Source organism: Halobaculum saliterrae, from assembly GCF_009831625.1.
In the GTDB taxonomy this organism is placed as follows: domain Archaea; phylum Halobacteriota; class Halobacteria; order Halobacteriales; family Haloferacaceae; genus Halobaculum; species Halobaculum saliterrae.
The window spans coordinates 1-53,254 of record NZ_WUUS01000007.1 but is presented as its reverse complement, the minus strand read 5'-3'; the positions used below and the strand labels follow the sequence as shown (position 1 = coordinate 53,254).

63 protein-coding genes, 1 tRNA gene and 1 pseudogene (1 of these 65 cut by a window edge) are annotated in these 53,254 nt (G+C 71.2%); 29 read left to right on the top strand and 36 right to left on the bottom strand.

From position 1 onward, the window contains the following. From GRX01_RS11705 to GRX01_RS11685, 5 genes are all read right to left on the bottom strand, one after another. On the bottom strand, positions 1-381 hold the 5' portion of the coding sequence (locus tag GRX01_RS11705; RefSeq protein ID WP_159667488.1) for an NADH-quinone oxidoreductase subunit B. 321 nt of this gene lie to the left of the window's left edge; the window shows 381 of its 702 coding nt (coding positions 1-381); it begins with the start codon at positions 379-381; the stop codon falls past the left edge of the window. A gap of 1 nt (position 382) precedes the next feature. After that, positions 383-796, bottom strand: a complete 414-nt coding sequence (locus GRX01_RS11700) for an NADH-quinone oxidoreductase subunit A (RefSeq protein WP_159667485.1) — start codon at positions 794-796, stop codon at positions 383-385. Positions 797-957: 161 nt separating this feature from the next. Then, positions 958-1,581 (bottom strand): 5-(carboxyamino)imidazole ribonucleotide mutase, encoded by a 624-nt coding sequence (gene purE, locus GRX01_RS11695; RefSeq protein ID WP_159667482.1) that lies wholly within the window; start codon positions 1,579-1,581, stop codon positions 958-960. Positions 1,582-1,603: 22 nt separating this feature from the next. Continuing rightward, positions 1,604-2,785, bottom strand: coding sequence for a 5-(carboxyamino)imidazole ribonucleotide synthase (locus GRX01_RS11690; RefSeq protein WP_321168060.1), 1,182 nt, complete (start codon positions 2,783-2,785; stop codon positions 1,604-1,606). 117 nt (positions 2,786-2,902) lie between these two features. Then, positions 2,903-4,990, bottom strand: coding sequence for a flippase activity-associated protein Agl23 (locus GRX01_RS11685; protein WP_201289587.1), 2,088 nt, complete (start codon positions 4,988-4,990; stop codon positions 2,903-2,905). A 135-nt stretch (positions 4,991-5,125) separates the two neighbouring features. Here GRX01_RS11685 and ribH point away from each other — a divergent pair, with 135 nt between their 5' ends. From ribH to GRX01_RS11660, 5 genes are all read left to right on the top strand, one after another. Then, a complete protein-coding gene (ribH, locus tag GRX01_RS11680; RefSeq protein ID WP_159667479.1) occupies positions 5,126-5,554 on the top strand; it encodes a 6,7-dimethyl-8-ribityllumazine synthase in 429 nt (142 codons plus the stop codon). Then, on the top strand, positions 5,551-6,717 hold the full coding sequence (locus GRX01_RS11675; RefSeq protein ID WP_159667476.1) for a pyridoxal phosphate-dependent aminotransferase: 1,167 nt from the start codon (positions 5,551-5,553) through the stop codon (positions 6,715-6,717). The genes ribH and GRX01_RS11675 overlap by 4 nt, the downstream gene beginning before the upstream one ends. Positions 6,718-7,057: 340 nt before the next feature. Then, positions 7,058-7,738 (top strand): nitrile hydratase subunit beta, encoded by a 681-nt coding sequence (gene nthB, locus GRX01_RS11670; RefSeq protein ID WP_159667473.1) that lies wholly within the window; start codon positions 7,058-7,060, stop codon positions 7,736-7,738. 75 nt (positions 7,739-7,813) lie between these two features. After that, complete coding sequence (nthA, locus tag GRX01_RS11665) at positions 7,814-8,980, top strand: nitrile hydratase subunit alpha (protein ID WP_159667470.1); 1,167 nt, start codon at positions 7,814-7,816, stop codon at positions 8,978-8,980. 73 nt (positions 8,981-9,053) lie between these two features. Then, positions 9,054-11,108, top strand: a complete 2,055-nt coding sequence (locus tag GRX01_RS11660) for a DEAD/DEAH box helicase (RefSeq protein WP_159667467.1) — start codon at positions 9,054-9,056, stop codon at positions 11,106-11,108. A 23-nt stretch (positions 11,109-11,131) separates the two neighbouring features. Here GRX01_RS11660 and GRX01_RS11655 read toward each other — a convergent pair whose 3' ends face one another. After that, on the bottom strand, positions 11,132-12,472 hold the full coding sequence (locus GRX01_RS11655; RefSeq protein ID WP_159667464.1) for an oxidoreductase: 1,341 nt from the start codon (positions 12,470-12,472) through the stop codon (positions 11,132-11,134). Positions 12,473-12,532: 60 nt separating this feature from the next. Beyond that, entirely contained in the window at positions 12,533-13,159 is a 627-nt protein-coding gene (locus GRX01_RS11650) for a beta-class carbonic anhydrase (protein ID WP_159667461.1), read from the bottom strand. A 232-nt stretch (positions 13,160-13,391) separates the two neighbouring features. Between GRX01_RS11650 and GRX01_RS11645 the strand changes: the two genes are divergently transcribed. Continuing rightward, positions 13,392-14,420 (top strand): succinylglutamate desuccinylase/aspartoacylase family protein, encoded by a 1,029-nt coding sequence (locus tag GRX01_RS11645; protein WP_321168086.1) that lies wholly within the window; start codon positions 13,392-13,394, stop codon positions 14,418-14,420. Between the two features lie 74 nt (positions 14,421-14,494). On the opposite strand, the gene GRX01_RS11640 is transcribed toward GRX01_RS11645, so the two are convergent. Further along, complete coding sequence (locus GRX01_RS11640; RefSeq protein WP_321168059.1) at positions 14,495-14,704, bottom strand: hypothetical protein; 210 nt, start codon at positions 14,702-14,704, stop codon at positions 14,495-14,497. A 273-nt stretch (positions 14,705-14,977) separates the two neighbouring features. Between GRX01_RS11640 and GRX01_RS11635 the strand changes: the two genes are divergently transcribed. Continuing rightward, on the top strand, positions 14,978-15,214 hold the full coding sequence (locus tag GRX01_RS11635) for a hypothetical protein (protein ID WP_159667458.1): 237 nt from the start codon (positions 14,978-14,980) through the stop codon (positions 15,212-15,214). Positions 15,215-15,272: 58 nt separating this feature from the next. Here the strand turns inward: GRX01_RS11635 and GRX01_RS11630 are convergent, their stop codons facing one another. Together GRX01_RS11630 and GRX01_RS11625 are read right to left on the bottom strand one after the other, a co-directional pair. Then, positions 15,273-15,773, bottom strand: coding sequence for a macro domain-containing protein (locus GRX01_RS11630; RefSeq protein WP_159667455.1), 501 nt, complete (start codon positions 15,771-15,773; stop codon positions 15,273-15,275). 92 nt (positions 15,774-15,865) lie between these two features. Continuing rightward, entirely contained in the window at positions 15,866-18,004 is a 2,139-nt protein-coding gene (locus GRX01_RS11625; RefSeq protein WP_159667453.1) for a S9 family peptidase, read from the bottom strand. 140 nt (positions 18,005-18,144) lie between these two features. Here GRX01_RS11625 and GRX01_RS11620 point away from each other — a divergent pair, with 140 nt between their 5' ends. After that, entirely contained in the window at positions 18,145-19,044 is a 900-nt protein-coding gene (locus tag GRX01_RS11620; protein WP_159667450.1) for an inositol monophosphatase family protein, read from the top strand. A gap of 55 nt (positions 19,045-19,099) precedes the next feature. Here the strand turns inward: GRX01_RS11620 and GRX01_RS11615 are convergent, their stop codons facing one another. Continuing rightward, a complete protein-coding gene (locus GRX01_RS11615; protein WP_159667447.1) occupies positions 19,100-20,017 on the bottom strand; it encodes a DUF4349 domain-containing protein in 918 nt (305 codons plus the stop codon). 21 nt (positions 20,018-20,038) lie between these two features. On the opposite strand from GRX01_RS11615, the gene GRX01_RS11610 reads away from it, so the two are divergent. The 3 genes from GRX01_RS11610 (at position 20,039) to GRX01_RS11600 (ending at position 21,942) form a co-directional block, all read left to right on the top strand. Further along, positions 20,039-20,860, top strand: coding sequence for a YqjF family protein (locus GRX01_RS11610; RefSeq protein ID WP_394351381.1), 822 nt, complete (start codon positions 20,039-20,041; stop codon positions 20,858-20,860). A gap of 53 nt (positions 20,861-20,913) precedes the next feature. Then, complete coding sequence (locus tag GRX01_RS11605; protein ID WP_159667441.1) at positions 20,914-21,429, top strand: hypothetical protein; 516 nt, start codon at positions 20,914-20,916, stop codon at positions 21,427-21,429. A 66-nt stretch (positions 21,430-21,495) separates the two neighbouring features. Continuing rightward, entirely contained in the window at positions 21,496-21,942 is a 447-nt protein-coding gene (locus GRX01_RS11600) for a universal stress protein (RefSeq protein WP_159667438.1), read from the top strand. 45 nt (positions 21,943-21,987) lie between these two features. On the opposite strand, the gene GRX01_RS11595 is transcribed toward GRX01_RS11600, so the two are convergent. The 5 genes from GRX01_RS11595 to GRX01_RS11575 all read right to left on the bottom strand — a co-directional run bounded on the left by GRX01_RS11595 (position 21,988) and on the right by GRX01_RS11575 (position 25,258). Further along, complete coding sequence (locus GRX01_RS11595) at positions 21,988-22,350, bottom strand: VOC family protein (RefSeq protein WP_159667435.1); 363 nt, start codon at positions 22,348-22,350, stop codon at positions 21,988-21,990. A gap of 41 nt (positions 22,351-22,391) precedes the next feature. Beyond that, complete coding sequence (locus GRX01_RS11590; RefSeq protein WP_159667432.1) at positions 22,392-23,036, bottom strand: bifunctional 4-hydroxy-2-oxoglutarate aldolase/2-dehydro-3-deoxy-phosphogluconate aldolase; 645 nt, start codon at positions 23,034-23,036, stop codon at positions 22,392-22,394. Between the two features lie 69 nt (positions 23,037-23,105). After that, on the bottom strand, positions 23,106-23,885 hold the full coding sequence (locus GRX01_RS11585; RefSeq protein WP_321168058.1) for an ABC transporter permease: 780 nt from the start codon (positions 23,883-23,885) through the stop codon (positions 23,106-23,108). Continuing rightward, positions 23,882-24,877: an ABC transporter ATP-binding protein gene (locus tag GRX01_RS11580; protein WP_159667428.1), complete on the bottom strand. Its 996-nt coding sequence runs from the start codon at positions 24,875-24,877 to the stop codon at positions 23,882-23,884. Before GRX01_RS11580 ends, GRX01_RS11585 begins: the two co-directional genes overlap by 4 nt. A 120-nt stretch (positions 24,878-24,997) precedes the next feature. Then, complete coding sequence (locus GRX01_RS11575; protein WP_159667425.1) at positions 24,998-25,258, bottom strand: hypothetical protein; 261 nt, start codon at positions 25,256-25,258, stop codon at positions 24,998-25,000. 126 nt (positions 25,259-25,384) lie between these two features. On the opposite strand from GRX01_RS11575, the gene GRX01_RS11570 reads away from it, so the two are divergent. Further along, positions 25,385-26,113 carry a class I SAM-dependent methyltransferase gene (locus tag GRX01_RS11570; protein ID WP_159667422.1) on the top strand — a complete coding sequence of 243 codons (729 nt, stop codon included), beginning with the start codon at positions 25,385-25,387 and terminating at the stop codon, positions 26,111-26,113. An 86-nt stretch (positions 26,114-26,199) separates the two neighbouring features. Here GRX01_RS11570 and GRX01_RS11565 read toward each other — a convergent pair whose 3' ends face one another. The 3 genes from GRX01_RS11565 to cyoE all read right to left on the bottom strand — a co-directional run bounded on the left by GRX01_RS11565 (position 26,200) and on the right by cyoE (position 28,642). Next, positions 26,200-26,442, bottom strand: a complete 243-nt coding sequence (locus GRX01_RS11565; protein WP_159667419.1) for a SelT/SelW/SelH family protein — start codon at positions 26,440-26,442, stop codon at positions 26,200-26,202. Positions 26,443-26,544: 102 nt separating this feature from the next. After that, on the bottom strand, positions 26,545-27,222 hold the full coding sequence (locus tag GRX01_RS11560) for a DUF7546 family protein (protein ID WP_159667416.1): 678 nt from the start codon (positions 27,220-27,222) through the stop codon (positions 26,545-26,547). Between the two features lie 25 nt (positions 27,223-27,247). Then, positions 27,248-28,642, bottom strand: coding sequence for a heme o synthase (gene cyoE / locus GRX01_RS11555; protein ID WP_159667980.1), 1,395 nt, complete (start codon positions 28,640-28,642; stop codon positions 27,248-27,250). A 233-nt stretch (positions 28,643-28,875) separates the two neighbouring features. Here cyoE and coxB point away from each other — a divergent pair, with 233 nt between their 5' ends. After that, complete coding sequence (gene coxB / locus GRX01_RS11550; protein ID WP_159667413.1) at positions 28,876-29,679, top strand: cytochrome c oxidase subunit II; 804 nt, start codon at positions 28,876-28,878, stop codon at positions 29,677-29,679. A gap of 191 nt (positions 29,680-29,870) precedes the next feature. Continuing rightward, a complete protein-coding gene (locus tag GRX01_RS18880) occupies positions 29,871-30,017 on the top strand; it encodes a hypothetical protein (RefSeq protein WP_201289586.1) in 147 nt (48 codons plus the stop codon). A 198-nt stretch (positions 30,018-30,215) separates the two neighbouring features. Here the strand turns inward: GRX01_RS18880 and GRX01_RS11545 are convergent, their stop codons facing one another. Further along, the gene (locus GRX01_RS11545; protein ID WP_159667410.1) at positions 30,216-30,497 is read right to left on the bottom strand and encodes an amphi-Trp domain-containing protein; all 282 of its coding nucleotides are present in this window, start codon (positions 30,495-30,497) and stop codon (positions 30,216-30,218) included. A 302-nt stretch (positions 30,498-30,799) separates the two neighbouring features. On the opposite strand from GRX01_RS11545, the gene GRX01_RS11540 reads away from it, so the two are divergent. Then, positions 30,800-31,078 (top strand): PadR family transcriptional regulator, encoded by a 279-nt coding sequence (locus tag GRX01_RS11540; RefSeq protein WP_159667407.1) that lies wholly within the window; start codon positions 30,800-30,802, stop codon positions 31,076-31,078. A gap of 16 nt (positions 31,079-31,094) precedes the next feature. Here GRX01_RS11540 and GRX01_RS11535 read toward each other — a convergent pair whose 3' ends face one another. Then, positions 31,095-32,312, bottom strand: a complete 1,218-nt coding sequence (locus GRX01_RS11535) for an AI-2E family transporter (RefSeq protein ID WP_159667404.1) — start codon at positions 32,310-32,312, stop codon at positions 31,095-31,097. Between the two features lie 105 nt (positions 32,313-32,417). Between GRX01_RS11535 and GRX01_RS11530 the strand changes: the two genes are divergently transcribed. Further along, complete coding sequence (locus tag GRX01_RS11530; RefSeq protein ID WP_159667401.1) at positions 32,418-33,701, top strand: MgtC/SapB family protein; 1,284 nt, start codon at positions 32,418-32,420, stop codon at positions 33,699-33,701. 237 nt (positions 33,702-33,938) lie between these two features. Next, positions 33,939-35,288, top strand: coding sequence for a class-III pyridoxal-phosphate-dependent aminotransferase (locus GRX01_RS11525; protein WP_159667398.1), 1,350 nt, complete (start codon positions 33,939-33,941; stop codon positions 35,286-35,288). Between the two features lie 21 nt (positions 35,289-35,309). On the opposite strand, the gene GRX01_RS11520 is transcribed toward GRX01_RS11525, so the two are convergent. The 3 genes from GRX01_RS11520 to GRX01_RS11510 all read right to left on the bottom strand — a co-directional run bounded on the left by GRX01_RS11520 (position 35,310) and on the right by GRX01_RS11510 (position 36,597). Beyond that, a complete protein-coding gene (locus tag GRX01_RS11520; RefSeq protein WP_159667395.1) occupies positions 35,310-35,813 on the bottom strand; it encodes a hypothetical protein in 504 nt (167 codons plus the stop codon). Positions 35,814-35,883: 70 nt separating this feature from the next. Further along, positions 35,884-36,219, bottom strand: a complete 336-nt coding sequence (locus GRX01_RS11515) for a hypothetical protein (RefSeq protein ID WP_159667392.1) — start codon at positions 36,217-36,219, stop codon at positions 35,884-35,886. Between the two features lie 81 nt (positions 36,220-36,300). Beyond that, on the bottom strand, positions 36,301-36,597 hold the full coding sequence (locus GRX01_RS11510) for a hypothetical protein (RefSeq protein ID WP_159667389.1): 297 nt from the start codon (positions 36,595-36,597) through the stop codon (positions 36,301-36,303). A 121-nt stretch (positions 36,598-36,718) separates the two neighbouring features. On the opposite strand from GRX01_RS11510, the gene GRX01_RS11505 reads away from it, so the two are divergent. From GRX01_RS11505 to GRX01_RS11500, 3 genes are all read left to right on the top strand, one after another. After that, entirely contained in the window at positions 36,719-37,633 is a 915-nt protein-coding gene (locus GRX01_RS11505) for an A/G-specific adenine glycosylase (protein WP_159667386.1), read from the top strand. A gap of 95 nt (positions 37,634-37,728) precedes the next feature. After that, positions 37,729-37,875 carry a DUF7563 family protein gene (locus GRX01_RS18875; RefSeq protein WP_201289585.1) on the top strand — a complete coding sequence of 49 codons (147 nt, stop codon included), beginning with the start codon at positions 37,729-37,731 and terminating at the stop codon, positions 37,873-37,875. An 80-nt stretch (positions 37,876-37,955) separates the two neighbouring features. Continuing rightward, complete coding sequence (locus GRX01_RS11500) at positions 37,956-38,438, top strand: SHOCT domain-containing protein (protein WP_159667383.1); 483 nt, start codon at positions 37,956-37,958, stop codon at positions 38,436-38,438. A 56-nt stretch (positions 38,439-38,494) separates the two neighbouring features. Here GRX01_RS11500 and GRX01_RS11495 read toward each other — a convergent pair whose 3' ends face one another. Then, on the bottom strand, positions 38,495-39,457 hold the full coding sequence (locus GRX01_RS11495) for an NADPH:quinone reductase (protein ID WP_159667380.1): 963 nt from the start codon (positions 39,455-39,457) through the stop codon (positions 38,495-38,497). Between the two features lie 123 nt (positions 39,458-39,580). Here GRX01_RS11495 and GRX01_RS11490 point away from each other — a divergent pair, with 123 nt between their 5' ends. The 3 genes from GRX01_RS11490 to sucD all read left to right on the top strand — a co-directional run bounded on the left by GRX01_RS11490 (position 39,581) and on the right by sucD (position 42,005). Further along, positions 39,581-39,871 carry a hypothetical protein gene (locus GRX01_RS11490; RefSeq protein ID WP_159667377.1) on the top strand — a complete coding sequence of 97 codons (291 nt, stop codon included), beginning with the start codon at positions 39,581-39,583 and terminating at the stop codon, positions 39,869-39,871. 122 nt (positions 39,872-39,993) lie between these two features. Beyond that, positions 39,994-41,139, top strand: coding sequence for an ADP-forming succinate--CoA ligase subunit beta (gene sucC / locus GRX01_RS11485; RefSeq protein WP_159667374.1), 1,146 nt, complete (start codon positions 39,994-39,996; stop codon positions 41,137-41,139). Further along, entirely contained in the window at positions 41,136-42,005 is an 870-nt protein-coding gene (gene sucD / locus GRX01_RS11480) for a succinate--CoA ligase subunit alpha (RefSeq protein ID WP_159667371.1), read from the top strand. Before sucC ends, sucD begins: the two co-directional genes overlap by 4 nt. 19 nt (positions 42,006-42,024) lie before the next feature. On the opposite strand, the gene GRX01_RS11475 is transcribed toward sucD, so the two are convergent. After that, positions 42,025-43,326 (bottom strand): threonine synthase, encoded by a 1,302-nt coding sequence (locus GRX01_RS11475; RefSeq protein ID WP_321168057.1) that lies wholly within the window; start codon positions 43,324-43,326, stop codon positions 42,025-42,027. Positions 43,327-43,568: 242 nt separating this feature from the next. Between GRX01_RS11475 and GRX01_RS19380 the strand changes: the two genes are divergently transcribed. The 3 genes from GRX01_RS19380 to GRX01_RS18870 all read left to right on the top strand — a co-directional run bounded on the left by GRX01_RS19380 (position 43,569) and on the right by GRX01_RS18870 (position 45,139). Beyond that, positions 43,569-44,174 carry a DUF7282 domain-containing protein gene (locus GRX01_RS19380; protein WP_159667365.1) on the top strand — a complete coding sequence of 202 codons (606 nt, stop codon included), beginning with the start codon at positions 43,569-43,571 and terminating at the stop codon, positions 44,172-44,174. 132 nt (positions 44,175-44,306) lie between these two features. Then, positions 44,307-44,930 carry a DUF1684 domain-containing protein gene (locus GRX01_RS11465; protein WP_159667362.1) on the top strand — a complete coding sequence of 208 codons (624 nt, stop codon included), beginning with the start codon at positions 44,307-44,309 and terminating at the stop codon, positions 44,928-44,930. 32 nt (positions 44,931-44,962) lie between these two features. After that, on the top strand, positions 44,963-45,139 hold the full coding sequence (locus tag GRX01_RS18870) for a hypothetical protein (protein ID WP_201289598.1): 177 nt from the start codon (positions 44,963-44,965) through the stop codon (positions 45,137-45,139). Between the two features lie 34 nt (positions 45,140-45,173). On the opposite strand, the gene GRX01_RS11460 is transcribed toward GRX01_RS18870, so the two are convergent. The 5 genes from GRX01_RS11460 to GRX01_RS11440 form a co-directional block, all read right to left on the bottom strand. Then, the gene (locus tag GRX01_RS11460) at positions 45,174-46,028 is read right to left on the bottom strand and encodes an HpcH/HpaI aldolase family protein (RefSeq protein ID WP_159667361.1); all 855 of its coding nucleotides are present in this window, start codon (positions 46,026-46,028) and stop codon (positions 45,174-45,176) included. A gap of 57 nt (positions 46,029-46,085) precedes the next feature. Continuing rightward, positions 46,086-46,322, bottom strand: a complete 237-nt coding sequence (locus tag GRX01_RS11455) for a hypothetical protein (RefSeq protein WP_159667358.1) — start codon at positions 46,320-46,322, stop codon at positions 46,086-46,088. Between the two features lie 95 nt (positions 46,323-46,417). Continuing rightward, entirely contained in the window at positions 46,418-46,705 is a 288-nt protein-coding gene (locus tag GRX01_RS11450) for a DUF6360 family protein (RefSeq protein ID WP_159667355.1), read from the bottom strand. 9 nt (positions 46,706-46,714) lie between these two features. Next, entirely contained in the window at positions 46,715-48,481 is a 1,767-nt protein-coding gene (locus tag GRX01_RS11445; protein ID WP_159667352.1) for a nitrite/sulfite reductase, read from the bottom strand. Positions 48,482-48,528: 47 nt separating this feature from the next. Then, positions 48,529-48,885: a hypothetical protein gene (locus GRX01_RS11440; RefSeq protein ID WP_233741008.1), complete on the bottom strand. Its 357-nt coding sequence runs from the start codon at positions 48,883-48,885 to the stop codon at positions 48,529-48,531. Positions 48,886-49,101: 216 nt separating this feature from the next. Here GRX01_RS11440 and GRX01_RS18865 point away from each other — a divergent pair, with 216 nt between their 5' ends. Beyond that, entirely contained in the window at positions 49,102-49,239 is a 138-nt protein-coding gene (locus tag GRX01_RS18865) for a hypothetical protein (RefSeq protein ID WP_201289584.1), read from the top strand. Here the strand turns inward: GRX01_RS18865 and GRX01_RS11435 are convergent. Beyond that, a complete protein-coding gene (locus tag GRX01_RS11435) occupies positions 49,236-49,742 on the bottom strand; it encodes a hypothetical protein (protein WP_159667349.1) in 507 nt (168 codons plus the stop codon). The two genes, GRX01_RS18865 and GRX01_RS11435, sit on opposite strands and share 4 nt — an antisense overlap. 137 nt (positions 49,743-49,879) lie before the next feature. Then, positions 49,880-50,028, bottom strand: a tRNA-Met gene (locus GRX01_RS11430). Between the two features lie 201 nt (positions 50,029-50,229). On the opposite strand from GRX01_RS11430, the gene GRX01_RS11425 reads away from it, so the two are divergent. After that, complete coding sequence (locus GRX01_RS11425) at positions 50,230-51,321, top strand: DUF7115 domain-containing protein (protein WP_159667346.1); 1,092 nt, start codon at positions 50,230-50,232, stop codon at positions 51,319-51,321. Between the two features lie 44 nt (positions 51,322-51,365). Here the strand turns inward: GRX01_RS11425 and GRX01_RS11420 are convergent, their stop codons facing one another. After that, entirely contained in the window at positions 51,366-51,755 is a 390-nt protein-coding gene (locus GRX01_RS11420) for a DUF5830 family protein (RefSeq protein WP_321168056.1), read from the bottom strand. Between the two features lie 154 nt (positions 51,756-51,909). Here GRX01_RS11420 and GRX01_RS11415 point away from each other — a divergent pair, with 154 nt between their 5' ends. Then, positions 51,910-52,593 (top strand): TVP38/TMEM64 family protein, encoded by a 684-nt coding sequence (locus tag GRX01_RS11415; protein WP_321168055.1) that lies wholly within the window; start codon positions 51,910-51,912, stop codon positions 52,591-52,593. On the opposite strand, the gene GRX01_RS11410 is transcribed toward GRX01_RS11415, so the two are convergent. Together GRX01_RS11410 and GRX01_RS11405 are read right to left on the bottom strand one after the other, a co-directional pair. Continuing rightward, entirely contained in the window at positions 52,572-53,018 is a 447-nt protein-coding gene (locus GRX01_RS11410) for an N-acetyltransferase (protein WP_321168054.1), read from the bottom strand. The genes GRX01_RS11415 and GRX01_RS11410 overlap by 22 nt on opposite strands. Beyond that, positions 53,015-53,254, bottom strand: a pseudogene (locus GRX01_RS11405) (hypothetical protein); the annotation flags it as partial. The gene GRX01_RS11410 and the pseudogene GRX01_RS11405, both read right to left, overlap by 4 nt.

The window sequence follows — 53,254 nt, the reverse complement described above, 5'->3', positions numbered from 1 at the left end:
GGGCTCGGGCATCTGGTCGTAGACGCGCTTCATCCGCGGCGCGAACTTCGAGACGATCGTCCCGGGGACGATGATCACGTCGGCCTGTCGCGGCGACGCGCGCGGCACGCCGGCGCCGAAGCGGTCGAGGTCGTGTTTGACCGCGTAGGTGTGCATCATCTCGATGCTACAGCAGGCGATCCCGAACTGCAGCATGAACATCGAGGAGCCCCGCACCCAGTTCATGAACTTGTCGAACTTGGTGAGGATGAACGGCGAGGAGCCGAACGCCTCCCGAAGCTTCGAGTTGAAGCGGTTGTCCTCGCCCGTCATCCGGGCGTCCCGGGTGTCGGTCAGTACCTGGCTGTCGTCCGTGACGAACGGTCTGTTGTCGCTACTCATATCAGGAACGCTCCGTCTTCTGTCTCGCCGCACGCGGGCTGGAGACCCACTTCACGGCGCCCTGTCGCCACGCCCACACGAGTCCGACGACCAGTACCCCGATGAAGACGAGCATCGGGAGCAGTACCGTCGTCAGCCCGGCGCCCGCCTCCAGCGCGGGCCCGTAGATGACGGCCCACGGGAAGATCAGAACGGTCTCGATGTCGAACACGACGAACAGCAGCGCAACCATGTAGTACTGGATGTTGAACTGGATGCCCGTCGCCGACCCCGTCGGGATCTCACCGGACTCGTAGGTGGCGCTCTTGCCCTGTTCTGGCACGCTCGGGCGGAGGAGTGCGGACACCGCCATCATCCCGAGGGGGATGCCCACGCCCATCACCGCCAACGCGCCGATCGCTATCCATGCATTCATACCGGGTTCTCCGTATCGTACGCCGGTTTGGCGCCCCCACAGATAAGTGCTTCACTTACGCGTGCACGCGTGTACCGCCGGGTTCGAGGCGACACGCGCCCGGTCGCGCCGAGGGGGAGGTCCTGTCCCCGCGCGGAGGTCGCGAGTCGTCCGCTCCGGGATTACCGCTCGCGCCCGCGGGACTCACGGAACCCCTCGACCCCGAGATCGTGGAGATCCGCCGATACGTCAGCGACGTCCGCCACGAGGTCCTCGTGGTACTCGACCAGCCGCTCCTCGACCTCGTCGTGTTCCCGGGCGAGGATCTGCGCGGCCGATAACGCGGCGTTGAACGACTTGCCGGCGTCGACGGCGACGATTGGCGCGCCCGTGGGCATCCCGATCACCGAGTCGACGGACTTCTCCTGCACGGGCACGCCGATCACCGGGATCGGGTACGCGAGGCTCGCGGTCATGTTCGGCAGGTCCGCCGACTTTCCACCCGCCCCCGCGACGATCACGTCGAGGCCGCGGTCGGCGGCGGTCTCGCCGTACGCGTACATGAGTTCCGGGGTCCGGTGTGCGGAGACGACGTACGCCTCGTAGGTGAACCGCGCCGCGGGCGGGTCGTGGAAGTCGGTCTGTTCGTCGAACCCCAACTCCTCGAGCGCGTCGAACGCGCCCTGCATGGTGTCCAGATCCGAGTCCGATCCCATGATCACGCCCACGTCGGGCGTGGAGTCCGGCTCGGCGTCGCTGTTCGCCTCCGATTCGAGTCGGTCGATGAGGTCCTGAACGGTTGTCATGGTGGGTCGGGTCCGTGGGCGGTCACTCGAAGGTCAGCCCGTCGCGGAGGTCGCGGGCGCGGGCGAGCAGGTCGTCGCGATCGGCCGTGTCGTCGTCCGCCGCGGCGGCGCCATCGGCGTCGACGAGCGTCAGATGGCCCAGCTTCCGCAGCGGGCGGGCCTCCCGCTTCCCGTACCAGTGGAGGTGTGCGTTCGGCGCGGCGAGCACGTCGCCGACGCCCGACAGGGACGCCGGGCGCGGTTCGGACACGTCGCCGAGGACGTTCGCCATCACCGTCGGCGCGCGCGCCTCGGCGGTCCCGAGCGGCCAGCCGAGGACGGCGCGGACGTGCTGTTCGAACTGGGAGGTCGTCGCCCCCTCGATGCTCCAGTGGCCGGAGTTGTGCGGTCGGGGGGCGACCTCGTTGACGGAGACAGTGCCGTCGGGCTCCTCGAACAGCTCCATCGCGAACACGCCGCGCCCGTCGAGCGTCTCCAGCGTGTCGAGCGCGACCTCGCGGGCCCGCTCGGCGACCCCCTCGGCGCAGCGGGCCGGGGCGACGGTCTCGCGGAGGATCTCCTCGCGGTGGACGTTCTCGACGACGGGGAACGCCCGTCGTTCGTCGTCGCCGCGGACGGCCACGACCGAGAGCTCCCGCTCGAAGTCGATCAGCTCCTCGGCCATCGCGCCGTCGTCGCCGGCGCCGACCGCGGACAGCTTCGCCTCGTAGTCGTCGCCCGGCTCGACGGGGAGGTTGCCGCGGCCGTCGTAGCCGCCGGTGCGGGCCTTGAGCATGCAGCCGTCGAAGCGCTCGACCGCGTCCGCCAGATCCGCGGCGTCGTCGACGGCGACGAACTCAGGGACGGGGATCCCGGCGTCGGCGAACGCCCGCTTCTGGACGAGCTTGTCCCGGATCGTCCGGAGCGCGTCGGGCGAGGGGTGAACCGGCACGTCGTACTCCTCGCCGATCTCCTCCAGCACGTCGGGGTCGGCGAGTTCGATCTCCAGCGTCAGCGCGTCGGCCCGCTCGGCCAGTTCGCGGACGGCGTCGGGATCGTCGAAGGCGCCCTCGATCTGCTCGGCGACGCGCGAGGCGGGACAGTCCGGCGTCGGATCGAGCACGACCACGTCGACGCCCAGTGGCGAGGCGGCCTCCCCCAGCATGCGGCCGAGTTGACCCCCGCCGACGACGCCCAGCGTCGGACCGGGACAGGTCGGTGTCACGGACGTCGATTCGGCAGGTCCGCGAATAAATCTTGCTTCACGGCACGGAAACTGTGCACAATCGTGGCTACATCGTCGACCGGTCGGGCGGAAGTTCGAGGGCGTTCCCCGTCCGGCTCACTCCCGAGCGTCCGCGAGCGCGGCCTCGTCAATGAACACGACGATCCGTTCGGTCCACAGGCGGAAGGCGTAGTCCCGAGACTCGTAGCCGTCGAGTCGCGACTCCAGCTCCTCGGCGTCGTTGGGCTTGGCGATGACGACCGGCGGCATCTCATCGGCCGGCGGGAGCCCGTCGTATCTGGCCTCCGGGGGCGTCGAGGTGACGTTCGCGTCGTGGAGTTCGAGGTACCACGGCGTCGGGAGCCGGGAGTGCCAGCTCGGCCCGCCGGGCGGCATCCGGTCGACGCTCGACTCGTCGGAGACGTACAGCCGCGTTCCCCGTCCGGTGTCGGTCCCGACGAACAGCACGTCGGCGCCCTCGTCGTTGTCGCGGGCGACCGCGACGGCGTCCTGCAGCGCCTCCTTGTAGGCGTTCTCCGGCTGGGCCCACTGCAGCACCTGCTTGTCCTCGGCCGACGCCGAGTTCCAGTAGTCCGCGTTCGGGGCGGCGACGCCGCCGACGGCCGCGAGCACGACCAGCCCCGCGAGCGCCGCCGTGACGGCGTCGTCGCTCGCGAACGCGCCGCGCATCGAGTCGGCCACCGAGGCGAGGCCCACGGCCGCGGGGATCGCCAGCGGGAGGACGATGTGGATCGCAGCCCACGGCGCCTGGATGTCCGTCGCGACGGGATAGCCGACCAGCGACGCCGCGCCCCAGTACGTCGCGTACGCGACGAGCGAGCGCGTCCCCCGCGCCTCGCCGTAGCCGTCCGCGAGGAAGCCCACGAGCGCGAGCACGACGAGCACGCCGGAGCCGTACGCCAGCGTCTCGAGGATGTCCCAGAGATACGGGACGTACGGGTGCCCGGAGTGGTTGCCGGAGGCCCACGTGCCCCAGAACTTCTCGCCGGCGCCCCACGTCGCGTCGTACAACACCGTCCCGAGCGTCGGCGCCGCGTCGGCTCCGGCGGCCCCGGCGGACGCCGACGCGACGCCGAGCGCCTGCCACAGGTCGGGCCGCGGCGCGTAGAAGAACGCGACGACGCCGAGGAACGTCGCGGCGACGCCGACGGCGCCGAGCGGAACCCAGACCGCGAGGTGGCCGAGGAAGCCGGCCTCCCAGCCCCAGTGTGCGTCCGGGTCGCGCTGGCGGACGCGACGCTCGATCCACCGTCTGGTTCGCGACCCCGCGGTCCACCCTTCGAGGAACTGCCCGAGCGCGACCGCCTCGGCGACGAGGGCGTCCAGCGGCGACCCGGTCCGGCGGGCCGTCCTGACGAGGCGATGGTCGAGCAGGAGGAACCCGGCGCCGAGGAAGCACGCGACGTACACGAGCGCGTTCTCCTTGGCCGAGAAGCCCAGCGCGAGCAGGGCGGCCGACCCGAACAACGGGAGCGTCCGCCGCGTGTCGATCGCGTACACGACGAGCGCGAACGCCGCGACGGCGAACGAGCCGACGAGCACGTCGCCGCGCATGAACCGGCCGTAGTAGACGAGCAGCGGGTCGACCGAGAGCACCAGCGCGAGCGCGACCACCTCGCGGTCGCGGAGCCGGTGGCGAAGCAGCAGCGCGACCAACGGGAGCAGCCCGCCGACGAGGGCGACCGGAAGGCGCGCGGCGAAGTCGGACGCACCGATCAGGTCGAAGAGCGCGTTGTTGACGACTGGGAGGAACGGCCCGTGGATGATCGGCCGGTAGAAGAACTCGCCGGTGGCGTCGAACCGGAGGATCCAGTAGCCGACGCGCCCCTCGTCCCAGTGGAAGATGCGCTGCCCGAGCTGGACCGTCCGGAGCAGCAGCGATCCGACGACTATCAGGAGGACCGCGGCCCTCACGGGGTCGTCGACGCGGTCGCCGAGGCGGTCGACGAGGTTCCCGGACGGCGAGCCGTCGACTCCGCCCGATTCTACGCCGGAACTGGCGGTGTCGGCGTCGTCGCCGGTTGACACTGCCGCGTCCGCATCGACGGACCCCTCGGCGTCGTCGCCCTCGATCGGATCCTCGGCGTCGACGTCGACGTCCGAACCGACCGCGTCGGCGGGAGCGTCGCCGTCGCCGTCGGTCCCGTCGGGGGCTGACTCGTCCCCGCCGGCGGGATCACTCATTGCGCAGCGGTCGCACGCCGGCGGTAACAACTCTTGTGGAATGGACCGTCGGAGCCGGGCGCACGGGACGCGCCCGACCGGACACATCCGCCCGGAGCGGTACGCATTTCCGCGGGCCCGCCGTCGACTCGCACAATGACCGAGACGACACTCGGCCTGGTGGTCGCGCGCTACTACGCGTCCATCGCCGAGGCCATGGAGGAGTCCGCCCGCGAGGCGGTCGCCGAGCGCGGCGCCGCCGTCGCCGAGACCGTCGACGTGCCCGGCGCCTACGATACGCCGCTGGCTGCCGACCGGCTCGCCCGCCGAGACGACATCGACGCCGTCGCCGTCGTCGGCACCATCGTGTCCGGCGACACCGACCACGACCAGGTGATCGGGCAGGCGATCGCGACGAAGCTCGCGGACGTGAGCCTCGACCGCGACACGCCCGTCACCTTCGGCGTGTCCGGCCCGGGGCAGTCGGGGGCGGAAGCGCGCGAGCGCGCCGAGAAGGGCGCCGAGGCCGCCGACGCCGCCGTGGATCTCGCTGAGGGACTCCCCACCGCGGAGGTGGCCGCATGAGCGACTTCTCCTACGAGTTCAGCGAGCGCGTCGGCCGCGTCGAGCCGTCGGCGACGCTGGCCATCTCCAACGCCGCGAACGAACTTGAGGAGGCCGGCCACGACGTGGTCGACCTCTCGGTCGGCGCGCCCGACTTCCCCACACCCGAGAACGTCGTGGAGGCCGGCAAGGACGCGATGGACGCGGGCCACACGGGCTACACCTCCTCGAACGGCGTCCCGGAGCTGAAGGAGGCGATCGCCGAGAAGCTCCGCGCCGACGACATCGACGCCGACGCCGACGACGTGATCGTCACGCCCGGCGCAAAGCAGGCGCTGTACGAGACGGTCCAGACGCTCGTGGACGACGGCGACGAGGTCGTCCTCCTCGACCCCGCGTGGGTGTCCTACGAGGCGATGGTGAAGCTCGCGGGCGGCGACCTCGCCCGCGTCGACCTGGCGCCGCACGACTTCTCGCTGGCGGACGGCATCGACGACCTCGCGGAGACGGTCTCCGACGACACCGAGCTCCTGATCGTCAACTCCCCGTCGAACCCGACCGGCGCCGTCTACTCCGACGAGGGACTGGAGGGCGTGCGTGACCTCGCGGTCGAGCACGACTTCGCGGTCATCGCCGACGAGATATACGACGAGATCGTCTACGGCGTCGAGCAGACCAGCCTCGCGAGCCTCGACGGCATGGCCGACCGCACGGTCACGATCAACGGCTTCTCGAAGGCGTACTCGATGACGGGCTGGCGGCTGGGCTACCTGCACGCGACCGGCGACCTGGTGTCGCAGGCGGGGAAGCTCCACAGCCACTCGGTCTCCTGTGCGACGAACTTCGTCCAGCGCGCGGGCATCGAGGCCCTTCGCAACACCGACGAGTCCGTCGAGGAGATGCGCGCGGCCTTCGAGTCCCGACGCGACATGCTCGTCGACCTGTTCGACGACCACGGCGTCGACGTGACGGTGCCCGACGGCGCGTTCTACATGATGCTCCCCGTCGCCGACGACGACTCGGCGTGGGCCGAGGAGGCGATCCAGGAGGCGCACGTCGCCACGGTCCCCGGCTCCGCCTTCGGCGCGCCCGGCTACGCTCGTATCAGCTACGCCGCCAGCGAGGAACGTCTGAAGGAGGGCATGCAGCGCCTCTTCGACGCGGGACTGCTGGGCGACGACTGAGGGGGCGATCGGCGGCGACGCGACGAGACGACGCAGACTCCCCGCCGCGGCCTCTCGCGGGAGTCCGAGTTCGATGACAGCCATTCGACCGCCCAGCGACGGCGCCCGTCCGAGTCTCGGGCGGGACTGAAAGGGGTCGCCGGTCCCGACGAAGGCGCGGAGCGGCACGCACCGCAGGCGAGTGAGCGACGCGAACGAGCCGAGGAGCACGCCGCCCGCACCGAGTCGTGACCGGCGGGGGCTTTCGCGGTCGTGTTCACGATGTCGGTCACTCCGTCGACCGCGAGCCACATGTCACCACGTGCCGAGATTTTATCAGCCACGCCGGAATCAACCGTGTATGGACGGGATCCACGACGTCGGCGGGATGGACTCCTATCACGACCTCCCGCCGGACCAGCCCGACGACGCCAGCCCGTTCCACCACGAGTGGGAGGGCGTCGTCCAGTCGCTGTACATCACGGGGCTCGGCTCGGACGCGTTCGAACTCGACCGCTTCCGGTACACGCTGGAGGGCGACGACCCCGAGCGGTACCTGACGGTTCCCTACTACGAGCGCTGGCTGGGCGCCCTCGAGACGCTGTTCGTCGAGGCGGGCGTCGTCGACGCCGCCGAACTCCGCGAGCGGGCCGAGGCGTTCGCGGAGGGGGAAGCCGAGGTGCCGGACGAGACGGACTCGGAGCGACTGCCCGAGCTGCTGGAGGGCGTCCGCGAGAAGTACCTGAGCCGCCGCGGGGACGGCGATCCGTCGTTCGCCGTCGGCGACCGCGTGCGGGCCGTGAAGCGCCATCCGGCGGGACACACGCGGTGTCCACGCTACGTCCGCGGCGCCGAGGGCGAGATCGTCGCCGACCGCGGCGCCCACGTGTACCCCGATGAGAACGCCCGCAGGGGCGACGACGAGCGCGCCGAACAGCTGTACAACGTCCGCTTCGACGCCGAGGAGCTGTGGGGAGAGGACTGCACCGACGCCGACGGTCTGCACATCGAACTGTGGGAGCCGTATCTGACCGCGGTCTGACCGGCCCCGCCGGCCTCCCCGACCTCGACGGGATCGGGGCGAACGCCTAAGCCCCCACACGCGTCACCACATCCCATGACCGACGACCACGGCGCTCGCGACGACGATGACCCGCCGTCTCACCCCGATCCGGAGCTTCGCGACGGGATCGATCCGCAGTCTAGGGCACGCGCGCTCCAGTCGCTGCTGACGGAGAAAGGGATCTTGAGCACCGACGCCGTCGACGAGGTGATCGCGACCTACGAGGGCGACGTGGGGCCGATGAACGGCGCCCGGGTCGTGGCGCGGGCGTGGACCGACCCCGAGTACCGCGAGTGGCTGCTGGCGGACGGCATCGAGGCCGTCGCCGACCTCGACATCTCCGTGAACGACGAGGTGATGGAGCTTCGAGTGGTCGAGAACTCCGAGGACACCCACAACGTCGTCGTCTGCACGCTCTGCTCGTGTTACCCGTGGGCCGTGCTCGGCCTGCCGCCGACGTGGTACAAGTCGCCGGCGTACCGCTCGCGCGTCGTGGACGAGCCGCGCGCGCTGCTGCGCGAGGAGTTCGACACCGACCTCGCGGACGACGTGGACGTGGAGGTGTGGGACTCCAACTCCGAGGTGCGCTACATGGTGCTCCCGCAGCGACCCGAGGGCACCGAGGACATGAGCGAGGCGGAGCTGGCCGAGCTCGTCTCGCGCAACGCGATGATCGGCGTCGAGCGCCTCGGCGACGGCGGCGCCATCGCCTCCGACGGCGGCGCGCGGGCGGCACGGGGCGGCGGCGACACGGGAGGTGAAGCGGGCGCGAGGACGGACCCGACAACCGACTTCGACACCGCGGACAAGCCGGTTCCACGTGTGGACGACGACGGCCCGACGTTCGCGGAGCCGTGGATGGCGCGGTCGTTCGCGCTCGCGGTCGCGCTCACAGACGAGGACGAGTCGGGCCGCGCGTGGGACGACTTCCAGGCCGAACTCGTCGCGGAACTGGAGGCGGATCCCGGCGCCGAGGACGGGAGCGACGCCGACTACTACGGCGCGTGGCTGGCGGCGCTGGAGCGCTTCCTGACCGAGCGCGACCTCGTCGACGGGGCGGACTTCTCCGCCCGCGCGACCGCCTTCGCCGACGGCGACCGCAACGCCCACGAGTTCGTCGAGGGCGACCCGCACGCCCACGCCGACCAGTTGCCCGAGGATCACGCGGAGGGCGCACACCACCACGGCCACGACGACCACGACCACGGCCACCACCACTGATCGTCAGAGCCGCGGGGCGAATGGGTCGGCGTACGGAGATTTATACCCGAGAGGGACCCAGGAACGCCATCGAATGCACGTCGCAGACCTCCCGCTGGCTCCCGAGTACGTCGACCACTTCGAGGGAGCGGGGATCGAGGAGCTGTACCCGCCCCAGGTCGCAGCGGTGGAGGCGGGCGTCTGCGACGGCGACAACGTCGTCGCCGCGGTGCCGACGGCCTCGGGCAAGACGTTCGTCGCGGAGCTTGCGCTCCTGACGGCCGGCGGACCGGGGCTGTACGTCTGCCCGCTGCGCGCGCTCGCCCGCGAGAAGTACGAGGAGTTCGACGCGCTCCCGGGCGTCGACGCCGGCATCTCCACGGGCGACTACGACTCGGCCGCAAGCGATCTGGCCGAAAACGACGTGATCGTCGCGACCAGCGAGAAGGTCGACTCCGCCATCCGCAACGGCGCCGAGTGGGTCGACGACCTCGCATGCGTCGTCGTCGACGAGGTCCACCTGCTCGGCTCGCCCGGCCGCGGCCCGACGCTCGAGGTGACGCTCGCGACCCTCCGCCGGCGGACGCCGGACGTGCAGGTCGTCGCGCTGTCGGCCACGATCGACAACCCCGAGGACATCGCGGCGTGGCTGGACGCCGAGCTGGTGGAGTCGACGTGGCGACCGGTCGACCTCCGGACGGGCGTGTGCGCCGACGGCGAGGTACGGTTCGACGACGGCACCGACCTGTCGGTCCCCGTCGACGCCGGCGACCCGGCGACCGACGCCGACACCGAGGCGACGGTCGACCTCGTCCGCGGCGCCATCGAGGACGGCGGACAGGCGCTGGCGTTCGTCAGCTCACGGCGGGAGGCCGAGGCGCTGGCCGACCGGCTGACCGAGGAACGGCTCGCGGCGGTCGCGGCCGGGAGGGACCGGGGTGGCGACGGCGACCCCGACGCCCCGGTCGCCGATCCCGAACGCGCCGCCGCCGAGGTCGCCGAGGAACTCCGGGGAGCGGGCACCACGGGCACCGGCGAGCGCCTCGCCGAGTCGGCCGCGTGGGGCGTCGCGTTCCACCACGCCGGCCTCTCGTCGGACCACCGCGCGCTCGTCGAGCGGGCGTTCCGCGAGCGCCGGCTGGCGGTTATCTGTGCGACTCCGACCCTCGCCGCCGGCGTCAATGTCCCTGCCCGGCGGGTGGTCGTACGTGACCAGCGGCGCTACACCGGCGAGGGAACCGAGTGGCTCCCCGTGCTGGAGGTGCACCAGATGTGCGGGCGGGCCGGCCGGCCGCACCTCGACCCGTACGGCGAGGCGGTGCTCGTCGCCGACGACGCCGACGGCCGGGAGGAGCTGTGGAACCGCTACGTCACCGCCGACCCCGAACGAGTGGAGTCGAAGCTCCGCGATCCCGCCGCGCTCCGCACGCACACCCTCGCGCTCGTCGCCACCGGCCTCGCCGGCTCGCAGGTCGCGGTGCTCGACGCGCTCTCCGGCACCTTCTACGCCTCCCGGACCGCGAACCCCGACCTCGGCGGCGCCGTCGGCGACGCCATCGCGAGCCTCATCGACGACGGGATGCTGGCGGCGGCGGAGGCGGCGGAGGCGGGGAGCGGGACGGCGAAGGGGAGCGCCGGCGGCGACGGAGGCACCGGAGACGCCGGCAGCGGCATCGAGGCGACCGACCTCGGCGCGCAGGTGTCTCGGCAGTACCTCACCCCCGAGACGGGCGTCCGGATCGTGGAGGGGCTGGAGGCGGTCGCGGGGATGACCGACGAGGACGTGACCGAGCTGACGGCGTTCGAGATCGTCTGTGACACCCCGGACATGGTCGACACCTACCTCGGCAACGCCGAGCGCGCGGAGATCTATCAGTTCGCTCGCGACCGTTCGGCGGAGCTCACGACCGGAATGGCCGAGGCCACCGACTTCGAGGCGTGGTTGGAGTCGGTGAAGACCGCGCGGATCCTGACGGAGTGGGTCGACGGCGCGAGCGTCGAGGAACTGGTCGAGGCGTACCGGATCGGCCCCGGCGACCTGGAGTCGCGGATCGAGCGCGCCGAGTGGTTGCTGGGGGCGGCCGACGCGCTCGCGGACGTGGTCGGCGTGAACATGCCGGCGTTCGCGTCCGCGCGGGCGAAGCTGTGAGGGACTGATCCGAGCGAGTCCGGTCAGTCCCGGTCGTCGCGCTCGTAGGCGCCCGCCCGACGGAGTTCGCCGGCGCGACGCAGGACCATCGGCGTCCGGCAGACGCCCGGCTCGCCGGTCGCCTGCGGGACGACGCAGTTGTTGCAGTCCTCGCAGACTGCCGCGACACCGTCCGCCGCCGCACCCTCGCGGAGCAGACGGGCCGGAAGCTCCGGCTCGGCGTAGAACGGACGGGCCATCCCCACGGCGTCGGCGGCGTCGCCGAGCAGACCGTCGATCGTCCCTCCATCTCTGATCCCGCCCTCACAGAGGACGGGCACGTCGACGCGCTCGCGCACCCTGCGACAGAGGTCGGCGTTCCACGCCGGCTCGCGGGAGTAGACGAGCGACTCGACCCAGTTCGCGGCGGCGACGAGCGCCGCCCGCGGGCGCGATCCGAACGCGTCGACGTACCCCTCCCGGAAGCGCTCGTCGCGCCACGACCGGCCGGGGAACGCCCCTCGGATCACGCTCATGTCCCAGAACGCCGAGCCGTTCACGGGGGCGAATGCGTCGTAGCCGGCGTCGGCGAGCCGCTCGCAGAGACGGACGCAGTCCTCCGCCGATAGGGTCGGCCCGATCCCCGGCGGCGCCTCCGTCTCGGCGGGGACCTTCGTCAGCACGGGCACGTCGCCGGCGCGGTCGCGGATCTCCGCCAGGACAGCCTCGAAGAAGCGCGCGGTGTCGCCGAACTCGTCGTCGCGGCGGTTGTAGAACGGGGAGGCGAACTGGTGGAGGATACCCATGTTCGCGCCCGCGAGGTGGATCAGGTCGTAGCCGGCGTCGACGGCGGCGGCCGCCGAGCGACCGAAGTCCGCGGCCAACTCGCGGCACTCGGCGGTCGTGAGGACGTGCGAGTCGTAGTCGAGGAATCCGAGACGGTCGAGGAGACGAAGCGGTCGGGGCGGACGGGAGACGGCCAGTTGGCGAAGGTCCGGGTTGCGCTCGCGGAACCCGTGGTGCCACGTCTCCATCGAGCGAAGGCCGCCGTGTTCGAGCTGGATCGCGATTCGACCGTCGTGTTCGTGGATCGCGTCCGTGAGGCGTTCGAGGTCGGCGACGAACTCGGGATCGTGGACGCGGGTCATTCCCGGCGCGGCACAACCTCCCTCGCCGCGGACGATCGTGGCCCCCTGACAGACGAGGCCAGCGCCGGCGGCGCCCGCCGGCTCCAGTTCGTCGATCAGCGTGTCGACCGCCTCGGGTCCGTTTCCCGCGTGTTCGAGCAGCGGCGCGCGGTAGAGCCGGTTCGGGAGCGTGACGCCTCCGATCTCCAGCGGGTCGGTGAGGACCGGCACGGACGTTGACTGGCGCTCCGGGAGCATGAACGCTCGGCCGGCGGATACCGCCGTCCCGGAACGAACGGCGGCGGCAGTGCCGTCGCCTCAGACGCGCCGCTCGCTGATCTCCTCGGCGACGCGCTCGCCCGGGCGGCGGAGCTCGCCGGACTCGACCTCGTACACGTAGCCCGAGACGGTCACGTCCTCGGGGATCAGCTCGTGGTTCTCCAGGAACTCGACCTGTGCGGCGCAGGCCTCGTCGATGTCGTCGGTCATCCGCACCCACTCCTCGACGCTCGCGTCGCCGATGTCGAGCTCGGGAAGCGCGGGGTCCAGATCGACCTCGTCGAGGTCGACGCCCGCGGCCTCGGCCTGCGCTTCGAGGCCCGCGGCGACGTCGTCGTCGCTCGCGGACATCATCCCGCAGTCGGTGTGGTTCACGACGACGATCTCGTCGGTTTCGAAGAAGTTGGTCGTGAGCGCGGCCGACCGGATCACGTCGTCGGTCACCTTCCCTCCGGCGTTGCGGTAGATCTGCGCGTCGCCCAGTTCGAGGCCGAGCGCGTCCTCGACGGGAATGCGCTCGTCCATGCAGGCGACGACCAGGAGGTTCTCGTCGGTGGGGATCCCCTTGCGCCGCCGTCGCGCCCAGTCGTCCCGGGCGTCGACGGACTCGTCGACGCGCTCGTGAACGTGGCTGTGCTCGTGGTCGTGATCGTCGGTGTCGGACATCGATCAGAGACAGGGACCGGACCGAGGGGTCGGTTTCGGCAACCGAGAGTCCCTCCGCCGATCCGATCACGTCACAATTCTTGCCGGTTCCTCCGGGAGGTTCATCCTGTCGCCGCCCCAGCGACGCGGTGTGAGCGACCCCGACGGCGACCACACGGACGCGAACGGACGGGTGAGCGATAGCGGAAACGGCGGCGGAACCGATAGCGGAAACGGCGACGAGGGGGGCGGAATCGACGGGCCGGAGCCGTTCCGGTACGAGGCGGACATTGACCCCGGCGAGGTGCGCCACTTCCGCCACGAGGTGGGCGAGACGTACCTCGGCGACCCCGTCGAGGTGCCCGTCACCGTGATCAACGGCGAGCACGACGGGCCGACCGTCCTCCTGACGGCGGCGATCCACGGCGACGAGCTCAACGGCGTGAAGGTGCTTCAGGAGGTCGCCGCCGGCTACGATCCCGCCGAGATTCACGGCACGCTCGTCTGTATCCACGTGTGCAACGTCCCCGGCTACCTCGCCCAGCAACGCTATCTGCCGATCTACGACCAAGACCTCAACCGCTCGTTCCCGGGCAAGCCGCGCTCGAACACGGCCGAGCGCATGGCGAACGCCATTTACGAGACGTTCGTCCGGCAGTGCGATCTGGCCCTCGATTTCCACACGTCGACGCGCGGGCGAACGACCATGTACCACGTCCGCGCGGACATGACGAACCCCGCGGTGGCGCGGCTGGCGCGGGCGTTCGGCAGCAACGTCGTCCTCTCGGGGGAGGCCGACGACGGGAGCCTCCGGAGCGTCGCCACGAACGCCGGGACGCCGACGATCACGATCGAGATGGGACGTGCCCATCGCTTCCAGCCCGAACTGATCGAGCGCGGCCTGGACGGCGTCGAGAGCGTCCTCGCGGAGTACGACGTGTTGCCGGGGAAGCCGGTGATCTATCCCGGCTGGCGGCGCGTCGTCGACGCCGCGCGGGACAAGACGTGGCTCCGCGCCGACACCGGCGGGCTCGTCGAGATGGAGTACGACGCGCCGCTGGTGTACGAGGACGACGCGATCTGCACGATCACGGACCACTTCAAGACGCGCGAGCGGACCGTTCGCGCGCCGTTCACCGGCGTGATCGTCGGGGCGCTTCAGAACCCCGTGGCCGCGCCGGGACACCCGCTGTGTCACCTCGTGAGCGTGGACGAGGGGACCGCCGCGGAGATCCAGCGGGAGGTCGACAGCGGGGAGTTCTCCGAACGCCCGTGGGCCTAGCGGCACCCTGTACGCCGCGTCTCTCACGGGAGTTCCGAATGAGCGGCCGTGGGCATAGCGGCGCTCGGTTCGCCTCACTCGCCGGCGTCGACCTGCTCGTGCGTGTGGTGGTAGAACTCCACCAGCGGCGCCCCGTCGTCGCCGGCGACGGGGTCGAAGCACACCCGCCGATAGCGTTCGTTGTCGAGGAGGTTCACCGCGAGGCCGGCGTCGTGGACCGAGATCGAGTCGTACGCGGCGTCGCAGACCGGACACGTCGCCGGCGGGTCGGCGGGAACGTGCACGCCCGACCGTCGGACTCGACGGACAAAGCGGTGGCGCCGGCGGGTGACCGGACTGGGCCGACGGACGAAGCCGTGTGAGTGTGTCACGTTCTCGGACCACGCTTTTCGTGTCCGGGAACGGACGTGTTGTCGTGTTGATTCCAGTGTTCGAACCACGCCACGCGCGATAGACCGTCCGTCCCTCCGGCGTCGTTTCGGCGATCCCGGCGTGATGGCGGGCGGTCCCGCGCCCGTACGCGCACCGTTCACCGACCGCCTTCCACCCACGCCACAATGTACACGCCACACGCACGCACGCAATCGCCCCACGAACGACGACGGCGCGACCCCTCGCTCGCGGTCGCGCTCGCGCTCGCCCTGCTCCCGCTGGTCGCGCTCGCGGCCCTCCACCGCCCGACCCTCGCGCTCGGCGTCCTCGCCGGTGCCCTCGGTCCTCGGCTGCTGCGCGCGGTCGGTCGCCGCCTCCGCACGCACGCCGCCGCCCTGCTCGCGGTCCGACGGCCGGCGTAGCCCGGCAGTCGGACGACCCAGCCCCAACCGCCTCCCGACGGCCGGCGTCGCCGGCGGATCACGCCGACTTCGCCGCCGCTCGAACCGTCTCGAACTCCTCCTCGGAGTAGGCGATGAACCGCACGTCCCGCAGCGACTCGGGCTCGAACGCCCGGATCTCCTCGGCGATGATCCCGGCTCCCTCGCGGAGGGCGAACCCCGCGACGCCGCACCCGAGCGCGGGGATCACGATCGACTCGCAGCCCCGCTCGTCGGCGGCCGAGAGGGCGTTCCGGGCCGCGTCGCGGACGCTCGCCTCGGTGGCCTGTCCGTCGCCGTAGTGAGGCATCGCGGCCGCGTGGATCACGTACTCGGCGTCGAGGTCGTACGCGTCGGTGACGGCGACCGCGCCGAGTTCGACCGGGCCCTTCGACATCGCCTCCTCGTTCAGGCCGACCCCCGCGGCCCGGCGGAGCGCCCCGGCGACGCCGCTCCCCATCTTCAGGCTCGTGCCGGCGGCGTTCACCAACGCGTCGGCCGACTGGCCGGCGATGTCGCCCCGGATCACCTCGAACTCCATGGTCGAGAGATCCGCGTCGACCCTCAAATCGTTTGTCCGGCCGCGGAGAGGGTCCCACCCCGCGACAGCGGTCCGATATCCCGATAACGGCGCTACTCCCCGTCCTCGCGCCCGTGCGGGTCGTCGGAATCGGGGTCGTCGACGGCGGGGTCGTGTCGCGCGTACCACGCGGTCAGCTCCTCCAGCCGGTGGATCGCACGGTCGGGCGTGCCGATGTTGTGGTGCTCGTCCTCGTAGAGCACGAGGCGCGCCTCGACGCCCTGCTTCCTCGCGGCGACGTACAGCTGCTCGCTCTGGCTCGGGGGACATCGCCAGTCCTCCTGCCCGGCGGTGACGAGCAGCGGCGTCTCGATGTTCCCCGCGTCGGTGATCGACGACGAGGCGTCGATCCCCTCGGGGTTCTCCCACGGGAGCCCGTACTCGTTCTCCATCCAGATGTGGGAGTCGTCGGTCCCGTACGCCGACCGGAGGTCGTAGATGCCGTGTTCGGGCGCGGCGGCGGTGAAGAGGTCCGGCTCCTGCGTGACGAGGAACCCCTGTGCGATGCCGCCGTAGGAGAAGCCGTAGCCGAACACGCGGTCGTCGTCGACCCAGCCGCGCTCGACCACGTCGGCGACGCCGTTGGCGATGTCGGTCACCTCGTGGGTTCCCCACTGCCCCTTCAGCGCCTCGGCGAACTCCCGGCCGTAGGAGGAGCCGCCGCGGTAGTTCGGCCGGAGGACGACGTAGCCGCGACTCGTCAGGGCGGCGTGGTCGAAGCTGAACACCGGCTCGTCGTAGCTGATCGGGCCGCCGTGGATCGCGACGACGAGCGGGTGGTCGCCGTCGGAGAGGTCCACGTCGGGGTCGTGATACACGATCCCCGAGATCGTCTCGCCGTCGCTCTCCCACTCGATTCGCCTCGATTCGGGCATCGAGTACTCCTCGGTGAGGTCGGCGTTGACCTCGGAGAGCCGCGTCAGCGACTCGGCTTCGGCCTCCTCGTCGGCGTCGAGGTCCGCCGAATCGACGCCGTACACGTCCTGTCCGTCGCTCGGGTGCGAGAGGACGACGCCCGCGCGCCCGCCGTCGGCCGAGAGGTCGAACCCGGCCATCGCGCGGTCGGTCCCCTGCGCCTCGAAGACGCGCTCGGCGGCGTGACCGTCGGCGTCGTCGCCGACGGTTCCGGTCTCGCCCGCGTCGACCCGCATCAGCCGAGTCCTCGCCTCGTCGGCGAACCGACAGTACAGCGTCCCCCCGTCGTCCCAGACGGGCGCGCCGCCGCGGGCGACCGTGCGGTCCAGGTCGGCCGTCAGCGACGCGTACTCGCCGTCCTCGTACAGGTACACCTGCGTCGGGATGCACCAGTTCACGGGGTCGCCGCCGAGGAAGGCGAGGCGGTCGCCGTCGGGCGACCAGACCGGCGTGTTCGCCGAGAGGTCGCCGTCGGTGAGCCTCCGCAGGCCCGTGCCGTCGGGCGCGATCGTGAACACGTCGCGAACGAGCGTGTCGTCCGGGTTCTCCTCCCGGCAGGAGGTGAACGCGATGCGATCGTTCGCGCCCCAGTCCGGCTGGAGCCCCGAGAGGTCCTGATAGGCGCCGCCGCCGTGGGCGTCGTCGAGGCGCTCGGCCTCGCCGCCGTCGGCGTCGACGACGTGGAGGTACGTCCGGACGGTGTCGGTGTAGCCGACGCCGTCGAGCTTGTGCTGGAGGCGCTCGGTCTCGACCGGTTCGCCCTCCTTCCGGCCGTCGAGGTACGCCCGTTCGGCCTCGGTGGGGTCGCGCGCGGCGACGACGAGGCGCTCCCCGTCGGGACTCCAGTCGAACTCCTTCGCGCCCTCCTCGAAGTCGGTGATCTGGGTCGCGTCGCCCCCGAGCGCGAGATCGAACGCCCACACCTGCTGTGTCGGCTCGTCGTCGCCGTTCCCGCCGTCGGCGGCCGATCCTTCCTCGTCGTCATCGTCTCCGTCGTCGCGGCCGACGCGACGTTCGGCGTCGTCGTCGCGGGCGGCGATGAAGGCGAGTCGATCCCCGTCGGGCGACCACGCCGGCGCGGAGGCGCCCGAGACGCGCGTGAGGCGGTGCGGATCCCGGCTCCCGTCCGCGGGCGCGACGAACAGCGACCCGACGGGCTCGTCAGCGTCGGGGTCGTACCCGGTGGCGGTGAACGCGACCCGGTCGCCCGTCGGCGAGACCGCGACCTCGCCGACCTGCGTCAGGTCGTAGAAGGCGTCCAACGGTAGTTCCGTCATGGGACGTGGTGCCGGTGGCCGTCGGAAATAGGTTCGTCATCCGGTCGTCGCGGCCGCATCCGTCGTTGCGATCGGTCGCGCTCCGTGGCCGTGTCCTCGGGACCGGGGAGTTGAAACCGACGAGCGGTCCACACCCGGCAATGACCGACGAGGACGACGGCCTCGAACGCGGGCGCCACGAGGACGTCGCGGCCGACCACAGCGCCGCGGACGCCGAGGACGTCGCGGACCGCTGGGACGCCGCCGGGGTTCCGACGCCCGAGGCGCTCGCGGAGACGGCCGAGGCGGCGGTTCGCGCGGCCGGCGACTACCTCGCCGAGCGGTTCCGCGACGGCGGCACCGTCGGCGAGTACCACACGGACGACGTGAAGGCCGAGGCCGACGAGGCGGCCGAGGGGCTGATATTCGAGGAGATCCGCGAGGACTTTCCGGGCCACACGCTCCACGGCGAGGAGTCCGGGCGCTCGGGCGACGGGCGCGTCGAGTGGATCGTCGACCCGCTCGACGGGACGAACAACTACGCGATCGACTATCCCTCGATCGCGACGGCCGTCGCGGCGCAGGTCGACGGCGAGACGCTCGTCGCCGCGATCCACGAGCCGCTGGTGGACGACTGCTACGTCGCCGTCCGCGGCGAGGGCGCGACGGTGAACGGAGAACCGCTGTCGGTGACGCCTCGCGACCGGCCGCTCGATCGCTCGACGGTCTCGCTCGTCGTCGGGCTGCCGGCCGTCCGCGACGACGAGCTCCGTGCGGAGGCGGACGCCGTCCGCCGCGCGCTCTCGGGGCGGTGCAAGCGAGTGCTGGAGACGTGGTCGCCGTGCGTCGACTGGGGGCTGCTCGCGCGCGGGAGCCTCGCAGGCGTCGTCTGCGCGTATCCCGACCCGTTCGAACAGGAGGCCGGCGAACTGCTCGCGAGCGAGGCGGGAGCGGTCTCCGTCTCGGGGGAGGGCTACTACGCCGGCGCCGTCGACGAGGCGACGCTCGCGGCGCTCGTGGAGACGCTCCCCGAGCAGGTCCGGGAGTCGGTCAGCGGGTGAGGTCGCGAGAGGGCTGGTTCCGTGTCGCCGCCGGCGTGCTCACTGAATCACCGCGTCACTCCCCGAACCGACGGCGTGCGCGCCGGTACCCCAACGCGACTCCGACCGCCGGAACCGCGAGCACGAACAGGTACGGGAGCGCGTAGGCCGCGAGGACTACCGCGCCGCGCCCGAGCACGATCACGCCCTGAACGGAGTCGAGGAACGCCTCGGTCAGCGGCGTCTCGTACCACGCGCTCCGCTCGGGCGGCTCGTAGTCGGGGCGGGGCTCGCGAAGTTCGACGGTGATCGTCGAGTAGGCGACGCGGCGTTCGAGGCTCTGGAGCCGCGCCTCGGTGCGTTCGATCTCCGTTTGCACGTCCGAGAGCTCTCGCTGGACCGCGAGCACGTCCTCGGTGTCGTTGGCTCGATCGTACAGCTCCCGGAGGCGGTCCCGTTCGGCGCGGAGGCTCTCCAGGCGAGCCTCCAGGTCGACGATCTGCGAGGTCACGTCCCGCGTCGACTGCTCGACCGATCGGACCTCGCCGGTCCCGTTGATCGCCTCCATCGCGTCCGAGTAGTCGTCCGAGGGCACGCGGAGGACGAGTCGACCGGTCGTCCACGTCTCGTTGCCCTCGCCGCGGACCTCCGTCCGCGAGCTGCCGACGTAGCCGCCGCGATCGCGGACCATCTCGGTGAGGTCCGCGCTGGCGGCCTCGTAGTCGTCGACGCGAAGCTCCACGGTCGCCTCGTAGATCAGTTGCCGGTCGGTCGCCTGCGCGTTCATGTCCGCACCGGCGCCCCCGTCTCCGGATCCGCCGCCTCCGGACCCGGAGTCGGCCGACTCGGGTGCGGCCGTCGCCTCGGCGTCGGCCTCCACGCCCGTCGCCGCGCCGTCCCCACCGCCGGCGTCGGAACCGCCGCCGGCGCCCGCACAGCCGGCGAGCACCACGAGGAGGACACAACAGACCGTCGCGAGTGAACCACGTCGCATGCGACACCGTACCGAGGCGGGGTGCCTAACCGTTCGGTACGCTCAAAGGGCCGTTTGACCCTTCCGTATGCGCCTCCTACGGATCGTATGCAGCGACGCCTGCTGTCGATGCGGTGGCGCGACGCCCTGTTCGCCCACTGGCGCGTCGACCCCGCGACGGTGGAGGCCCGCCTCCCGGATCCCCTCTCGGTGGCGACACACGAGGGCGACGCCTACCTCGGGGTCGTCCCGTTCGAGATGACGGACATCCGGCCGCGCGGGGCGCCGTTCGGGCTGTCGTTCCCGGAGCTGAACCTCCGGACGTACGTCACCGACGGCGACACGAAGGGGGTGTACTTCTTCAATCTCGACGCGGCCGACACGATCAGTGTCGGCGTTGCTCGGGCGCTGTTCCGACTTCCGTACTACCGCGCCGCGATGGACGTGACCCGCGACGGCGACCGCGTGACGGTCACCAGCCGCCGGACCCACCGCGGCGCCCCGGAGGCCGACTTCGACGCGACGTACGGGCCCGCCGGCGAGACGCGAACGCCCGAACCGGGGGGTCTCGAGGCGTTCCTCGTGGAGAACTACCGGTTCTACACCGAGGGTCGCGGCCGGGTGTACTACGGCGACATCGCACACGAGCCGTGGCCGCTGGCCGACGCCGACGCGGAGATCCGGACGAACACGCTGTTCGAGGCGAACGGCTTCGAGCCGCCGGCCGGCGAGCCGATCTGCCACTACTCGCCGGGCATGGAGGTGACCGCCGACCGGATCCGGCGGCTCGATACGAACGCGACCGGCACACCCGAGGCCGACGGCCCCGGCGTCGAGATCCCGGTCGAGGCCGCCGAGGACTGACGGGGCGATATCGACACAAGGCACTTGACGGCCGGCCCGGGTGTTCCGGACGCATGTGTCCCCGCAGTCGAGCCCTCATCGCGGCGGTAACCGTCGCCCTCCTCGTGACGAGCGGCTGTCTCGCGGCGCCCGGCACCCCCACGACCGGCGACGGATCGCCGGCGGCGACGTCCGCTGACGGCACGACCGCGACGGCCGCGTCGACGCCGCTCCCCGGGAAGTCGATCGACTGGCCCGACGGGCCGAAGGACCCCCCGGAGCGCCCGTCGGCGCTGAACGAGTCCTCGGTCGGGTCGTTCGCCCGGACGTACGAGTACCGCTTCGTGTACAACAGCCTCTGGTACGACGAGACCAGCGAGGTGTCCGCCGAGTGCGAACTCGACGCCGTCGAGCGTCGCGGCGACGCCTGGCGGGCGGTCGTCACCTGCACCGCCTACTCGAACACCGGCGGCGAGTCGACCGCCGACGGCACCGCCACCTCGACGGTCGTCCACGCCGACTGGTTCACGCAGACGTACGTCTACTGGATCGACGAGGAGTCGGTCCACCGGGACCGCGCCGAGGAGTGAGTCGTCGCTTCCGGCGGGGCTGGAACGGTCGCGGCGGGTTAGCCCGCGGCCGCCGTAGCGACTGGTATGCCCGAACACGTGCTGGTGCCCTACAATGGCTCGCCGCTTTCGGTCGAGGCGCTGCGGTACGCCTGTGACGAGTTCGCCGGCGGCCGGATCACCGTCCTCTACGTCGTCGACGAACACACCGACGACACGGCCTCGACCGGGTGGGGTGACCACCCCGGACAGTGGGAGGACTGGCTCACAGAGCGTCGAGCGCATGCGGCAGACCTGTTCGCCGACGCCGAGGCCGTCGCCGAGGAGTACGGGGCGTCCGTCGACACCGCCGTCGCCGTCGGCCGCGTCTCGGAGATGACCCTCACGGTCGCCGAGGAGTACGGGGTCGACCTGATCGTCGTCGGCGCGAACAGTCAGTCCCGGTTCGCCGAGTTCCTCATCGGCGACGTCGCCCGAGCGCTGGTCCGGCGCTCGCCGATCCCGGTCACGACCGTCCGCGCACCCGACGGATGAACGCCCGAGCCGCGCCCTGGACGGCGCGCGGACGGGACGGTGTGGTCACTCCGGCAGGTCGTGGAGGAACGTCTGGAACTCGGCGGTCCGGCCGTCCGGGTCCGTCGCGAAGAACTGGTAGATCTCGTAGCGCTCGTTCACGTGCGGCTCCTCGCGGGCGGCGTCGCCGACGCGGTCGTGCATCCGGTCGACGCCCGCGCGGTCCGGGTAGACGAACGTGAGGATACCCTCGGTCTCGGTGTCGCCCTCGTCGGCGTCACAGAGACCGAACCGGAAGTCGCCGCGTTCGAGTATCGTACAGCCCGGCTGTTCGAGCCACACCGCGCAGTCGACGACCTCGCGATACCAGTCGACGACGCGCTCGCGGTTCGCGGTGCGGAAGAAGACGAGTCCGGCGGGGCGGGACATACGCGACCCGACAGCCGGCGGCGACGAATAGCCTTCGGCCCTTACTCCCGGGCCGCCTCGATGACCTCGCGGAACGCCTCGGCGCGCTCGGTGATGGCGTCGAAGTCCCCCGCCTCGACGAGGTCGCGGTCGACCAGCGCCGAACCCGCGCCGACGCAGACGGCGCCGGCCTCGATGTAGTCGCCGGCGTTATCGGGGGAGACGCCGCCTGTGGGCATGATCTCCAGGTGACCGAGCGGGCCCTTCAGCGCGGCGACGTGGTCCGGGCCGACGGTCTTCGCCGGGAACACCTTTACCACCTCGGCGCCGGCCTCGTACGCCTCGACGGCCTCCGTCGGGGTCATCACGCCCGGCGCGCACAGCACGCCGTAGCGGTTGCACGTCTCCACGACGCCCTCATCGAAGGACGGGGAGACGACGAACTCCGCACCGGCGGCGATGGCAGCGCGTGCCGTCTCGCTGTCGAGGACGGTGCCGGCGCCGACGAGCGCGTCGTCGCCCAGTTCCTCGGAGAGGGTGGCGATCATGTCGGTCGCGCCCGCGGTGTCGGCCGTGACCTCCAGCGCCGTCACGCCGCCGGCGACGAGCGCCTCGGCGGTGTCGACGACGGTCTCGGGCTCGGCGCCGCGAAGCACCGCGACGACGCCCGAATCGCGCATCGTCGCGAACGCATCGGTGGTACTCATACGCGAGTGAACCTCGCCGCGGAGAATAAAGCCGACGGATGACCGGTCCGTCGCCGACCGCCGGACGCCTCACTCCCCGCGCGGCACCGCCGCCGCGCCGACGGCGAAGCACACGACCGAGAGCACCGCGAGGATCGCGAGGTTCCCGACCGCACCGACGCCCGCCAGCCCGGCCCCGTCGGGCGCCGCGAACGTCACCGCGCGGACGCCGCGCGAGAAGTACGTCAGCGGCGAGAGGTTCACCGCGGGGAGGAACCAGTCGGGCAGGAGGTCCGGCGAGACGAACGTGTCGGAGAGGAACAGCAGCGGCAGCGCCACCGAGTTCGAGGCGGCGATGACGCCGTCCTGCGAGTCCGACACGCGGCCGAGCACGGCCCCGATACCGCAGAACAGCACGACCGCGAGCGCGACGAACGGGACCAACAGGAGCAGGTCGCCCGACACCGGGATGTCCGCGCCGGTGACGAGCGTCACGAGTCCGAACACGAGCAGCGAGGCGACTCCGATGACGCCGACGTTGACGAGCGTGTGTGCCAGCAGCCACTCCGCCCGCGTCAGCGGCGTCGTCGCCAGCTTCTCGAAGCGGTGGCCGTCGCGGTGCCGGGCGATCTCCGAGCCGATCCGCGACAGCGGCGTGAACAGCACGACCGTCGCGAGATAGCCGGGGAGGTAGTACGCGTCCGGGCGGGCGAACAGCCCGCCGCCGCCCGGCTGGGTCCGCACGAGGACGCCGAAGATGAGCACGAGCAGCAGCGGGAAGAAGAACGTGAATATCACCGCCGTCCGGCGTCGGAGGAACGACCGCGCCGCGGCCGCCGTCTCCGCACGGATCCGCCCGGCACGGCTCACCGCTCCACCTCCGCGGCCGGGGCCGAGTCGCTGTCGCCGGCGACGCCGTCCGCGGCGGCCCCGACCGCGCTGGCGCCGGGCGTGAACGTTCCCTCGAACGTCTCGCCGGTCAGTCGGAGGTACACGTCCTCCAGCGTCGGCTCGGTCCACGTGAGTGACTCGTAGCCGACGCTCGCGTCGGCGAGCGCGGTCACGGCGTCACCCAACTCGGCGGGCGTCACGTCGCCGAGCACGAGCTCGTCGGTGCCGACCTCGACGGCGAAGCCGGCGTCCCGGAGCGGGTCGGCGCCCGCCTCGACGTCGGGACCGGCGACGACGAAGCGGGCGGGCCCGCCGTGCTCGGCCACCAACTCCGCGGGCGTTCCGACGGCGACGAGTTCCCCGTCGCGCAACAGCCCGACGCGGTCGGCGAGCCGCTCGACCTCCTCCATCGAGTGGCTCGTCAGGAACACGGTCACCCCGCTGTCGGCGAGCGAGTCGAGCAGTCCCCACAGCGCGCGCCGCCCGGCGGGGTCGATGCCGGTCGTCGGCTCGTCGAGGAACAGCACGTCGGGGTCGTTCACGAGCGCGGTCGCGACGCACACGCGGCGCTTCTGACCGCCCGAGAGGTTCTCGTACCACGTATCGGCGTCGTCCGCCAGCCCCACGTCCGCGAGCACGTCGTCGACCGGGAGCGACTCGTCGTAGAGACCCCCGTAGTACGCGACGAGTTCGCGGGCGGTCAGGCGCTCGGGCGGCCCGAACTCCTGCGGGAGCAGTCCGATCCGGGACCGGTCCGAGTCGCCCGCGGCGTCCCCGAACAGTTCGAGCGTCCCCTCGGCGTCAGCCGTCCCCGTGAGCGCGCGCACGAGCGTCGTCTTCCCGGCGCCGTTCGGGCCGATCAGGCCGAACACCTCCCCCTCGTGTACGTCGAGCGAGACGCCGTCGAGCGCGACCGTCCCGTCGTAGGACTTGCGCGCGTCGACGGCGCGGACGACCGTCGCGTCGTTCATGGAGTCGAGTCGGGACCTCGCGGAAGTAAGGGTGCCGAAGGCGGCGTCCGGGGCGGGGCCGGGCCGCCGCGGCGACAGCGCCGGCGCGATGGGTCCGTCGGATGGCTGTTGATCGGGCGCTCACCACTCGACCGCCCGCGTCGCGAACAACGAGACCCCGACGGCCCACCGGACGACCGCGGCGACGACGAGCGCGGCGGCGGCCGTCGCGGGGTCGACGCCCGCACCGACGAGCCAGCCGTGACACGCGTCCAGCATCCCGACCGGCGAGAGCGTCGCCCCGAGCGCGAGGAAGCCGCCGATCTCGCCCGTGAGCGCGTCCCTGACGGCGTCACTCGGCGTCGACGCCGAGCCCCACGGCTCGATCGGTCCCCCCGCCATGCCCGGTCGTCGCGAGCTCATGGGTCATAATTCCACCGGGGCACGTATCGAACCGATCACGTCGGCGGGTGTGATCGACTCCCGATGCGCCCGAACTCCTTTGTCATCCCGGCCGGACGCCAGCCCATGGACGACGAGCCCTCCGTCGGGGCTGCCGAGGGGTCCGCCGCCGAGTCGGACGATCCCGCCCCGACCGCGGACGACGACACCGCACCCGATGTCGATCCACACACTCAGCGCGCGGCGGTTCGCGACGGGTACGACGGGATGGCGGAGGACTATCGGCGCGAGCGCGACGAACCCGAGGCGCCGCTCGTCGAGTCGTTCCTCGCCGACCTCTCGGCTGGTGACCGACTCCTCGACGCCGGATGCGGACAGGGGACTCCGGTGTTGAACCGCGTCGCGGGGGACGTCGACTCGATCGGCGTCGACCTGTCGACATCGATGCTGAACCTCGCGGACGACCGGACCGACACGGCGCTGGTCCGGGGCGACCTGACGCGGCTCCCGGTCGCGTCGAACGCCGTCGACGCCGTCACCGCCCTCCACTCGGTGATCCACGTTCCGGTGTCCGAGCATCCGACGGTCTTCCAGGAGTTCGCCCGCGTGGTCCGCCCGGGCGGTCGGCTCTATCTCACGGCCGCCGCCGACGAGGACGGGTGGTCGGGCGCGAACGAGGACTGGCTCGGCGCGGGCGAGCTGATGGCGTGGTCGTTCCCCGGGCTCGACCGCACCCGCGAGCAGCTCCGCGAGGCCGGGTTCCGGGTGACCGACGAGCGCGTGCTCGACGACACCGTCGCGGACGACGACGCCGGCGCGTGGACGCACCTGTTCGCGCGGCTCGCGGGAGAGTGAGCCGCCAGACGGCGCTGGAGCGATCCGTCAGACGACACAAGATCGAGTGAGCGCCGCGGCGGTCGCCGCCGGTGGGTTCCCGGTCCTCAGGCGGCCGCGCCGACGTGGCCGCCGACGGATTCGACGATGGCGTCCACGTCGAACTCGTCGGACTCCTTGTCGAACACGACCTCGCCGTCAGCGCGGACCTCGAACACCCCGCCGTCGCCGGTGACCAGCGAGACGGACTCGACCTCCATTCCGAACTCCTCGAGGATCGCCGCCTGGACGTCCTGTGCACGCTCCAACATCCCGCACGGCACGCAGTACTCTATCTCGACTTGTGGCATGTACGACCCGTCTACGGGCGCCGACAGGGTAAGTCCGACGCCGACGGCTGCCGCCCCCCCGCCCGTTCCTCACGTCGACGGATCGGCGACCCCCCACGACCGCTACCGGACCGAATCGAGTCCGGGCCGCCACCACAGCAGCGCGACGGTGACGACGAACACGAGCGTCGACGGGCCGTAACCGATCCCGGTCACCGCCGCCGCGACGACCGCGCCGCCGCCGAGGAGCGACGCCACGGCGCCGGCGAGGATCGGCAGCGAGCACGACAGACACGAGAACAGCCCGAGCGCGCCGGCGACGCCCGCGCCGGCCGCATCGACAACCGCTCCGTACAGGAGGTACGCGAGTGCGGCGTAGCCGAGCACCTTCGCCGGCATGAGTATCGCGGCGGCGACGCCGGCGTTGACGACGAGCGCCGGTCCCCATCCGGGTGGAAGCAACGCTATCTCCACGCCCGGCGTCGTCCGCGGCGGCGCGACGCCGACGACGCCGCCGAAGACGGCCAACAGGAGGGCGTACCCGACGGCGACGGCGAGCGCACGGCGACGCGTCCGAGCGTCGGCCGTGGGCGGCCGGTAGCGCGCGAACACGACGAGCGCGAGGTTGACCCAGATCAGTCCGTACAGTGTGAACAACGGCGAGGTGAGGCTGGCGGTCGTGAGCGAGAAGTACGCGAGGACGGCCGCGAGCTCGACGTTGACCACCAGCGCCGCGACCAGCAGGGTCCGACGGGTGACGAGGCGATCGATGTCGGTCGTCAGTGGCGCGTTCGTGCTCATGGGCGGTCGAGGGGTGGCGGCGCGGTCACAGCGCGAGCGCGTCGACGACGACCGCCAGCAGGACGACACCGAGGTAGGCGTTCGACGCGTGGAACGCCCGGAACGCCGCGGGCTCGTCGCGCTCGTAGTGGAGGCGAACGATCGCCCACAGGAACACGCCGCCGCCGACGACCCCAGCCAGCGCGTACAGCCAGTCCAGCCGGCCGAGACCGACCATCCCCGCGGCGACCGCCGAGGTCGCGCCGAAGTACCAGACGATGTGACGCCGCGTCGTCGTCTCGCCGCGCACGACGGGCATCATCGGGAAGCCGCCGCGCTCGTAGTCGTCCTTGTACGCGAGCGCGAGGTTGTAGAAGTGCGCGGGCGTCCACAGGAAGATGAGCGCCGCCAGCGCGAGCCCCCCGAGGCCGATCTCGCCGGTGACGGCCGCCCAGCCGATGAGCGCGGGGAGCGCGCCGGCGGCGCCGCCGATGACGGTGTTCTGGACCGTGTTCGGCTTCAGGACCAGGGTGTACACGACCGAGTAGAACACGATCGCGACGAACCCGAGGACGGCCGCGAGCGGGTTCACCCACGCGAACAGGCCGACGGAGACGACGGTGAGCAGGAGTCCGAACGCGGTCGCGTTGCGCACCGACACCAGATCGACGGCCAGCGGCCGGTCGCTCGTGCGCTGCATCCGCCGGTCGATGTCGCGCTCGAACACGTGGTTGAACGTGCCCGACGCCCCGATGGAGAGGGCGCCACCCGCGAGCGTCGCCGCGACGACCGGCGCCGAGAGCCCGGGGCCGCCGGCCAGCGCCATCGCGGCGCTGGCGACGAGACACAGCAGCCACATCAGCCGCGGCTTCATCAGCCGGAAGTACGCCGCGGCCGTGAGCCGCCCCCGGTGAACCGGGTCCGCACGCCAGGAGGGGATCGACGGGCGGTCCTCGGAGGCGACGGGCTCGGCCGCCGGCTCCGGACCGTCGGGACCGATCGCGGGCTCGTCGTCCGGATCGCCGGTTCGAGCCTCCAGTTCCCACGCGAGCGCGGCGAGCAGCCCGAAGAACACCGCCAGCCCGCCCGCGAGGTGGACCGTCGACATCGTCACCGGAACGCCCGCGACGACCGCGAGCGTCTCTCGGCCGCCGGTCGCGACGTACGCTCCCAGTAGCGACTGGGCGGGGTACAGGAGGAACGAGCTCGCGAGCGCTCCCGCGACCCGACGACTCGGGCGAGCACGCCAGGCCGCGACGCCGGTCGCGAGGACGAGGAGGCCGACGGCGACCGCCACCGCCCGGTGCCCGAGCGCGATCCAGCCGGCCTCCGTCGTCGGAGGCGCGAATCCGTCACCGCAGGCGGGCCACGCCGTACAGGCCGTGGCGGCGTCGGTGACGGCCGTGGTCGCACCCACCACGAGCAGCAGGTACACCCCCATCGAGCTGGCCGCGAGCAGTGACGGGAACCGCTTCGATATCACTATCCGACATTGCAACCCGCCGCATATCAACCCCGCGCTTTCCGCGTTCGACCCCCCAACGAGGTCACGGCGCGACCGCGCGTTCCACAGCGGAAGATGGTCGGATCCGGCCCACGGATCACGGTCCCGCCATCCGGTGTTTCGCGCGACAACAGTAGGTATTTACGTGGCCTGCGCCAACCGCGATTGTAATGACGCGTACGCGACTGGGGAGCCTGTTGGTCGGGCTCGTCGGGTTGGTGCTGTTCGCGACGCCGGTCGCGGCACAGCCATCGACGACGGCGGAACTGATCAACGGACTGAACACGGACCTGTTGTACGTCGCGATCCCGATCACGCTGTTCGTCGAGGTCATTCTCATCTACACCGTCCTGAAGTTCAAGGACAGCGACGAGCCGTCGCCGACCCGAGAGAACCGGCGCCTCGAGATCACGTGGACGGTCGCGACCGCGATCATCCTCCTGTTCGTCGGCGTCGCCTCCTACGGCGTGCTGGCGAACCCCGACGTGACCTACACCGGTGCCGAGGAGATCGAGCCCGCCGAGGGCGACGTGCACGTCGAGACCGTCGCCTACCAGTGGAACTGGCGGATGAACTATCAGACCTCCGACATCAGCGAGCTGACGGCGAGCGACATCGACACGTCGGTGGTCCCGCAAGCCGACGGGGTCGAAGGACCGGTGATAGTCGTTCCAGTGGGGCAAGATCTGTACTTCTCCTCGACCTCTGACGACGTGATCCACGGCTTCAGCGTGCCCGAACTCGGACTGAAGCAGGACGCCATTCCGGGACAGACGAACACGCTCAAGACCGTCGCACAGGAGACGGGCGTCTACCAGGGCTACTGTACGGAGTACTGTGGCGTCGCTCACTCCAACATGTACTTCACGGTGATAGTCGTCGAGCAGGGCACGTACGACGAGTTCGTCGACAGCCAGACCGGTTCGAACGACGAGAGCGCCTCGATGGCCGCGCCCGCCGGCCTCGGCGCGTAATCGACGGATCGCCCCGTACGGACCCGGCGCCTCGCCTCCCCCGTTTCGTCTCCCGCCGTTTCACTTCTCCGAGCACCCGCGGGTGGAGCGTGTCGACGCGACGGCTCCCGCGGGTCGGTCCGCGAGGTCGTCCCTTCGACCGCGGCCGCGCCGCCCCCGCGTTCAAGTCGTCGGTGCCCGTACGGTCGACCATGCGCGACGAAGCGGAGATCAGGGAGCAGTACGAGTATCTCGCCGAACAGTTGGACTCCGAGGAGATGCGCCACGAGGGCGTCAGACAGCTGTTCACGCACTACAAGCGCGCGCTCGGGTGGGCGCTCGAGGAGGAGCACATGTGAGCGCCCGATCCGCCCGGTAGTTTTATCGCCGTACCGGGGATATCGTTCGGTGACGCTTCGTCTGGAGGGCCGAAGCGTCAGCGGGGACCGATCCGGGCGGCGTGCCGCGGGTGTTTCCGCGGCGCGCCCCCGTTCGTTCTCGGAGTCAGCGCGATACCGTCGCCAGCCACCGTCGCGTCCGTCGTTCGGGCGCCCGCATCACTCAATGGACAACCCCGAGTCCACGCCGCCTTCGTCGTCGCCCTCGTCCCACTCGATCTCGAACTCGACGCTCAACTCGTCGGCCCCGGAGCCGGTCTCGCGTTCGGCCTTCACCTCGAAGGTCGCGCTCGGGGGCACGGCCATCGTGACCGACTCGCCGCCCCCCGTAAGCGTGAGTTCCCCGTCCGTGTCGAGCTTCCCGGCGATCTCACAGAGGTGGGCGGCGATCTCGCTGCGGTCCTGACGGGTCTCGATTTCGAACAGCACTTCCTCGGCCATACCGAACACTCGTCAAGCGAGAACAAAAACCAGTCGGCCGGACCGTCTGTGGGATACGTGAGGGGACGAGCGCGATCTCGGTCGACTGGCGGCGGCGTGCTGCGGTCGTGAGCCGATCGCCGCGGCCGCCCGGAAACCGAACGCTCGTCGCTTCCTGATAGGATCGGTGACGTGTCGGACCTCCTATACTACGTGCCGTGACGGCGAGACACGAGAGATCCCGCCTCACCGCCGAGAACGACAGTTCTGATCGTCGGCACGTTTATTTCGGCCGGGCAGTAACAGTTTATCGGACATAACCGATGTACGACCTGACGGGGTTCCAGCGAGACCTGCTGTACGTGATCGCCGGACAGGAGGAACCGCACGGGCTGGCGATCAAAGCGGAGCTCGAGGACTACTACGAGAAGGAGATCCACCACGGGCGCCTGTACCCCAACCTCGACACGCTCGTCGAGAAGGGGCTCGTCGAGAAGGGCCAGCGCGATCAGCGGACCAACTTCTACACGCTCACGCGCCGCGGGCGCCGCGAGATCGAGGCACGCCGCGAGTGGGAAGGGCGATACGTGGATACGGAGTGACTCGGCGACGGTTCGGTCACCGCCCCTCGTCCTCCGGCGGGTTCGTCCCCTGATCCGCGGCCGCGTCCACCCCGTCACCGACCTCGTCAGCGGCCGGATCCGAGGGCTGGACCGGAGGCTCCTCCGCCGTGAGATGCGTCGGATCGACCGCGTACGGGCGTAGCGGCTCCCCGGAGAGCAGTTCCGGCAGGATGATCCGGACGAAGTGTACGACGAACACGAGGAGCAGCGGCATGAGGAAGATCCCGTACCAGCCGAACAGCAGTGGACCGAGCGTGTACGCGATCATCACCGCCCCGACGTGCAGCGAGCGTCCGGAGACGTACGGCCGCAACACGAGGTCCGGGATGGTGTCGACGACGACCAACGAGGCGAGCGCGAACACGAGCACGAACGCCAGCCCGCCGGTGACGTCGTTCGCCACCGCTCGAACCGTCATGAACGCCGCGACCGGGACGTACACCAGCTTCATGCCGACGATCGGGATCAGGCTCGCGACGCCAGCGATCAGTCCGACCAGCGCGGCCGCCGGGATCGACCCGCCCTCGGGGGCGAACACGTTGAGGATCGAGTAGACGATCACGGCGATCGTGCCGGTGACGATCGCGTTGAGGATGTTCCCGAAGAAGATCGACTTCAGGTCGCGGTCGACCGCGCGCCCGTACGCCTCGACGATCCCCGACTGGTCGGTGAACCGGACGAGATACCGACCGAGCCGTCCGCCGTCGCGGAGGAGGTAGAACGCGACCGCGAGCATGACGAACAGGTGGATCGCGCCGATGCCGATGACCGCGACGGTGTCGGCCGCCTGTGCCAACGAGCTCAGGGCGCCGTCGAGCGTGTCGAGCGTGACGTACTGCTGCCAGTCGAGCATCGCGATCTGCGACGGGTCGGTCAGCACGTCCAGGGTCTCCTGCGTGAACGGGAGCCGGTCGAGGTAACCGTTCGCGGCGATATCGAGCTCCCGGATCTGGTTGGCGACGATGAGCAGGGCGTACCCCGCAAGCAGCAGCGCCGGAAGCACCATCGCGAAGATGGCGACCGCGGCCGCGACGGTCGGCTGCGGGATCCGCCTGCGGATCCGGTTGTAGACCGGGCGCGTCGCGTAGTAGATGAACACCCCGAACACGAAGGTCCCGACGAACGAGTAGACGACGAACGTGAGCGCCGCTGCCAACACCGCACCGATGCCCCACCACGCGGTCCGCGACCAGTCGACATCGGCGAGCGCCATACCCGGTTCCCCTCGGTCCGCCGACAAAAGCGTGTCGCGAGACGGTTCCGCGATCACGGACGCCGCCCGAAGTAGTATATACCACTATTGAGTAATATTGAGCCCATGACCGCGACGGGTGCGGAGATCGTCGGCGATCCGCTGTCGCTGCCGGTGGCGAGGCTGGCGCTGGCGGCGGCGTTGGGGCTGTTCCTCGGGTTGGAGCGCGAGTGGTCGGAGAAGTCCGCCGGCATTCGGACGTTCTCGCTGACCAGCCTCGTCGCCGCGGTGTTCACACATCTGGCGACCGAGACCGAGGTCGGCGGCGCGCTCCTCGCCGTCGGCGGCGTGCTCGTCATCGTTCAGGGAGTCTTGCTGGCGGTCCGCGGGCTTCGGACCGACGCCGACGGCGCGCTGTCGCTCACCACGTCCGTCTCGTTGCTGGCGGCGTACGGCGTCGGCGCGCTCGTCGCCGTCGGCGCCGTCGTCGAGGGGGTGACGGTCGCGGTGGTGTCGGCCGCGCTGTTGGTGCTGAAACGGGAACTGCACTCGTTCGCGGGCGACCTCTCTCGCGCGGAACTGCGCTCGATGACCGAGTTCGCCGTCCTCGCGTTCGTCGTCTACCCCGTGTTGCCGGCGGGACAGCGGGTCGTGTTCGGGGTCCCGCTGGAGCCGCGCGTCGCGTGGCTCATGGTCGTCACCGTCGCCGGGATCGGCATCGCGAACTACGCGCTGGTGCGGACGTACGGCGGCCGCGGCATCGCGGTCACCGGCTTCCTCGGCGGGCTCGCGTCCTCGACTGCCGTCGTCGGGACGATGCTCGATCACGCGACCGACCGGGCGGAGTCGGTGTCGTACGCCGTCGCCGGGGTGCTGTTGGCGGACGCGGCGATGGCGCTCCGGAACCTCGCGATCGCCGTCGCGTTCACCGTCGGCGGCGACCTGCCCGTCCTCGTCGGCGTCGCCGCGCCGCTGGGCGCGCTCGCGCTCGGCGCCGTCGCCGTGGCGGCGGCGACGGCCGACTGGCGCACGCATGTCGACCTCGAGATCGAGTCGCCGTTCTCGCTTCGCAACGCGTTGGCGTTCGGCGCGGCCTTCCTCGTCATCCTCGCCGTCAGCAGTCTCGCACAAGCCAGCTTCGGCACCGCCGGCCTGTACGCCTCGGCGGCCGTCTCGGGACTGGTGTCCTCCGCCGGCGCGACCACCTCGGCCGTGCTGTTGTATCGCGGGGGAACCGTCGGCGCCGACGCCGCGACCGTCGCCGTCCTGCTCGCGACGGTCTCCAGCGTCGCGGTGAAGGCGGGACTGGCGTTCGCCGGCCCGCGCGCGTTCGTGCGCCGCGTGGCGGCCTACAGCCTCGTGATCGTCGCCGGCGCCGCCGCGGTCGCGCTCGCGATGACTGTCGGTTGAGCGACGGACGACCGGCGACGCACCGCCCCGTCGCCTGCTCGTCATGGTATCGTCGACCCGCGGTGCCTTCGCACGCCCGTCGTGTCGGCGCCGACTCACGATGTCGCGCGGTCGACACCATCGAGTCCGTCGGTCGGTCTGCGAGTTCGATCGGACGGAAGTCGAGATCCGTGGAGAATATTCGAATCAGCATCGAGTGGACCACCATTTTATAATCGACGGTCCGCATCCACAGACATGGACCGAGACACGGCCGAGGTGAGCGTCACCGAGATGCCGGGCGCTCGCGCCCGCGAGTGGGCCGAGTATCACCGCGAGGTCGCCGCGACGACGACGTACGTGTACGACTTCGTGTGGGACATCACCGAGGACGCGGAGGGACCGTTCTGCACCGACGTCGACGGCAACGTTCTGCTGGACTTCACCTCCCACGTCGCCGCCGCGCCGCTCGGCTACAACAACCCGAAGATCATGGACCGGATGGCCGAGTTCGACATGGTCGACCCGACGAAGATCGCCGGGCAGGACTTCTACGTCTCCGACGGTTCGGACCCGGGCGAGTCGGCCCTTCCCGGCCCCGCGGACCTGATGCACGAGCTCGTCGACCGCACGGACCACTACGACCTCGACACCGTGTTCCTCTCGAACTCCGGCGCCGAGGCCGTCGAGAACGCGATCAAGATCTGCTACGACGACTCCGGCGGCGGGAAGTACGGCGTCACCTTCGACGGCGCGTTCCACGGCCGGACGCTCGGGGCGCTCTCGCTCAACCGCTCGAAGTCCGTATACCGCAAACGGTTCCCCGAGGTGCCCGGCGTTCACGACGTGCCCTACTGCGACGACCGCGGGTGCTCGCCCGAGACGTGCTCGTGCGGCTTCTTCGTCGACGACGGCGACACCTCGCTGCTGCGAGAGAAGCTCGACCCGAAGACGGGCCACGTCAACCCCGAGGAGACCTCCTACATCATCATGGAGCCGATCCAGGGCGAGGGCGGCTATCGGTTCCCCTCGGAGCCGTTCATGGAGGAGGTCGCCGACCTCGCGGAGACGCACGACATCCCGCTGATCGCCGACGAGATCCAGTCGGGGATGGGCCGCACCGGCGAGCTGTGGGGGTCGGATCACTACCCGATCGAGCCGGACGTGATCACCGGCGCGAAGGGAATGCGCGTCGGCGCCACCATCGCCAACGAGGACACGTTCCCGGAGGAGCGTGCGCGCCTCTCCTCGACGTGGGGGGCGGGCGACATCGTCGCCGCGGCGCAGGGCGTGTTCACGCTGCGCGCCATCGACGAGTACGACCTGCTCGACAACGCGGTCGTCCGCGGCGAGCAGTTCAAGGAGATCGTCCGCGACGCCGCCCTCGACGGCGTGACCGACGTGCGCGGGAAGGGGTTGATGCTCGCCGTCGAGTTCGAGTCCCCGGACCTCCGTGACGCCGTACAGGAGGCGGCGCTGCGCCGCGGGCTGCTCACGCTCGCGTGCGGGTCGGACGTGATCCGGTTCCTCCCGCCGCTGGACGTGACCGAGCGGGAGATCGAGATGGGCGCGTCCCTGCTGATCGAGGCCGCCGTCGACGCGGTCTAACGCGCCCGGCGAGCGGAGCGATCACCTGTCGGGGTCGTCCCCGGACTCCCTGGCCTCGGCCTCGCTCTCGCGTTCCTCCTCCTCGGGGAAGAAGTCGGACTCGGCGTCCTCCTCGTCCCGGAGGAGATAGTCGTTCTCGAGCATCTCCGAGACCGCCCGACCGAGGTCGTCGAGCTCCTCGTCGACGCCGTCGGCGCCACGGTCGGGGAACCGCTCCCGGTCCGCCTCGGGGACCGTCGGGGCGCGGTACCCGACCTCGTCGCTCGCGGGGTCCCAGTGGAAGTCGAACTCCTCGAACAGTTCGAGCCGGTCGACCGTCTCGAACTCCTCGACCGACAGGTAGGTGCTGTCGGCCCATTCCTCGAAGGCGTCACGCCACGCGCCGTCCTGCAGGGCCGTTCGGACCGTCTCGCGACGGTAGTCGTCGCCGGCTCGGTCCTCCCCCGCGTCGATCGCGTCGTACTCGCCTCGGCTCCGCGGGCCGCGCAGGCTCGGCGGATCGGGGATGTCGACGTCGAGTCCCATACCGGTGGGTCGTCCGCCTCGACCAAGGTCCTTCCCCACGTTCCCGTACGACGGAGACCGGCGGACGGACCTACTGCTGGTAGCGTCGCTCGTCGCTGCGCTCGGGGTAGCCGCCGCCCCCGCCGCCGGCGCCCCCGGCCATCTCGTCGTAGGTCATCCCCGAGAGGTACTCGTCGTACGTCACGTCGAACGCCTGCCGGAGGTGGAAGTCGAGGTCGCCCGTGTCGAGGGTCCGGCGGAACAGCGCGTGGATCCCCCGCCGCACCAGCTCGTCGCGGTCGGTTCCCAGCGCCGCCGCCAGCAGCGACAGCTCGTGTTTCGTCTCGCGGTCCAGTTCGACCCCGATCTCGTCGTCGAGGTCGCCGTATTCCGCGGTGATCGCGTCGTCGAGGTCGTCGAGGCTCATGGTGGTGCGGTGTCGCGGGGGGCGGAAACCCGTTACGCTCCGGCCCCTTCCGGGTCGTCCGTTCCGGAAACGCTCGGGGTATCACACGGGGAGCGCCGCGCCGCAGTACGCACAGCCCGTGCCGTCCGCGACGGCCCGAGCGCCGCACTCGGGACAGTTCACCTTCGGGGAAGTCGAAGCGTCGGCGGCTTCGTCGGCTTCGTCGGCTTCGTCGGCATCGTCGGCGGAGTACGCGAACACCAGCCCCGTCGCCGCGACGACGGCGCCGGTCGCCAGCCACACCGACGGCCCGGCGGCGAGATAGAACGTGAGGACGCCCGGGAGGACGGCGACGCCCATGCCGGCCAGCAGCGACGCGAGGACCAGATCCTGTCGCATCGACGGAACGACGCACCGACCGTCACAAAGCTGTTTCGGGGGATCGCGGCGCCGTCTGGTCCGGGGCGGGGTGGCGGCCGGGACCGTCAGCGCTTTTCGCCCGGCGGCCCCCGACCCGGTAATGAGCGCACACCTCCCCGACGACCACGACGCGGTGCGGGAGGCGCTGACCGAGTGGTACGAGGCCGACCACCGCGACTTCCCGTGGCGCCGCACCGACGACCCCTACCGGATCCTCGTCTCGGAGGTGATGAGCCAGCAGACGCAGCTCTCGCGGGTCGAGGAGGCGTACGCCGACTTCCTCGACCGCTGGCCCGAGGTCGGGGACCTCGCGGCCGCCGACCGCGGCGAGGTCGTCTCCTTCTGGTCTGGACACTCGCTCGGGTACAACAACCGCGCGAAGTACCTCCACGAGGCCGCCACACAGGTGATCGAGGAGTACGACGGGACGTTCCCGACCGACCCCGAGGACCTGCGGGAGCTGATGGGCGTCGGGCCGTACACCGCCAACGCGGTCGCCTCGTTCGCGTTCAACAACGGCGATGCGGTCGTCGACACGAACGTGAAGCGGGTGCTCCACCGCGCGTTCGGCGTCCCCGACGACGACGCGGAGTTCGCCGAGGCCGCCGCCGACTTCATGCCCGAGGGGAAATCGCGCGTCTGGAACAACGCGATCATGGAGCTGGGCGGGGTCGCCTGCGGGCAGTCGCCGCGCTGTGACGAGGCGGGCTGCCCGTGGCGTCGCTGGTGTCGCGCCTACGAGACGGGCGACTTCACCGCGCCGGACGTGCCCGAGCAGCCGAGCTTCGAGGGGAGCAGACGGCAGTTCCGCGGCAAGGTCGTCCGCGCGCTGGGCAACCACGACGAGTTGACGCTCGACGAACTCGGGCCGCGGATCCGCGTCGACTACGCGCCCGACGGCGACGGCGAGGGGAGCGGGGAGTGGCTCCGCGGGCTCGTGGACGACCTCGCGGACGACGGCCTCGTCGAGGTGACGGAGGCCGACGACGGCACCGCGGTTCGACTTCGCCGGTAGCGCGACCGTCGCTTCGGGTCGGACGCACGTGACACGGAGTGACCCGGAGCCCGTCGACCGTAATTCGTTTATTCGAGGTGCCCCGCCGGGGTTGTATGCCCACCTGCCAGAACTGCGAATCGTTCGTGACCGAGCGATACGTGAAGGTGTTCGAGCCGGAGGATATCACCCGGCCCCGCGCGTGCCCCCACTGCGAGGACATGGTCCGGCGTGGGAAGGAGGTCCGGGCGAAGAAGAACTGAGCGGGTCGCCGACCGCGTTACCGACTCCCGAATTCCGGCCGAGCGCAAGACCTTTCGTGGACCTGCCGTCTCGATAACATATGTCCCCCGCGGACGACGCCTCCACCCTCCGATCGCTGCATCGACTCCTGGAACACTACACGCCGGACGGCACGCTCGGGCGTGTCCTGTTCGCCGGGTGTGCTGGTCTCGTGTGGCCGCTGTTGCTGCTTGCCGCCGTCACCGACGGCTCCGGGCTCGTCGGGCTGGTCGGATCGGCGATCGCGTTCGCGCTGCTGCTCGCGACGACGGCAGTCGGTCTCGGCGTTCTGTGGCCGGTGTACCTCTCGCTCATCGGGAACGTCGGGAGCGCGGCGGAGTACCCGGAGACGGGCGGACGGGGCCGCATCGGCGAACGGGACCGTGACGGGGACGAGACTCCGGTCGACGTTCTGAAGCGCCGATACGCGGCCGGGGAGATCGACCACGACGAGTTCGAACGCCGACTCGACAGCGTCGTCGACGACTCGGGTCGCCCACGCGACCGAAGCGCGCCGGCACGCGAGTCGGAGCGCGCCCGCTGAGTCGGGCTCCCGCTCCCGGGAGCCGGTGGGCGTCGGCGCCCGGATCTCGCGAGCGGCTACGGCTCGATGACCAGCTTCCCGAGGAAGCTGTCCTCCATCACCGCCCGCTGGGCCTCCGCCGCGTCCTCCAAGTCGTACCTGTCCGCCACCTCGATCGAGACGTCATCGCCCCACAGCGAGGCGAGGTCGTCGAGCGCGTCCGCGAGGCTCGGCGTGTTGAACATCGACATGAGTTGAAGGTTCAGGTCCTTGCCGCGGGCCGCAGCGGACTCCGGGAACCCGATCGCGGGGTCGTTCTCACCGATCCCCACGACGCGACCGCCCTGCGCCGCGACCTCGGCGTCGAAGCCGAGGTACTCGTCGAGTCGGTGGTCGAGGATCACGTCGACGCCGTCGCCGTCGGCGGCGGCGACGACCGCCTCCGCGAGGTCGTCGCGGCCGTAATCGAGCACCGCGTCCGCGCCGAGCGCCGCGACCTCGTCGTGGTACTCCGGCGCGGCCGTCGTGATCACGGTCGCCCCCGCCGCGGCGGCGACCTGCACCGCCGCGTGGCCGACGCCGCCGGAGCCGCCGTGGATCAGGACCGTCTCGGCCGGCCGCAGGTTCGCGTGCTGGATCAGCGCGCGCCAGGCCGTGACGGCGGCGACGCCCGCGCCGCCGGCGGCGACGAGGTCGGCGCCGTCGGGCAGCGCCGCGATGCGGTCGTCGGGGACCGCGACGAACTCGGCGTAGCCGCCGGGCATGGTGCTGGAGAGACCCGTCGCGAACACCTCGTCGCCCTCGGCGATCCCCTCGACCGCCTCGCCGACCGCGGCGGCCGTTCCGGCGGCGTCGACGCCGGGGATCGCCGGCAGGCCGTACGGCTCGTACGAGCCCTCTCGGAAGTACGTGTCCACGGGGTTGACGCCCGCGGCGGCGACCTCGACGAGCACCTCGTCGGGTGCCGGCTCGGGTCGATCGACGTCGTCCACCTGCAGTACCGATTCGTCGCCGTGTTCGTGGAAGCGGACCGCTCGCATGGTCGTTCCCTCCCGCCGAGGCGACTTAACTCCGGGCGACGGCGGAAACACGGAGCGCTCCGGAGGGAGTACCGGCACGGCCGACCGGTGGAGTGAAACCGTCCGCCGTGGTAGCGGTCGGACATGTTCATCCGGCACGCCGGCGCGACGCTGTTCGGCGCCGGGCTGCTCGTCTGCACGGTGCTGTTGGTGACGGTCGGCCCCGTCGCCGCGACGACCGAGGCGTTCTGCCCCGGCCCGCGGCAGCTCGCCGAGTTCGCCGTCACCGGGGTGCAGGCGTGGCCGCCGACGGTGACGTACACCGACGGGTGCAACGACGTCCTCCTGCGCCCGTCGGTGCTGTGGTCGGGCGTCGCCGCCGCCGTCGGACTCCTACTGGCCGCGATCGGACAGGTGCTCGTGCAGCGGGCGTGAACTGCCGGGCGCACGTCGCTTGCGGCGGCGCGAGCGGGCGGACGCGTTCGCCAACGGACGGCCGCACGATCGCGACCGGAATCGGCGGGATTTAACCCACCAACCGGTTGATATCCACACGCATGAAACTCCACGAGTACCAGGCGAAGCAGGTCTTCGCCGACGCCGGGATCCCGACCCCGGACTCGCGGCTCGCGTCCACCGTCGACGAGGTCATGGACGCGGTCGACGAGATCGGCTACCCGGCGGCGATCAAGGCGCAGGTCCACGTCGGTGGACGCGGCAAGGCTGGGGGCATCAAGATAGCCACGAGCGCCGAGGAGGCGCGCGAGGCAGCCGAGTCCATCCTCGGGATGGACCTCAAGGGATACACGGTCGACAGGGTCCTCGTCGAGGCCGGCGTCGACTTCGAGAACGAGCTGTACGTCGGCATCACGATGGACCGCAACGAGGGCGAACCCGTCGCGATGGTGTCGACCGAGGGCGGCGTCGACATCGAGTCCGTCGCCGAGGAGACGCCGGAGAAGATCGCCCGCGAGCACATCGACCCCGCGTTCGGCCTGCACCCGTATCAGGCCCGCAAGGTCGTCTTCGAGGCGGGCATCCCGAACGACGTGGCGATGGACGTGGCGTCGATCCTGGGGACCCTCTACGACCTGTACGAGTCGAGGGACGCCTCCGACATCGAGATCAACCCCGTGATGATCACGTCCGACCGCGAGGTCGTCGCCGCGGACGCGGTCATGAACATCGACGAGGACGCGCTGTTCCGCCAGCCCGAGCTGGCGGAGATGGAGGACGAGGCCGCCGGCGACGAGCTGGAGGCGAAGGCCAACGAGTACGGCTTCGACTACGTCCGCCTGTCGGGCAACGTCGGCATCATCGGCAACGGCGCGGGGCTGGTGATGACGACGCTCGACCTCGTCGACTACTACGGCGGATCGCCCGCCAACTTCCTCGACATCGGCGGCGGCGCCAAGGCCGAGCGCGTCACGAAGGCGCTCGACATGGTGTTCTCCGACGAGAACGTCGACTCGGTCGTGTTCAACATCTTCGGCGGGATCACCCGCGGCGACGAGGTCGCCAAGGGGATCAACGAGGCGCTGGAGGGGTTCGACGAGATCCCCAAGCCGGTCGTCGTCCGCCTCGCGGGGACGAACGCCGAGGAGGGGATGGAGATCCTCAACGAGGACCTCGTGCAGGTCGAGGGAACGCTCGAGGACGCGGTACAGCGTGCAGTCAAGAACGCGGAGGAGGTGACCCAATGAGCATTTTCGTCGACGACGACACCCGGGTCGTGGTGCAGGGCATCACGGGCGGGGAAGGCAAGTTCCACACCGAACAGATGCTGGAGTACGGCACGAACGTCGTCGCGGGCGCGGTGCCCGGGAAGGGCGGTCAGGAGGTCGCCGGCGTCCCCGTCTACGACACCGTCGACGAGGCCGTCGACGCCGAGGACGCCGACGCCTCCGTCGTGTTCGTCCCGCCGGCGTTCGCCGGCGACGCCGTCTTCGAGGCGCTCGACACCGATCTCGACCTCGTGGTCGCCATCACCGAGGGGATCCCGACCCAGGACATGGCGAAGGTGAACAAGCGCCTCTCGGAGGTCGACACCCGCCTCATCGGCCCGAACTGCCCCGGGATCATCACCCCCGGCGAGGCGAAGCTGGGGATCCTCCCGGGCAACATCTTCGAGTCGGGCGACGTGGGCCTCGTCTCCCGCTCGGGCACCCTGACGTATCAGGTCGTCTCGAACCTGACCGAGCGCGGCATCGGCCAGACGACCGCCATCGGCATCGGCGGCGACCCGATCATCGGGACCACCTTCGTCGACGCGCTGGAGGCGTTCGAGGCCGACCAGGACACGAAGGCCGTCGTCATGTGCGGCGAGATCGGCGGCGAGGACGAGGAGAAGGCCGCGAAGTTCATCGCGGAGAACATGGACACGCCCGTCGCCGGCTTCATCGCCGGCCGCACCGCCCCGCCGGGCAAGCGCATGGGCCACGCCGGCGCCATCGTCTCGGGATCGGGCACCGGCACCGCGGAGTCGAAGATCTCCGCGCTCAACGACGCGGGCGTCCCCGTCGGCGACACCCCCAACGAGGTCGCCGACCACATCGAGGACTTCCTCTAAGCGGCTCGGTTCCGCGTTTTCACTCGCCGTCTGTCGATCCCACACCGAGCGCCGCCGCAAGTCTCTCCCGTGTTACGGTCTCGGCGTCGGCCGGTCCGGCGCCGTCGTCGCCGCCATCGCCGTCGCCGTCGTCGCCGTCGTCAGTTCCGCCGTAGCCGACGCCGGTGGCGACGAGAACGACGTGCTCGCCCGCGTCCACCGCGCCGCGCTCGCGGAGCCGACGGAGCCCCGCCAGCGGCGTCGCGGACGCGGCCTCCACGCGCATCCCGGCGGCCGCGAGGTCCCGCCGCGCCGCGCGGATCGCGTCGTCGTCGACCGCGAGGACCGCGCCGTCGGTGTCGCGGGCGGCCGAGAGCGCGCGCGTGCCGCTCGGCGGGTCGGGGTTGGCGATGGAGTACGCGACCGTCTCTCCGACCTCCTCGGCCTCCAGCCGCGTCACCGCGTCGTCGCCGCGCGCGAACGCGTCGGCGACGGGCGCACACGCCGCCGCCTGCACGAAGTACAGCCGCGGCGGGTCGTCGACGAGTCCGGCCTCGGTCGCCTCGCGGACGGCCTTCCACGCGGCGCTGGCGTGGCCGCCGCTGCTGACCGGCATGACGACCGCGTCGGGCGTCGCCGCCGGCGACGCCGCCTCGGGATTCTCGACCCCGCTGTCGTCCCCAACATTCACGTCCCCCTCGGCCTCCTCGACCTCCCCGGCGGCGAACGCTCGCAGGACCTCCAGCGTCGTCGTCTTCTGGCCTGCGACCCGCAGCGGCGAGTCGGAGTTGACGAACGCGATCCCCGCCTCGGGACCCAGATCGAGCGCGTCGTGGTAGAGCCGGCCGTAGTCGCCGTCGACGCGGACGATCCGCGGGCCGTACGCCGCGATCCGGTCGAGCCGGGAGTCGGAGATGTCGGCGGGCACGAGCACGACGCAGTCGAGGTCGGCGCTCGCGGCGTGAGCGGCCATCGAGGCGGCCATGTTGCCGTGGGAGACGGTGCCGACCGTGCCGGTGCCGTCCGCGACCGCCGCGGCGACGCCGACCGCGCTCCCGCGGTCCTTGAACGAGCCGGTCGGGTTGGTCCCCTCCAGTTTCACGTGGACGCGGGCGCCGTCGACGTCGAGTTCGGGCGCCCGGATCAGCGGCGTCGCGCCGGCCGCGGCCGCGAGGCCGCCCCGCGGCGGGTCGACCGGGAGGAGATCGGCGAACGCCCAGACGCCGCCGCGATCGGGCCACGAGAGGCCCTCGGGGTCGGTATCGAACCACAGCGGCTCGCCGCAGTCGGGGCACCGTTGGCCCGACTCGACGGCGTGGTCGCAGGCGTAGCAGGTGAGCACGGTCGACCCGCGGTCGCCGGTCGGCAAAAGCCCGGCGCACCGCCCGGGCCCGGCGGGTCGTCGAGGGGTCGACTGCCGCCCTCGATCGTTCCGCGGTCGACTCCCGGATCCGGTCCGAGTATCGCCACCGATCCCCACGCCGTATGGCAACTAGGTACGTTCGAGAGCGACGGACTCTTTCGTGCGAGCCGTGAAGCGCGAGACAGCTCCGGCGTCACGAACGCCGCGAGTTCCTGCTACAGATGAACGCACGATCTACGCTCCCCGCACTCGTACTGCTCTCCGTGCTGGTCGGCGCCGTCGCCCTCACGGGCGGCCTCGCCGCCGGCACCGCGACCGCACAGACAACGAACGCCACCGCCGACGTGAGCGTCGACGACCAGACCGGCGCCGAGTCGGTGACCGTCGCGGAGGCGACGCTGCCCGACGGCGGCTTCGTCGTCGTCTACAACGCCTCCGGCGGCATCGTCGGCGTCTCGGAGTACCTCGACGAGGGTACCCACGAGGACGTGACCCTCGAGGTCTCGCCGGCGTTCTCGCGCAGTCAGGTCGTCGTCGGTGAGGTCCGAACGGACGACGGCGACGAGTCGTTCAACGCCTCCGCCGACCAGCCGTACACGAACGAGAACGGCCAGCCGATCGGCGAGGCCGGCTACGTGACGGTCGAGCAAACCGAGACGGCCACGCCCACCGCCACGGCGACCGCCACCGAGACGGCGACCGCGACCGACGGCGGTGACGACACGACCGCCGCGACCGACGAGCCCACCGAGACGAGCGGACCCGGCTTCGGCGTCGCCGCGGCGCTCGTCGCGCTGGTCGGCGCCGCCCTGCTGGCCCGCCGGTAAGCCGCCTCGCCCGTCGAACGCCACCGATCTTTCGTGCCGGCGTGCACCCGTTGACCACCCCAGCGGCGGCGCCGGACGGTGTCCGACGAGACGGAACGCGGGATTGAACCCTCGCGGCACCGAATCCCGGGTATGACCGACGACGCCGACGTTCACGCCGACACCGCCGACACCGCCGAAGACGGCGACGACGAGTGGCTCGCGCGCCTCCGCGAGATGCGCGACGAGAAGGACGAGTTCCTCGCGAGCGACCCGCAGTCGCCGCTCGACCCGGCGCTGCGCGACGACTTCGACGGTCTCGACTACTTCGAGCCCGATCCCGCCTTCCGCGTTCGGGCGGCCGTCGATGTGCACGACGACCCGGAGTCGGTGGAGTTGACGGTCCGCAACGGCACCGCAGAGCGGTTCCACCGCGTCGCGACGCTCTCGTTCACGCTCCCGGCCGCCGGCGGTGGCGAGGTCGAGGAGTCGCTGGCGGCGCTGCGGGCGGAGGGCTCGGCGGCGCTGTTCCTCCCGTTCCGCGACAAGACCACCGGCCAGCAGACGTACGACGGCGGCCGGTACATGGACCTCCACCCCGACGGTGACCTCGGCGAGATCGACGAGGTGACGCTGGACTTCAACCTCGCGTACACGCCCTTCTGCGCGTTCGCGGACGCGTTCGCCTGCCCGCTGCCGCCGACGGACAACTGGCTCGAGGTCGCGGTCCCCGCCGGCGAGCGCGACCCGGCGCTCGAGCGATCGGGAGAAAAGTAACCCTTAGTACGGGTGAGGCGCCATGGGCAGCCATGGACAAACCGGTCGCCATCGGCGCGGTCCTCATGCTCGTCGGTACCGTGCTGTTCTTCCCGAGCCTGGCCCCGCAGTCCGGGTCGCTCGCGAGTTGGGCGCTTCTCCCGGCAGCGGCGCTGCTCACCTACGGGACGTACCTGATCGGCACGAGCGAGCCCGGCCGCTCCGTCTGACCGGGTTCTCGACTCGCCCCACCGAACCTCAGACTCACTCCTCCCCGTCGTCGGCGTACCGCTCCAGCGCCGCCTCCGCGCCGGCGGCGACGTAGCCGGCGTCGACGCCGACGATCTGGTAGTCGTATCCCACCGACGCCCAGCGGTCGATCTCCGCGGGCGCGGTCGCGAGCGTCCCGACCGGCACCTCGCTGTCCGCGAGCACCGCCTCGACGGCCGCGAGGAACCGGTCGGAGTCGTACTCCCCGAAGACGCCCAGATCCGCGGAGAGGTCGGCGGGGCCGACAAGCAGCGCGTCGAGGCCGTCGACGGCGGCGATCTCGGAGGCGTTCTCGACCGCCGTTTCGGTCTCGATCTGGGCGATCGTCGCGACGCGGTCGTTCGCACGGTCGTAGTAGTCGTCGAGGTCGCGACCGTACGCCGACGAGCGCGTCCCCGCGACGCCGCGGCGACCCGTTGGTGGGTAGCGCGCCGCCTCGACGAACGCCTCGGCCTCCTCCGGGGTGTTCACCTGGGGCGCCATCACGCCCGCGGCGCCGGTGTCGAGCGCGCGCTTGATCCGGACGTGGTCGTTCCACGCGACCCGAACGACGGCCGCCGTGTCGTTTGCGGCGTCCGGGTCGCCATCGGCGCCCGGGGCCCTCTTCGCGTCGCCGTCGGCGTCGGGTCCGCCCGAGTCGCCGCGACCGTTCGCGGCGTCGACAGCGCGGACGGCCGCCTCCACGGACTCGGTGTCCGTCGGCGCGTGTTCGGTGTCGATCACGACGAAGTCGGCGTCGGTGAGCGCGAGCTGTTCGGCGATCTGCGGCGAGGGGGTCGACAGCCAGTGGCCGGCGGGGTTCTCGCGGAGGGTCGCGCGAAGTCCCGCGACGCCGGAGTCGTCGGTCATGTGAACCGCTCCTCGCCGACGGGACATCAAGCCCGCACAACCCCCGGTCGACTGCCGCTACGCCGACGCCGATCGGACGATGCCGGCGAGCAGGGCGCCGCCGGCGACGGCCACGACGATCACGGAGACCCCGACGACCTGGGTCGGCGACTGGTCGATCCACTGCTGAAGCCACCACGCCGCGTAGTGGAGCTGCGTGTACACGAAGAAGCGGTACGGGAAGTGGATCCATGCGAGGAGCGTCACGGCCGCGATCCCCAGATAGTCGACGGCGTCCCGCTCCCGTACCCACATGGACGTTGCTCCCGGTCGACGCCACAAAAGGGTTCGTTCCCGGCTCTCGGGGGTGAGAACGGGGTGATCACGGTCGGCTTCGAGAGGGCTCCTGATCAGTTCTCGCCCTGCGCGGCCTCGACACGAGCGGCGTACTTCTCCAGTTCGCCGGCGAGCTCGCGCGCCTCGGCAGCGGAGAGGGTGACGCCCTCCGCGTGAGGCGGGAGCGCCTCCAGTCCGGTGTTGTCGAGTTCGAGTTCGAGCGTCACCTCCTCGGGGTCCTCACGCGGCGCCGTGACGTTCAACACGGCGACCGCGTCCTCCTCGAAGTCGTGGCCGCGGGCGAAGCCGTCGAGCAGGTCGAAGGTGGTGTAGGCGTTGACGCGGATGAGCCGGTCGGGCATGGCCGAGGCTCAGTCGTCCGACGGGATAGGACTGCCGTCCGCCCGCGCCGGCGCGGGCGAGGCGTCCATGTCGTCCTCGTCGGCGTACGGGTACCACGTCATCTTCGTGTTGTGCATGTACGGGTCCTCGTAGGAGGTCTCCTCCGGCTCGACCAGCTCGGCGAGCGTCTCCTCGTCGGTGCGCTCGACGAAGTCGCGGAAGGACTCGTCGCCCTCCCGGTGCTCCTCGAAGTTCGCGAGGAGGTTCTCGATGGCGCCGGGTACCTCGTCGGCGGGCACGCGCTGCTCGACCCACTCCGCGAAGCGCGGGTCCTCGCCGAGGCCGCCGCCGAGGCCGATGTCGAGCGCCTCGACCGGCTCGCCGTCCTTGCGGGTCTTCATCCCGCGCAGGCTGATGTCGGCGATCTGCGGCTGGGCACAGGATGCCGTACAGCCCGACAGGTGGATGTGGAAGTCCTCGACGCCGGCGGGCACCTCGACGTTGTCCTTGAGCCAGCGGGCGTAGCGCACCTGCCGGTTCTTCGTCTCGACGATCGACAGCGAGCAGAACTCCGTGCCCGTACAGGCGATGGAGCCGCGCATGAACGTGTGCGGGTCCGGCTCGTAGGTGTCGAGCAGGTCCTCCGCGAGCAGGTCGTCGAGGTCCTCCTCGGGCACGTCGGTGACGATGACGTTCTGTCGCTGGGTGACGCGCACCTCGCCGGAGCCGTACTCGTCGGCGATGCGTGCGAGCTCACGGGTGTCGTCGGCGCCCATCCGGCCGACGAGGACGTTCAGGCCGACGTAGTAGTTGCCGTCGTTCTGCTCGTGGACGCCGACGTGGTCGTGGTGTCCCTCGTCGTTGCGCCCGGAGTTGTAGGTGTACTCGTCGCGCAGGTCCTCCCCTGCGGTCTGCAGCTCGAAGTCGACGTAGTCCTCCTGGAGGACGCGGCGGATCTTCTCGGTGCCCCACTCGTCGGTGAGGAACTTCATCCGGGCGTTGTAGCGGTCCTCGCGGTCGCCGTGGTCGTTGAACAGCGCCGAGATGCCGCCCGCGACCGCGTCGGCGTCCTCCGGCGGGACGAACACGTCGAGGCTTCGCGCGAGGCGCGGCTCGTTGCGGGAGAGGCCGCCGCCGACGCGGACGTTGAAGCCCTTGACGCCGTCCTTCTCGGCCGGCTCGAACGCCAGATCGTTGATGTCGCCCTGTCCGCAGCCCTCCTCGCAGCCGGTGACGCTCACCTTCCACTTGCGCGGGAGGTTCGCGTGGTCGTCGTTGCCCTTGAACGTCTCGTTGAGGTCCATCGCGACGGGCAGCGCGTCGACGAACTCCGCGGAGTCCTTGCCGGCGACGGGGCAGCCCACGATGTTGCGCCAGGAGTCGCCGCACGCCTGCTGGGTGGACAGGCCGTTCGCCTCCAGCTTCTCGAAGATCTCGGGGACGTCCTCCAGCCGGATCCAGTGGAGCTGGATCGACTGGCGGGTCGTCCAGTCGACGTACGCGTCGCCGAACTCGGGGTTCTCGGCGGGGCCGCGGGCGTACTCGTCGGCGATCTCGGCGACGACCTCGGCCTGCCCCGGCTTCAGCACGCCGTTGGGCGTCCCGATCCGCATCATGAAGTAGCTCTCCTGCCCGTTCCGCTGGTGGTACAGCCCCCACCACTTGAAGCGCTCGAACCAGGCGTCGTGTTCGTCCTCCGGGATCGACTCCCACCCCTCCTCGGCGAACTCCATCAGGTGCTCCCTGATCTCGTTGCCGTACACCTCCGATTTCCAGTTCTCGACGTCCGTGGGCATTCGTGGGCGAACACATTCGCCCGACGACCCTAAAGCGCGCCCCCGCGTCAATCCTCCCCGACGCTTCCGGGAAGCGGCAACGCTTGCGGCGCCCCGAGGCCACCCCGCGGGAAGCGGATCGCCTCCCCCGCGACGGGGCGGAACTCGCCGTCGACGATCCGCCCGACCGGGAGCCCCGGGACGCTCGAGCCCTGTCCGCACCGGATACACTGCCCGTACACGTCGGCCGTCACGGTTCGGCCGTCGACGCCGACGTCGGTGAACCCCTCGACGACGTAGTCGGCGCACTCGCAGGCGCACGCGTCCGGGTCGCCGACGCGCCACAACTCGCTGACGCTGACCCGACGCTCGTCGTTCACGGAGACCCACGCGCCGTCGTCGAGCACGCGGAGGGCGACGCTCATACCCGAGTGAGGCGTCCGGCGGACATACCCCCGTCGCCGGTCGCAACGGCCGACGGTTCCGGTGACGCCGGCCCGCAGTGGAACCCGCCCACTTCGTCCGATTCCGGACGAAACGGGCGTTCGGGATACCGGCAAGCCTGTACGCTACCGGGGAGCGCCGGTGAGGCTTGGTCGGGCGTGCTCGGTTTATGTGGGTGGGACGCGTGTACTCCATCGATGGCAGAACAGACGACCGACGATCGATACGGCGACGACGAAGTCGACACTTCTCATCTCGACGACCTCGAGGACGGCTGCGGCTGCGCGGAGGTGTGGGAACACCTCTCCGAGGACGAGGAGCAGTCGGCCGACTAGCGCGGCCGGGTTCGCGTCGAACGCGACAGTTCCCCCCGAAGAGCGCTCCCGAGACCGCCCGCGAGGGCCGACGGGACCGCGAGCACGGCGGCGAGTACGTACAACAGCGCGAGAAACACCCCCGCGAGCAGCGCGACGGCGGCCGCGGATCCCGCGGAGCCGGACACGAGCGCCGTAGCCGCGAGAACGACCGCCAACGCCACGTACAACAGCGACGTGAGCAGGACCGGTGCGAGTCCGACCGCGTAGCCGTAGGCGATCCCGGTGGCCGGGCGGTCGGAGGCGAGCCCGCCCGCCAGCGTCGCCGCCGGCAGCGGCCCGACGACGAGGGGGAGCAGCCCCGCCCGGTCGGGAACCAGCGGCCGGTCGACGGCGGGGACGCCGGTCGGGATCTGCACCCCGGCCAGCACCGGCAGCGCCGCACCGGCCGCGAGGACGCCCCCGACCGCGAGCGGCACGCCGAACAGCAGCGCGAGCACGCGGTTCCGGCGGTCGGAGTTCATCGGCCGACCGAGTTCGCCAACGGGCAAGACCGTTTCGGCCGGCCCGGCACCGTACGCGAGCGACCGTGCCGAACGCGGTCGCTCGTCGGACCGACCGCTCCTGGAACAGTCGTACCGAATCCGACGACGAGAAGGTATGCCGGGGGTGGGCTCCGAACCCACGATCTCCGCATGACCCAGGTACGAGGCTCGGCGGGCCCCGTTGGGGCGGAGGCTTCCAAGGCGTTCCGCACCGAATCTCGAAACCCTATGAGTGCGGCGCTATGTCCAGCTAAGCCACCCCGGCTCACGTCCACGTCGGGCGGTCGCACTCTTGAACCTTCCCATCGCGAATCGGTGCGACAAGCCGGGACACACCGGGGGCACATCGCAGGCCGAGGGCCGACGAGCCGCTCCGACCGGGGGATCGACCCCGTATCCTCCCCGACCATGCGGCGTGAGCGGCGTACCCGCCGGGTTTAAGCGGTGGGGCCGGCGAAACGCTGGTATGAGCCTGCCGGAACTGGTCCGGGGAGAGCTGGGCGACGAGGACCCGGTCGCCCGCGTTCACCTCGGCGGGGACGACGAGCTGTTCGTCACCCCGACCCGCACGCTGATCTACCGCGCGGAGGGGCTGCTCTCCGACGAGTCCATCGAGGAGATCCCCCACGACGCCGAGCGCGTCGCCGTCTCCGAGTCGCGTCGGAAGGCGAAGTTCACCCTCGAGTACGGACTCGACGGCGACCACAGCTTCTCGGTGCCGCGCGGCTCCCTCGACGAGGTCCTCCACCCCGTGCTCGCGGGCGTCCTCTCGGCCGCCGGGATCACCGAGCCGGGCGAGACCGTCGAACGCACCTTCCGCTTCTCGGAGCTCACCCTCGTCGTCACGTCGGCCCGGATAGTCAAGCACATCGGCGCCGCCGTCTGGGACGACGACTACGAGGAGTTCCACTACGACGACGTGACCGACCTCACCTTCGAGGAGGGGAGCGTCGCCACCACGCTGGTGCTCACCGTCGACGGGCGTCAGGAACGGTTCAAGGCGCCCAGCGACAGCGCCCGGGCGATCAAGGAGCGGCTGACGAACGCGCTCGTGGCCCACTACGACGTCGGGTCGCTGGAGGAGTTCCGCGCGCTCTCGGCCGCCACCGAGGGCGAGGACGAGGCCGACGACCCGGTCGATCGGACCGACTTCGGCGGCGGCCCCGACCCGCTGTCGGCCGATCCCGATCCGGTCGACACCGACTCCGGAACCCGCGAGGAGCCGCTCGCGGACGACGAGCGGGCGGACCGGGGCACCGCCGTGGACGCCGGAGCGGGAGAGTCGACGGGGGCGGTCGGCGCGGCGGGGACGGCGGCCGCGACCGAGGGACACGGGGAGGCCGACGCGGTCGAGACCGTCGGTTCGGACGCCGAGCGGGTCGGGGCCGACGAGGGCGACGGCTTCGGCGACACCGGCTTCGAGCCCGCCGAACCCACGGACGACCTCGCCGAGGAGGTCGCGGCGCTCCGGACGCTCGTCGAGCGGCAGGGCGAACAGCTCGAACGGCAGACGGAGCTGATCGAGCAGCTGATCGAGGAGCTCCGCTGCGGTCGCTGACGACGGCGTCTCTCGCGTTCCCCGCCCTTCGCTTCCCCGGACCGTCAGGACTCTCGCCCGGTCACCTTCCGAACACACGAGGAGCCGAACGGCCCGAGCTCGCCGGCGTCGAGCCGAAGGAAGTGTCCGGTCGTGATCCCCGCACCGCAGCGACGACACGAGAAGTCGCCCTCCCGACGGATCACCTGCGAGTCGAACCGGACGAACCCCGAGCCGTGGACGCGAACGACCGCGTCCTCGCGGTCGATGACCCCGCGTCGCTCGGCCTCCTCGAGCACGTCGCGAGTGATCGCGGGACTCGTCGTCACGGCCTCCAGTCGGTCGATCAGCTCGGGGAGCGAGAGCTCGTCGTCCTCGAGGTGCTCCAACAGCTCCACGCCGAGCGCGACCGTCTCCTCGCGGGGTCGCGCCGACGCCTCCTCGTCCGGTGTCACGTCGGCCGCGGTTCGTTGCGGGCGCTGTTAAGCGTCCCGGGTGCCCGAAACGCGACCGGAACTCGGGCGGGAACCCGGGGAACGCGGCCACGTCGCCTCGGACGGTCCGGCGAGCGACCGCGGCGCTTATTCGCGTGACTGACCGAGTGCGGGCGTGAACCGTCGCGCGCTCGTCGGCGGCCTCGTCGCCGGCGCGGTGGTGGTCGCGATCGCCGTCAGCTCTCCGAACGCCGTGCTCGACCGGCTCGGGTGGATCTCCGCCGATCCGTGGAGACTCCTCGCGGTGATCGTCGCGCTGGCGATCGTCCGCCCGGTGCTCGCGTGGCCGGTGACGCTGTTGGCGGTCATCGCCGGCTACGGCTTCGGCCTGTCGGCGATCCCCCTGTCGCTGGGTGCGATGGTGCTGACGTCGATCCCGCCGTACCTGTTCGCCCGGCGCGGGCGCGGCGCGGGCGACGCCCTCGCCGGCGGCGACCGGATCTCGACGGCCGTCAACGACCTCCTCGAGCGCGCCGTCGGCGCCGGCGAGCGCGCCGTCTCCGTCGCCGGTGGGACCCGCTCGGTCGCCGCATCCCGGCTCCTCCCGTTCCCCTCCGACGCCGTCTCCGTCGCCGCCGGCCTCGCGGGCGTCCGCGCCGGGCCGTTCGTCCTCGGGAGCGCGGTCGGGGAGCTCCCGTGGGCGGTCGCCGGCACCGTCGCGGGCGCCTCCGCCGGGCGCGTCGCCGAGGCGGGGATCGAGGGAGTGCTCGACCCGTGGCTGATCGGCGCGGCGGCGCTCGGCGGCCTCCTCCTCCTCGCGGGACCGGCGTACCGACACTACCGCTCGGCGTCGGTCTGATCGGCGTCGTCGCTACCCGGCGGGTCGCGGGCGAGCAGTCTCGCGTCCGTTCCGTCGTCGTAGAAGCCGGGGCGCAGCGCCGTCGGTTCGAACCCGAGCGACTCGTAGAGGCGCCTCGCGCCGTCGTTGTCGGCGGCGACGAGGAGCGTGACGCGACCGTCGGCCTCCGCGAGGAGCCGTCGAAGGAGTCGGGTCGCCCGGCCCTCCCGCCTGTAGTCGGGATGGACGACGAGCTCGGCGACGTGGACGCCGTCGCCGGCGACCGGGAGGAGGTAGCCGACGACGACGCCGTCGGCCGTCTCGTCGACGAGCGCGTCACCGGTTCGCAGGCCGTGTGAGCGCAGCGTCGGGCTGGGCTCGCGAAGCAGCCGCTGGAGCGTTCGAACCGCCGGCTCGTCGGCCGGCCGCCCCGGTCGGACCGTCACAGCGGGGAGAGGAGCAGAAGCGGCGGCGTCCGGACGGCGACGACCGCGACCGACGCGAGCGCGTCGGCGAGCGCCCCGAGCGTCGCCGGCGACGGCGCCGCGGCGGCGCCGGTGACGACCGAGAGGACGACCGCCGCGAGCGCGCCCGACAGCGTCGCGAGCGTGTTCACCGCCTGGTTGCCGATCCGGTCCCCCTCGACGGTCGCGCCGAGCAGGCTGTCGACCGTCATGCCGAC

Coding starts and splice junctions, on each gene's coding strand:
- GRX01_RS11530 (WP_159667401.1), top strand. CDS start 32,418: ATGACCGCGACGGGTGCGGAGATCGTCGGCGATCCGCTGTCGCTGCCG.
- nthA (WP_159667470.1), top strand. CDS start 7,814: ATGACCGACGACCACGGCGCTCGCGACGACGATGACCCGCCGTCTCAC.
- GRX01_RS11560 (WP_159667416.1), bottom strand. CDS start 27,222: ATGAGCACGAACGCGCCACTGACGACCGACATCGATCGCCTCGTCACC.
- GRX01_RS11620 (WP_159667450.1), top strand. CDS start 18,145: ATGACCGACGAGGACGACGGCCTCGAACGCGGGCGCCACGAGGACGTC.
- GRX01_RS11545 (WP_159667410.1), bottom strand. CDS start 30,497: ATGGCCGAGGAAGTGCTGTTCGAAATCGAGACCCGTCAGGACCGCAGC.
- GRX01_RS11460 (WP_159667361.1), bottom strand. CDS start 46,028: ATGACCGACGACTCCGGCGTCGCGGGACTTCGCGCGACCCTCCGCGAG.
- purE (WP_159667482.1), bottom strand. CDS start 1,581: ATGACAACCGTTCAGGACCTCATCGACCGACTCGAATCGGAGGCGAAC.
- GRX01_RS11700 (WP_159667485.1), bottom strand. CDS start 796: ATGAATGCATGGATAGCGATCGGCGCGTTGGCGGTGATGGGCGTGGGC.
- GRX01_RS11580 (WP_159667428.1), bottom strand. CDS start 24,877: ATGAACGACGCGACGGTCGTCCGCGCCGTCGACGCGCGCAAGTCCTAC.
- GRX01_RS19380 (WP_159667365.1), top strand. CDS start 43,569: ATGAACGCACGATCTACGCTCCCCGCACTCGTACTGCTCTCCGTGCTG.
- GRX01_RS11520 (WP_159667395.1), bottom strand. CDS start 35,813: ATGGGACTCGACGTCGACATCCCCGATCCGCCGAGCCTGCGCGGCCCG.
- GRX01_RS11615 (WP_159667447.1), bottom strand. CDS start 20,017: ATGCGACGTGGTTCACTCGCGACGGTCTGTTGTGTCCTCCTCGTGGTG.
- GRX01_RS18870 (WP_201289598.1), top strand. CDS start 44,963: ATGGACAAACCGGTCGCCATCGGCGCGGTCCTCATGCTCGTCGGTACC.
- GRX01_RS11500 (WP_159667383.1), top strand. CDS start 37,956: ATGTCCCCCGCGGACGACGCCTCCACCCTCCGATCGCTGCATCGACTC.
- GRX01_RS11445 (WP_159667352.1), bottom strand. CDS start 48,481: ATGCCCACGGACGTCGAGAACTGGAAATCGGAGGTGTACGGCAACGAG.
- GRX01_RS11535 (WP_159667404.1), bottom strand. CDS start 32,312: ATGGCGCTCGCCGATGTCGACTGGTCGCGGACCGCGTGGTGGGGCATC.
- GRX01_RS11605 (WP_159667441.1), top strand. CDS start 20,914: ATGTGTCCCCGCAGTCGAGCCCTCATCGCGGCGGTAACCGTCGCCCTC.
- GRX01_RS11655 (WP_159667464.1), bottom strand. CDS start 12,472: ATGCTCCCGGAGCGCCAGTCAACGTCCGTGCCGGTCCTCACCGACCCG.
- GRX01_RS18875 (WP_201289585.1), top strand. CDS start 37,729: ATGCCCACCTGCCAGAACTGCGAATCGTTCGTGACCGAGCGATACGTG.
- GRX01_RS11675 (WP_159667476.1), top strand. CDS start 5,551: ATGAGCGACTTCTCCTACGAGTTCAGCGAGCGCGTCGGCCGCGTCGAG.
- GRX01_RS11490 (WP_159667377.1), top strand. CDS start 39,581: ATGTTCATCCGGCACGCCGGCGCGACGCTGTTCGGCGCCGGGCTGCTC.
- GRX01_RS11425 (WP_159667346.1), top strand. CDS start 50,230: ATGAGCCTGCCGGAACTGGTCCGGGGAGAGCTGGGCGACGAGGACCCG.
- GRX01_RS11650 (WP_159667461.1), bottom strand. CDS start 13,159: ATGTCCGACACCGACGATCACGACCACGAGCACAGCCACGTTCACGAG.
- GRX01_RS11570 (WP_159667422.1), top strand. CDS start 25,385: ATGGACGACGAGCCCTCCGTCGGGGCTGCCGAGGGGTCCGCCGCCGAG.
- GRX01_RS11625 (WP_159667453.1), bottom strand. CDS start 18,004: ATGACGGAACTACCGTTGGACGCCTTCTACGACCTGACGCAGGTCGGC.
- GRX01_RS18865 (WP_201289584.1), top strand. CDS start 49,102: ATGGCAGAACAGACGACCGACGATCGATACGGCGACGACGAAGTCGAC.
- GRX01_RS11575 (WP_159667425.1), bottom strand. CDS start 25,258: ATGGCGGGGGGACCGATCGAGCCGTGGGGCTCGGCGTCGACGCCGAGT.
- GRX01_RS11660 (WP_159667467.1), top strand. CDS start 9,054: ATGCACGTCGCAGACCTCCCGCTGGCTCCCGAGTACGTCGACCACTTC.
- GRX01_RS18880 (WP_201289586.1), top strand. CDS start 29,871: ATGCGCGACGAAGCGGAGATCAGGGAGCAGTACGAGTATCTCGCCGAA.
- GRX01_RS11505 (WP_159667386.1), top strand. CDS start 36,719: ATGAGCGCACACCTCCCCGACGACCACGACGCGGTGCGGGAGGCGCTG.
- ribH (WP_159667479.1), top strand. CDS start 5,126: ATGACCGAGACGACACTCGGCCTGGTGGTCGCGCGCTACTACGCGTCC.
- GRX01_RS11595 (WP_159667435.1), bottom strand. CDS start 22,350: ATGTCCCGCCCCGCCGGACTCGTCTTCTTCCGCACCGCGAACCGCGAG.
- GRX01_RS11435 (WP_159667349.1), bottom strand. CDS start 49,742: ATGAACTCCGACCGCCGGAACCGCGTGCTCGCGCTGCTGTTCGGCGTG.
- GRX01_RS11440 (WP_233741008.1), bottom strand. CDS start 48,885: ATGAGCGTCGCCCTCCGCGTGCTCGACGACGGCGCGTGGGTCTCCGTG.
- GRX01_RS11590 (WP_159667432.1), bottom strand. CDS start 23,036: ATGAGTACCACCGATGCGTTCGCGACGATGCGCGATTCGGGCGTCGTC.
- GRX01_RS11540 (WP_159667407.1), top strand. CDS start 30,800: ATGTACGACCTGACGGGGTTCCAGCGAGACCTGCTGTACGTGATCGCC.
- GRX01_RS11630 (WP_159667455.1), bottom strand. CDS start 15,773: ATGGAGTTCGAGGTGATCCGGGGCGACATCGCCGGCCAGTCGGCCGAC.
- GRX01_RS11515 (WP_159667392.1), bottom strand. CDS start 36,219: ATGAGCCTCGACGACCTCGACGACGCGATCACCGCGGAATACGGCGAC.
- GRX01_RS11685 (WP_201289587.1), bottom strand. CDS start 4,990: ATGAGTGATCCCGCCGGCGGGGACGAGTCAGCCCCCGACGGGACCGAC.
- GRX01_RS11635 (WP_159667458.1), top strand. CDS start 14,978: ATGTACACGCCACACGCACGCACGCAATCGCCCCACGAACGACGACGG.
- GRX01_RS11525 (WP_159667398.1), top strand. CDS start 33,939: ATGGACCGAGACACGGCCGAGGTGAGCGTCACCGAGATGCCGGGCGCT.
- GRX01_RS11495 (WP_159667380.1), bottom strand. CDS start 39,457: ATGCGAGCGGTCCGCTTCCACGAACACGGCGACGAATCGGTACTGCAG.
- sucD (WP_159667371.1), top strand. CDS start 41,136: ATGAGCATTTTCGTCGACGACGACACCCGGGTCGTGGTGCAGGGCATC.
- cyoE (WP_159667980.1), bottom strand. CDS start 28,642: ATGGGGGTGTACCTGCTGCTCGTGGTGGGTGCGACCACGGCCGTCACC.
- coxB (WP_159667413.1), top strand. CDS start 28,876: ATGACGCGTACGCGACTGGGGAGCCTGTTGGTCGGGCTCGTCGGGTTG.
- sucC (WP_159667374.1), top strand. CDS start 39,994: ATGAAACTCCACGAGTACCAGGCGAAGCAGGTCTTCGCCGACGCCGGG.
- GRX01_RS11465 (WP_159667362.1), top strand. CDS start 44,307: ATGACCGACGACGCCGACGTTCACGCCGACACCGCCGACACCGCCGAA.
- GRX01_RS11450 (WP_159667355.1), bottom strand. CDS start 46,705: ATGCCCGACCGGCTCATCCGCGTCAACGCCTACACCACCTTCGACCTG.
- GRX01_RS11565 (WP_159667419.1), bottom strand. CDS start 26,442: ATGCCACAAGTCGAGATAGAGTACTGCGTGCCGTGCGGGATGTTGGAG.
- GRX01_RS11510 (WP_159667389.1), bottom strand. CDS start 36,597: ATGCGACAGGATCTGGTCCTCGCGTCGCTGCTGGCCGGCATGGGCGTC.
- GRX01_RS11600 (WP_159667438.1), top strand. CDS start 21,496: ATGCCCGAACACGTGCTGGTGCCCTACAATGGCTCGCCGCTTTCGGTC.
- GRX01_RS11455 (WP_159667358.1), bottom strand. CDS start 46,322: ATGTGGGTACGGGAGCGGGACGCCGTCGACTATCTGGGGATCGCGGCC.
- nthB (WP_159667473.1), top strand. CDS start 7,058: ATGGACGGGATCCACGACGTCGGCGGGATGGACTCCTATCACGACCTC.